General features: G+C 41.4%; 59 protein-coding genes and 2 pseudogenes (1 of these 61 only partly in view). 28 read left to right on the top strand and 33 right to left on the bottom strand.

Translation table 11 applies throughout. The features are described from left to right. A protein-coding gene (locus F7734_RS27845; RefSeq protein ID WP_155747845.1) for an AraC family transcriptional regulator crosses the window boundary here: on the bottom strand, positions 1-389 show its 5' end (the start). 511 nt of this gene lie to the left of the window's left edge; only the first 389 of its 900 coding nucleotides appear in the window; it begins with the start codon at positions 387-389; its stop codon lies beyond the left edge, outside the window. Between the two features lie 292 nt (positions 390-681). Between F7734_RS27845 and F7734_RS27840 the strand changes: the two genes are divergently transcribed. Together F7734_RS27840 and F7734_RS27835 are read left to right on the top strand one after the other, a co-directional pair. Next, positions 682-1,194: a GNAT family N-acetyltransferase gene (locus tag F7734_RS27840; protein ID WP_243147123.1), complete on the top strand. Its 513-nt coding sequence runs from the start codon at positions 682-684 to the stop codon at positions 1,192-1,194. A 139-nt stretch (positions 1,195-1,333) separates the two neighbouring features. Then, positions 1,334-2,194, top strand: a complete 861-nt coding sequence (locus F7734_RS27835; protein WP_166482194.1) for a TOMM precursor leader peptide-binding protein — start codon at positions 1,334-1,336, stop codon at positions 2,192-2,194. A 51-nt stretch (positions 2,195-2,245) separates the two neighbouring features. Here the strand turns inward: F7734_RS27835 and F7734_RS27830 are convergent, their stop codons facing one another. Continuing rightward, positions 2,246-3,499, bottom strand: coding sequence for an AAA family ATPase (locus tag F7734_RS27830; protein WP_155747843.1), 1,254 nt, complete (start codon positions 3,497-3,499; stop codon positions 2,246-2,248). A 192-nt stretch (positions 3,500-3,691) separates the two neighbouring features. Between F7734_RS27830 and F7734_RS27825 the strand changes: the two genes are divergently transcribed. The 5 genes from F7734_RS27825 to F7734_RS62250 all read left to right on the top strand — a co-directional run bounded on the left by F7734_RS27825 (position 3,692) and on the right by F7734_RS62250 (position 6,581). Further along, on the top strand, positions 3,692-3,922 hold the full coding sequence (locus F7734_RS27825) for an addiction module protein (protein ID WP_155747842.1): 231 nt from the start codon (positions 3,692-3,694) through the stop codon (positions 3,920-3,922). Further along, positions 3,919-4,224: a type II toxin-antitoxin system RelE/ParE family toxin gene (locus F7734_RS27820; protein WP_155747841.1), complete on the top strand. Its 306-nt coding sequence runs from the start codon at positions 3,919-3,921 to the stop codon at positions 4,222-4,224. Before F7734_RS27825 ends, F7734_RS27820 begins: the two co-directional genes overlap by 4 nt. Before the next feature lie 333 nt (positions 4,225-4,557). Next, positions 4,558-5,577, top strand: a complete 1,020-nt coding sequence (locus tag F7734_RS27815; RefSeq protein ID WP_155747840.1) for a HEAT repeat domain-containing protein — start codon at positions 4,558-4,560, stop codon at positions 5,575-5,577. Positions 5,578-5,637: 60 nt separating this feature from the next. Then, positions 5,638-6,333 carry a pentapeptide repeat-containing protein gene (locus tag F7734_RS27810; protein WP_207714229.1) on the top strand — a complete coding sequence of 232 codons (696 nt, stop codon included), beginning with the start codon at positions 5,638-5,640 and terminating at the stop codon, positions 6,331-6,333. Beyond that, the gene (locus F7734_RS62250) at positions 6,327-6,581 is read left to right on the top strand and encodes a hypothetical protein (protein ID WP_207714228.1); all 255 of its coding nucleotides are present in this window, start codon (positions 6,327-6,329) and stop codon (positions 6,579-6,581) included. The genes F7734_RS27810 and F7734_RS62250 overlap by 7 nt, the downstream gene beginning before the upstream one ends. Before the next feature lie 42 nt (positions 6,582-6,623). On the opposite strand, the gene F7734_RS27805 is transcribed toward F7734_RS62250, so the two are convergent. Continuing rightward, a complete protein-coding gene (locus F7734_RS27805) occupies positions 6,624-6,953 on the bottom strand; it encodes a hypothetical protein (protein WP_155747839.1) in 330 nt (109 codons plus the stop codon). On the opposite strand from F7734_RS27805, the gene F7734_RS66290 reads away from it, so the two are divergent. Next, a complete protein-coding gene (locus F7734_RS66290) occupies positions 6,945-7,070 on the top strand; it encodes a hypothetical protein (protein ID WP_347566295.1) in 126 nt (41 codons plus the stop codon). The two genes, F7734_RS27805 and F7734_RS66290, sit on opposite strands and share 9 nt — an antisense overlap. Positions 7,071-7,163: 93 nt before the next feature. Here F7734_RS66290 and F7734_RS27800 read toward each other — a convergent pair whose 3' ends face one another. Then, on the bottom strand, positions 7,164-7,415 hold the full coding sequence (locus F7734_RS27800; protein ID WP_155747838.1) for a type II toxin-antitoxin system HicA family toxin: 252 nt from the start codon (positions 7,413-7,415) through the stop codon (positions 7,164-7,166). Beyond that, a complete protein-coding gene (locus tag F7734_RS27795; protein ID WP_155747837.1) occupies positions 7,408-7,917 on the bottom strand; it encodes a DUF4365 domain-containing protein in 510 nt (169 codons plus the stop codon). The genes F7734_RS27800 and F7734_RS27795 overlap by 8 nt, the downstream gene beginning before the upstream one ends. Positions 7,918-8,071: 154 nt before the next feature. On the opposite strand from F7734_RS27795, the gene F7734_RS27790 reads away from it, so the two are divergent. Beyond that, positions 8,072-9,337, top strand: coding sequence for a hypothetical protein (locus tag F7734_RS27790; protein ID WP_155747836.1), 1,266 nt, complete (start codon positions 8,072-8,074; stop codon positions 9,335-9,337). A gap of 70 nt (positions 9,338-9,407) precedes the next feature. Here the strand turns inward: F7734_RS27790 and F7734_RS27785 are convergent. The 3 genes and pseudogenes from F7734_RS27785 to F7734_RS27775 all read right to left on the bottom strand — a co-directional run bounded on the left by F7734_RS27785 (position 9,408) and on the right by F7734_RS27775 (position 11,262). Next, positions 9,408-9,859 (bottom strand): annotated as a pseudogene (locus F7734_RS27785) (phosphate-starvation-inducible PsiE family protein). A 543-nt stretch (positions 9,860-10,402) separates the two neighbouring features. Next, on the bottom strand, positions 10,403-10,939 hold the full coding sequence (locus F7734_RS63940) for a GNAT family N-acetyltransferase (RefSeq protein WP_166482192.1): 537 nt from the start codon (positions 10,937-10,939) through the stop codon (positions 10,403-10,405). After that, a complete protein-coding gene (locus F7734_RS27775; RefSeq protein WP_155747835.1) occupies positions 10,939-11,262 on the bottom strand; it encodes a DUF1778 domain-containing protein in 324 nt (107 codons plus the stop codon). Before F7734_RS27775 ends, F7734_RS63940 begins: the two co-directional genes overlap by 1 nt. Before the next feature lie 134 nt (positions 11,263-11,396). Between F7734_RS27775 and F7734_RS65525 the strand changes: the two genes are divergently transcribed. Continuing rightward, entirely contained in the window at positions 11,397-11,483 is an 87-nt protein-coding gene (locus F7734_RS65525) for an element excision factor XisI family protein (RefSeq protein WP_279239774.1), read from the top strand. 111 nt (positions 11,484-11,594) lie between these two features. Here the strand turns inward: F7734_RS65525 and F7734_RS27765 are convergent, their stop codons facing one another. The 3 genes from F7734_RS27765 to F7734_RS27755 all read right to left on the bottom strand — a co-directional run bounded on the left by F7734_RS27765 (position 11,595) and on the right by F7734_RS27755 (position 15,563). Next, entirely contained in the window at positions 11,595-12,116 is a 522-nt protein-coding gene (locus F7734_RS27765; RefSeq protein WP_155747834.1) for a hypothetical protein, read from the bottom strand. Positions 12,117-12,338: 222 nt separating this feature from the next. Further along, positions 12,339-13,967 (bottom strand): murein biosynthesis integral membrane protein MurJ, encoded by a 1,629-nt coding sequence (gene murJ / locus F7734_RS27760; RefSeq protein WP_166482191.1) that lies wholly within the window; start codon positions 13,965-13,967, stop codon positions 12,339-12,341. Positions 13,968-14,123: 156 nt separating this feature from the next. After that, positions 14,124-15,563: an LCP family protein gene (locus tag F7734_RS27755; protein WP_166482190.1), complete on the bottom strand. Its 1,440-nt coding sequence runs from the start codon at positions 15,561-15,563 to the stop codon at positions 14,124-14,126. A gap of 249 nt (positions 15,564-15,812) precedes the next feature. Between F7734_RS27755 and F7734_RS27750 the strand changes: the two genes are divergently transcribed. The 4 genes from F7734_RS27750 to F7734_RS27735 all read left to right on the top strand — a co-directional run bounded on the left by F7734_RS27750 (position 15,813) and on the right by F7734_RS27735 (position 20,933). After that, entirely contained in the window at positions 15,813-16,877 is a 1,065-nt protein-coding gene (locus tag F7734_RS27750) for a mannose-1-phosphate guanylyltransferase (RefSeq protein ID WP_155747832.1), read from the top strand. Between the two features lie 188 nt (positions 16,878-17,065). After that, positions 17,066-18,712, top strand: a complete 1,647-nt coding sequence (locus F7734_RS27745; protein WP_155747831.1) for an AarF/ABC1/UbiB kinase family protein — start codon at positions 17,066-17,068, stop codon at positions 18,710-18,712. Positions 18,713-18,973: 261 nt separating this feature from the next. After that, a complete protein-coding gene (locus F7734_RS27740) occupies positions 18,974-20,014 on the top strand; it encodes an ATP-binding cassette domain-containing protein (RefSeq protein WP_155747830.1) in 1,041 nt (346 codons plus the stop codon). 127 nt (positions 20,015-20,141) lie between these two features. Then, complete coding sequence (locus F7734_RS27735) at positions 20,142-20,933, top strand: ABC-2 family transporter protein (RefSeq protein ID WP_155747829.1); 792 nt, start codon at positions 20,142-20,144, stop codon at positions 20,931-20,933. Between the two features lie 2 nt (positions 20,934-20,935). Here F7734_RS27735 and F7734_RS27730 read toward each other — a convergent pair whose 3' ends face one another. Then, complete coding sequence (locus tag F7734_RS27730; RefSeq protein WP_155747828.1) at positions 20,936-21,520, bottom strand: Uma2 family endonuclease; 585 nt, start codon at positions 21,518-21,520, stop codon at positions 20,936-20,938. Between the two features lie 35 nt (positions 21,521-21,555). Beyond that, a complete protein-coding gene (locus tag F7734_RS27725; protein ID WP_166482197.1) occupies positions 21,556-22,647 on the bottom strand; it encodes an ATP-binding protein in 1,092 nt (363 codons plus the stop codon). A gap of 169 nt (positions 22,648-22,816) precedes the next feature. Here F7734_RS27725 and F7734_RS27720 point away from each other — a divergent pair, with 169 nt between their 5' ends. After that, positions 22,817-25,564: a cation-transporting P-type ATPase gene (locus tag F7734_RS27720; RefSeq protein WP_155747827.1), complete on the top strand. Its 2,748-nt coding sequence runs from the start codon at positions 22,817-22,819 to the stop codon at positions 25,562-25,564. A gap of 63 nt (positions 25,565-25,627) precedes the next feature. On the opposite strand, the gene F7734_RS27715 is transcribed toward F7734_RS27720, so the two are convergent. Next, positions 25,628-26,560 carry an Rpn family recombination-promoting nuclease/putative transposase gene (locus tag F7734_RS27715; RefSeq protein WP_155747826.1) on the bottom strand — a complete coding sequence of 311 codons (933 nt, stop codon included), beginning with the start codon at positions 26,558-26,560 and terminating at the stop codon, positions 25,628-25,630. A 211-nt stretch (positions 26,561-26,771) separates the two neighbouring features. Between F7734_RS27715 and F7734_RS27710 the strand changes: the two genes are divergently transcribed. Continuing rightward, a complete protein-coding gene (locus F7734_RS27710) occupies positions 26,772-26,957 on the top strand; it encodes a hypothetical protein (protein WP_155747825.1) in 186 nt (61 codons plus the stop codon). Between the two features lie 10 nt (positions 26,958-26,967). Here the strand turns inward: F7734_RS27710 and F7734_RS27705 are convergent, their stop codons facing one another. The 8 genes from F7734_RS27705 to glmM form a co-directional block, all read right to left on the bottom strand. Continuing rightward, the gene (locus F7734_RS27705) at positions 26,968-27,948 is read right to left on the bottom strand and encodes an alpha/beta hydrolase (protein ID WP_166482189.1); all 981 of its coding nucleotides are present in this window, start codon (positions 27,946-27,948) and stop codon (positions 26,968-26,970) included. Between the two features lie 280 nt (positions 27,949-28,228). After that, positions 28,229-28,867: a peroxiredoxin gene (locus F7734_RS27700; protein ID WP_155747824.1), complete on the bottom strand. Its 639-nt coding sequence runs from the start codon at positions 28,865-28,867 to the stop codon at positions 28,229-28,231. A 152-nt stretch (positions 28,868-29,019) separates the two neighbouring features. After that, entirely contained in the window at positions 29,020-30,216 is a 1,197-nt protein-coding gene (gene hpsP / locus F7734_RS27695; RefSeq protein ID WP_155747823.1) for a hormogonium polysaccharide biosynthesis glycosyltransferase HpsP, read from the bottom strand. Between the two features lie 107 nt (positions 30,217-30,323). Continuing rightward, on the bottom strand, positions 30,324-31,496 hold the full coding sequence (gene hpsO, locus F7734_RS27690; RefSeq protein ID WP_155747822.1) for a hormogonium polysaccharide biosynthesis glycosyltransferase HpsO: 1,173 nt from the start codon (positions 31,494-31,496) through the stop codon (positions 30,324-30,326). An 84-nt stretch (positions 31,497-31,580) separates the two neighbouring features. Next, the gene (hpsN, locus tag F7734_RS27685) at positions 31,581-32,561 is read right to left on the bottom strand and encodes a hormogonium polysaccharide biosynthesis glycosyltransferase HpsN (protein WP_166482188.1); all 981 of its coding nucleotides are present in this window, start codon (positions 32,559-32,561) and stop codon (positions 31,581-31,583) included. Positions 32,562-32,604: 43 nt separating this feature from the next. Further along, positions 32,605-34,284 carry a hormogonium polysaccharide biosynthesis protein HpsL gene (gene hpsL / locus F7734_RS27680; RefSeq protein WP_155747821.1) on the bottom strand — a complete coding sequence of 560 codons (1,680 nt, stop codon included), beginning with the start codon at positions 34,282-34,284 and terminating at the stop codon, positions 32,605-32,607. 90 nt (positions 34,285-34,374) lie between these two features. Beyond that, positions 34,375-35,154, bottom strand: a complete 780-nt coding sequence (locus tag F7734_RS27675) for a glycosyltransferase family 2 protein (protein ID WP_155747820.1) — start codon at positions 35,152-35,154, stop codon at positions 34,375-34,377. 375 nt (positions 35,155-35,529) lie between these two features. Next, positions 35,530-36,996 carry a phosphoglucosamine mutase gene (gene glmM / locus F7734_RS27670; protein WP_155747819.1) on the bottom strand — a complete coding sequence of 489 codons (1,467 nt, stop codon included), beginning with the start codon at positions 36,994-36,996 and terminating at the stop codon, positions 35,530-35,532. Positions 36,997-37,576: 580 nt separating this feature from the next. Here glmM and F7734_RS27665 point away from each other — a divergent pair. The 3 genes and pseudogenes from F7734_RS27665 (at position 37,577) to F7734_RS27655 (ending at position 39,360) form a co-directional block, all read left to right on the top strand. Beyond that, on the top strand, positions 37,577-38,293 hold the full coding sequence (locus F7734_RS27665; protein WP_155747818.1) for a heme oxygenase (biliverdin-producing): 717 nt from the start codon (positions 37,577-37,579) through the stop codon (positions 38,291-38,293). A 202-nt stretch (positions 38,294-38,495) separates the two neighbouring features. Further along, positions 38,496-38,828 (top strand): annotated as a pseudogene (locus F7734_RS27660) (GTP-binding protein); the annotation flags it as partial. Between the two features lie 73 nt (positions 38,829-38,901). After that, a complete protein-coding gene (locus tag F7734_RS27655; RefSeq protein WP_155747817.1) occupies positions 38,902-39,360 on the top strand; it encodes an ABA4-like family protein in 459 nt (152 codons plus the stop codon). A gap of 62 nt (positions 39,361-39,422) precedes the next feature. Here the strand turns inward: F7734_RS27655 and F7734_RS27650 are convergent, their stop codons facing one another. From F7734_RS27650 to F7734_RS27640, 3 genes are all read right to left on the bottom strand, one after another. Next, complete coding sequence (locus F7734_RS27650; protein ID WP_155747816.1) at positions 39,423-39,638, bottom strand: acetyltransferase; 216 nt, start codon at positions 39,636-39,638, stop codon at positions 39,423-39,425. Positions 39,639-39,731: 93 nt separating this feature from the next. Continuing rightward, positions 39,732-40,043, bottom strand: a complete 312-nt coding sequence (locus tag F7734_RS27645) for a DUF3181 family protein (RefSeq protein ID WP_155747815.1) — start codon at positions 40,041-40,043, stop codon at positions 39,732-39,734. Positions 40,044-40,159: 116 nt separating this feature from the next. Continuing rightward, the gene (locus tag F7734_RS27640; RefSeq protein WP_155747814.1) at positions 40,160-40,417 is read right to left on the bottom strand and encodes a 2TM domain-containing protein; all 258 of its coding nucleotides are present in this window, start codon (positions 40,415-40,417) and stop codon (positions 40,160-40,162) included. A 211-nt stretch (positions 40,418-40,628) separates the two neighbouring features. Between F7734_RS27640 and F7734_RS27635 the strand changes: the two genes are divergently transcribed. Next, positions 40,629-40,823 carry a DUF2795 domain-containing protein gene (locus F7734_RS27635; protein WP_155747813.1) on the top strand — a complete coding sequence of 65 codons (195 nt, stop codon included), beginning with the start codon at positions 40,629-40,631 and terminating at the stop codon, positions 40,821-40,823. 121 nt (positions 40,824-40,944) lie between these two features. Here F7734_RS27635 and F7734_RS27630 read toward each other — a convergent pair whose 3' ends face one another. From F7734_RS27630 to F7734_RS27625, 3 genes are all read right to left on the bottom strand, one after another. Continuing rightward, the gene (locus tag F7734_RS27630) at positions 40,945-41,739 is read right to left on the bottom strand and encodes a DUF2993 domain-containing protein (protein WP_155747812.1); all 795 of its coding nucleotides are present in this window, start codon (positions 41,737-41,739) and stop codon (positions 40,945-40,947) included. A gap of 251 nt (positions 41,740-41,990) precedes the next feature. Further along, positions 41,991-42,158, bottom strand: coding sequence for a hypothetical protein (locus F7734_RS60865; RefSeq protein ID WP_166482187.1), 168 nt, complete (start codon positions 42,156-42,158; stop codon positions 41,991-41,993). A gap of 1 nt (position 42,159) precedes the next feature. After that, complete coding sequence (locus tag F7734_RS27625) at positions 42,160-43,185, bottom strand: HlyD family secretion protein (protein ID WP_155747811.1); 1,026 nt, start codon at positions 43,183-43,185, stop codon at positions 42,160-42,162. 168 nt (positions 43,186-43,353) lie between these two features. Between F7734_RS27625 and F7734_RS27620 the strand changes: the two genes are divergently transcribed. Further along, positions 43,354-45,111 carry an FHA domain-containing serine/threonine-protein kinase gene (locus F7734_RS27620; protein WP_155747810.1) on the top strand — a complete coding sequence of 586 codons (1,758 nt, stop codon included), beginning with the start codon at positions 43,354-43,356 and terminating at the stop codon, positions 45,109-45,111. A gap of 262 nt (positions 45,112-45,373) precedes the next feature. Beyond that, positions 45,374-46,114 (top strand): decaprenyl-phosphate phosphoribosyltransferase, encoded by a 741-nt coding sequence (locus tag F7734_RS27615; RefSeq protein WP_347566294.1) that lies wholly within the window; start codon positions 45,374-45,376, stop codon positions 46,112-46,114. Between the two features lie 449 nt (positions 46,115-46,563). On the opposite strand, the gene F7734_RS27605 is transcribed toward F7734_RS27615, so the two are convergent. From F7734_RS27605 to glyA, 3 genes are all read right to left on the bottom strand, one after another. After that, entirely contained in the window at positions 46,564-47,829 is a 1,266-nt protein-coding gene (locus F7734_RS27605) for a competence/damage-inducible protein A (RefSeq protein ID WP_155747808.1), read from the bottom strand. A 97-nt stretch (positions 47,830-47,926) separates the two neighbouring features. Continuing rightward, positions 47,927-48,970: an MraY family glycosyltransferase gene (locus tag F7734_RS27600; RefSeq protein WP_155747807.1), complete on the bottom strand. Its 1,044-nt coding sequence runs from the start codon at positions 48,968-48,970 to the stop codon at positions 47,927-47,929. A 207-nt stretch (positions 48,971-49,177) separates the two neighbouring features. Next, positions 49,178-50,461 carry a serine hydroxymethyltransferase gene (gene glyA / locus F7734_RS27595; protein WP_166482186.1) on the bottom strand — a complete coding sequence of 428 codons (1,284 nt, stop codon included), beginning with the start codon at positions 50,459-50,461 and terminating at the stop codon, positions 49,178-49,180. A gap of 257 nt (positions 50,462-50,718) precedes the next feature. On the opposite strand from glyA, the gene F7734_RS27590 reads away from it, so the two are divergent. Further along, positions 50,719-50,916: a hypothetical protein gene (locus tag F7734_RS27590; protein ID WP_155747806.1), complete on the top strand. Its 198-nt coding sequence runs from the start codon at positions 50,719-50,721 to the stop codon at positions 50,914-50,916. A gap of 84 nt (positions 50,917-51,000) precedes the next feature. Beyond that, positions 51,001-51,477, top strand: coding sequence for a Tic20 family protein (locus F7734_RS27585; RefSeq protein WP_155747805.1), 477 nt, complete (start codon positions 51,001-51,003; stop codon positions 51,475-51,477). Positions 51,478-51,480: 3 nt separating this feature from the next. Here F7734_RS27585 and F7734_RS27580 read toward each other — a convergent pair whose 3' ends face one another. Further along, positions 51,481-52,254, bottom strand: coding sequence for a fumarylacetoacetate hydrolase family protein (locus F7734_RS27580; RefSeq protein WP_155747804.1), 774 nt, complete (start codon positions 52,252-52,254; stop codon positions 51,481-51,483). 362 nt (positions 52,255-52,616) lie between these two features. On the opposite strand from F7734_RS27580, the gene rpsF reads away from it, so the two are divergent. Both rpsF and F7734_RS27570 read left to right on the top strand, forming a co-directional pair. Next, positions 52,617-52,943 carry a 30S ribosomal protein S6 gene (gene rpsF, locus F7734_RS27575; protein WP_166482196.1) on the top strand — a complete coding sequence of 109 codons (327 nt, stop codon included), beginning with the start codon at positions 52,617-52,619 and terminating at the stop codon, positions 52,941-52,943. 315 nt (positions 52,944-53,258) lie between these two features. After that, on the top strand, positions 53,259-53,813 hold the full coding sequence (locus tag F7734_RS27570) for an Npun_F5560 family protein (protein ID WP_038088210.1): 555 nt from the start codon (positions 53,259-53,261) through the stop codon (positions 53,811-53,813). 581 nt (positions 53,814-54,394) lie between these two features. Here the strand turns inward: F7734_RS27570 and F7734_RS27565 are convergent. Continuing rightward, positions 54,395-54,748 (bottom strand): STAS domain-containing protein, encoded by a 354-nt coding sequence (locus F7734_RS27565; RefSeq protein ID WP_155747802.1) that lies wholly within the window; start codon positions 54,746-54,748, stop codon positions 54,395-54,397. A gap of 434 nt (positions 54,749-55,182) precedes the next feature. Here F7734_RS27565 and F7734_RS27560 point away from each other — a divergent pair, with 434 nt between their 5' ends. Both F7734_RS27560 and F7734_RS27555 read left to right on the top strand, forming a co-directional pair. Beyond that, entirely contained in the window at positions 55,183-55,815 is a 633-nt protein-coding gene (locus F7734_RS27560) for a DedA family protein (protein ID WP_155747801.1), read from the top strand. Positions 55,816-55,953: 138 nt separating this feature from the next. After that, positions 55,954-56,931 (top strand): cysteine synthase A, encoded by a 978-nt coding sequence (locus F7734_RS27555; protein ID WP_155747800.1) that lies wholly within the window; start codon positions 55,954-55,956, stop codon positions 56,929-56,931. Positions 56,932-56,988 lie beyond the last annotated feature (57 nt).

Genomic DNA, 56,988 nt, shown 5'->3' with positions numbered 1-56,988 from the left:
ACACCACGAGCGTTGCTTGTCTCAGCTATATGCCGTGCTAAGACGTCTGGTTCAAATGACAGCACTATAAACTGATGCTCGACTTCCCAATTCGCCCGAATTTGAGTATTTGCAGGTAACACTCTCACTGTTCCACTACTCACCGAATTTAACTGGTTGAGTCCTTCAATGGATTCAAAGATGGGCGATGGCGAGGTGCGATCGTGAATGATGATGCGATGTTGCGGACAAGAATGTTCAACCATTTCAAATGGCAATTGGCGGTAATAGTGCAGGTACAGCCCGCCCCAATCGGTTGACAAGGTGGACACAAGCGGTATATTTGGGGTTTGCCGTGAAAGATCGTCATTCCCGACTATATCCCTCCTCAGAGTTTCTTTTGCCACCATGACTCACAGTCTCCATATCCTGCCAAGCTGCTATCGTTTAACTTATACCAATTTGAACAAAGAATGCGACAGATAGTTAGTGCTTGTGATGAGTTGAGCCATTCATCTTTTTCCATTCACGTTTATGCATATGATTGCTGCTCAATACCTCATCATCTTATCAAGTTCGTTAGTCTTAGTCAATTTTGTTAAGAAAATCGTTATTAGTATGAAGCTCTAAATCAATTCTAGACATGACTTTCTCAATCCAAAATCTAAAATCTAAAATCCAAAATCTAAAATCCAAAATGGTATGAGCAGAAATGATTTCATTTTAGCGATGCGATCGCGGCAAGCAAACACAAACGATATAGATTTTATACTCTCGCAAGAAAGTAGGGATGAATATGCAACTTTTATCATCCGATGGAGTCGAGATGAACACAGAAAAAATCTTGCCAATCCTGACAAACAATACTTCATTATTGAAAATGAATTGGGACAACCAAGCGGTTATGTTATCTTATCGGGTTTAAAGTCACCCAATCGTAGTATTGAGTTAACTAGAATCGTCATTACTCAACCAGGATTGGGATACGGTAAGAGTATTTTACGCATTCTCATCAAAATGATTTTTGAAGAGTATAAAGCTCATCGCTTTTGGTTGGATGTTTTTGAACATAACCAACGAGCCAGACACGTTTATCAAACCTGTGGCTTTAAGGAAGAAGGCGTTTTACGAGAAGCTGTCAGGCAAGGAGATAAGTATTCGTCTTTAGTAATTATGTCACTACTTGAAAGTGAATATTTTACTGAAAATACTTAAGCCCCAAGGAAACATTAAGCACCAGTTTACAGAAAAGTAGTATCAATTGTTTCAAAAATTATTCTAGAAACTCTATTTTTGCAATAAAGCATTACAGTATTTAATGTTATATGTCTACTACCTAAATTTAGATAATATTATGTTTTATAAACCAATGTTTAAACCTCACTACCATGTTAGAGTGGTAGAACCTGATGTTGTGTACCTCCTTAGCGAGCAAGGGCAATGCGCTCTTGGTGGTCGTTTATACGTCCTTCTAGCTCCGTTTTTAAATGGTCGTTATACTGTCTACGAGATAGTTCAGCAGTTAAACGAAGAATTTTCCCTGTTTGAAGTTCAGAATGCCTTAGCTCGTTTGAACAGCGAAGGATATCTTTCCGAAGCTTCAGCGACTCTCCCGCCACAAGTTGCTGCATTCTGGAATGGGTTGGGTGTAGAATCTGAAATTGCTCTTCGCAAACTGCAAGATAGTAGGGTTTCGGTAATCAGCTTTGGGAAAGTGGGAGTAGAGGCATTTGTCTCAGCTTTGGAATCGCTTTCGATTCAAGTAGGAGAGGGAGGAGAGTTTACAGTTGTTCTGACTGATAACTACTTACAACTGGGTTTAGACGAGTTTAATCGAGAAGCTGAAGAAACAAGAAAACCTTGGTTGCTTGCTAAGCCAGTTGGTACGGAGATTTGGTTGGGACCTCTGTTTGTTCCGGGGCAAACTGGTTGTTGGGAATGTCTTGCTCGATATTTGCGAAATCAGCGTGAAGCTGACACTATACTCAGGCAAGGAGTGTCACCATCATTACCCTCTTCTTTTGCAGTTCTTCCAGTGAGCTTTCAACTGGGGTTGAATTTGATAGCGATGGAAACAGCGAAATGGATTATTTGGGGAGAGCATCAACAGTTAACAGGTAAGCTAATTGCTTTCAATTTGGCATCTCTCTCTATGCAACACCAAGTTTTAGATAAGCTTTTGGAATGCCCTGTCTGTGGAGAGACTCAGTACTAGGGATTGGAAGTTGAATCCGTATCATCTTCAGCAATTATGGCGATAAAGCAGCTACTCATCAAGAATACCACTGTAAAACCAGTCGCCTAAGTCCCCTTCTTCACAAAGATACCCAACGACTTTCTGAATCTCTTGTTCTTGTAGCTTCCGAACCGTTGTCTGTCCATGATTTCGATAAACTAGGTTAATTCTTTCTGGCTTAGTCCATGCCACTACTTGTGGTGAATGAGTCGAGAGAATTAAATTTTCCTCAAAAGTGTATGCTTCAATTTCATTCAGTAACTTTGCTAGCATTCCAGGATGAATTTGTGTTTCAGGCTCTTCAATTATTGTCGTTGCACTAGGATATGAAGCAATTATTTCTATGAGAATCGATAGAACCCGAAGTGTTCCATCAGAGAGCAATCCAATATTGACTCCATCTAGCAATACTGAAGAAACAAATTCTTCGCCTTCGCCTTCAATTTTCTCTCTAGGTTCTTCGCTTAAAACAAACTTTTGTACGGTTATTTTGCTTCCAAGTCCAATTCGCTGACAAACACTTTCAAGTTCATGAAGTTCTCCCGTCTCTATACGACGAAGTATTTTACGAGCTAGACTATCTGCTAGCCCAAACGGACTAGAAGAAATGCCTTTGCTTGACACTTTTAGAAGAGACGGGCGACGTCTAAAGGTTTGACGGACAGGAGCCTTTCCAAGAAGGCGAACTCCTCTTAAAACAGCGTAAACCCATTGCATCTCATCAGGTAGCTTTAGTCGGGAGTTTTTTGGGAGATGTAATTGTCGAAGTGAGTTAGTATTTCCAAGAATAGTAATAATTGGAGCGCCACCATTGTTACCATTGCTGAAGGTCGTCACTCCAGTGTCAGTAGTCCATAAAAGTTCTTTGTCTCCATCAATATATTGGCAGTATTCGTTCCAGGAGAATTGACTCTCCTCAAAGCTATCACTCGTAGAGTCATCTATATCATCTAGGTCATCAATAGAATTAGGTAGAGATATAATCTCATACCTATACCTAAGCCGACGCTCGGTCGGTGTTAAAATTTCGATATCCAATATGTTGGGAATGCTATCATTGTCAAATAGCCGAACTTTACTGGTCTTACCAGTAGCCCATGATGAGATAGCTTCAAATCCTTCAAGGATAGCTGATTTGCCAGCCCCATTTCGACCAACTAATACCCCTACTTGGTCAAGCAGAAATACGGAAACTTGACCGCCTAGAGCAGTCCAACCGTCGAGAGTAAACGATAAGAGACGAGGCTGACTTGTTTTGGGCAAAATATAGCTTTTCCCTTCCATACTGACCATCTAAGTAAATTTTACCCAATTGCATCTATGTTTTGAAGTCATTGTGACCAAAAAAGAAAAAATGTCCGCTAAAAACTGAGATGCGTAAAGTATTGATTGGGAAAAAGAAAGCGATCGCGATCAATGGGCTGATAAAATTAGATGGTTAAGCATCGAGTCTGAATTTTTGGGATACACAACAGCATGACTGATACTGCGGAAAAACTCAAGTTAGAACTTTCTCAACTCTCTCTACAAGAACGTGCTGAACTAGCACATTTTTTAATCCAATCTTTAGAGGAAGGTGACAATGACGATCTAGAGGCGGCATGGGATACAGAATTAACCAAACGGTTGGAAGATATTCATCAAGGAACGGCGGTTGGTGAACCCTCAATTCAAGTATTTTCCCAGTTACGCGAGAAGTATTCATGAAATTTATCGTTATCCATACAGAAGCTCGGAAGGAGCTTGATGCAGCGATTTTTTACTATGAAGGACAAAAAGTAGGCTTGGGGCTTGATTTATTATCTGAGGTAGAGAAAACTATTGAGAAAATTCAACAAAATCCCAATGAAGGCTCGCCATACAAAATCACAGGGATACGCCGTTATACTATTCAACATTTTCCCTATCTCATTTTTTATAAAGAACTTGAAGAGGTGATTTTGGTGATTGCAATTGCCCACGGAAAACGCAAACCGGATTACTGGAAAAAGCGGAAAATGGAGATGTAATTATTTGGGCATCGCAACGCCCAGAGCACGCAACCCAAAACCCGTATCAAAGGGTTAAGCTAAAGCCTAGTCAAGGAATTCGATATCATTGTGGGATGAAATCCGCTATGTGAGTAGATTGTGGGGAGATGTCGTTCGAGGCATATTTCTCGCTCTTTCCTACAGCAGTTAAACTACCCTACTGTATGCGCTTGCGTAACAACAGAATTCTTACGTAAGATAAGTTACGATCTATTTTTGTTTTACAGAAAATTTCTAGTGGTTAACAAAAGTCATAAATTCAGAGCCATTATACTTCCAGTTCTAAGTGTGTTAGGAATTGTAAACTTATCATTGTTAACAAATGCAAAAATACTAGCTCAGGCTCAGTCTGATTCAACAATAATTTCTCTGTGTGCAGGAATAAATATTAAGCAGTATATTAAACAAACAAGAAATGGTTCACTGTCTGCTTTCAAAAAGCTAGTAGAATGTAACTCCAAAGCCGTACCCTACCTCATCAAAGACCTCAACAATCGGGATGAAACTGTTCGCTTTATTACAATGTCTGTACTTAGTGAAATTGGTGTAAATGCAGCACCAGCATCACGTTACTTAACCGCATCACTCAACAATCCTAGTAAGGATCTTCGATTTCTGACTGTCCATACATTAGGAAAAATTGGTATCGGAGCAAAAGAAACTGTTCCGGCATTAATTACTGCCCTTGAAGATGATAATTATGATAATTATAGGATATTCGGCTATATGGCTATAAGTGCTATAGCTAGAATTAGGGGAAACTTAAAATATGCATCTGCTAATTTGATTGAAGCTTTAAAACTGCATGTAAAATATGGTGGTGGACAATATGCCTTTTCTGATAGTTTGATTGTTTCTTCTCTAGTTCAAATTGGTAAAGACGCTGTTCCAGTTGTCATTACAGCTCTTCAAGATAAAAATGATATTGTCCGTTATGAGGCTGCTGGAGTATTAGGACAAATTGGTACAGCAGCAAAAGAAGCACTGCCTGAACTTACTAACGTTTTCTTAAATAGAAAGAATGTAAATTATGTTCGTTATAAAGCTTTACAGGCTATAAACACGATTTCCCCTGATAAGAATATTCTCTCCGTTGTCAACATATATAAGGAGAATTTTATGCTCTCGCCTTATTATGCATCTGGAAGTAGAGTGGGTAAGGTAAGGAAAGTAACAAGAAATTACTTAGCTGCCAAACCACTTGTAGTATGTAAAGTTTCAATAATACGAACTTTACTTCCTTGGAAATGTCCAGACGAGAAGCTGACTGAAAATATAGAACCACAGGTTGATAAAAAAACAGATAATCCTCAGCCACAAAAAAGATTATAACAGATGAATAAAAATCACAAATCTTTGTAAAAATAATTTTAATTGTACTAATGGAAATTGATGAAATATCAACCTCATCCCACTAATTTAAAAAGTGGAAACTTCAAGGGAAAAGATTTTACAGGAGCGGATTTTAGCCATGCCGATATTCGGGGTGCAGATTTTAGTAACGCAGTTTTGATTGGTACGAATTTCTGCAACTCTAAAGCAGGCTTACCACATTTCTGGGTTATTAGTCTGACAGGATTGTCAATTATTATGGCATTCTTAGCTGGAATAGTTTCAGGCTATGCTGCTGCACTTATAGGGGATTTATTGAGTAACCATAGTTATGGATTCTACTTTTTTGGGTTGTTCTCCTTAATCACCTTAGTACTTTTTTTTAGTGTTATTTTCTGGCGTGGTCTAGGAGTAATGCTGGTAACAATAGCTGATGTCTTAGTTGCTTGTCTAATTGTAGCAGTTGCGTTTTTACCAAACAAAGAACCTGGATTATTTCTTACCGTCGATGCACAATTTACAGCGATCGCTTTAGCTGGGGCAATGGTTAGTGTCATTAATATGGCTGTAGCTGTGGCTTTAGCAAAAGTCCTAGTTATCCCTTTGGCTACAACTTCTACTGGATTAACGAGTTTTATTGGTATTATACTTGGTGTTTCACTGGGAGTCAGGTCAAATGAATTAATTTATATTCAAGCAGTCTTAATTGCTTTGACTCTAATGAACCGGATAAACCTGGAATTAAAGAAATGCTAACCGACCTGCAAGCCGCTATTGAAGCTGATACTAGCTTGAGTGAAGAGGACAAAGCTGAAGCTTTAGAACAGGTGAAAAAAATTGCAGAAGCAGGTCAAAAGCCAGAAGATGGGTCTATGCAGAAAATAGCTAAAAATGCGCTGACATTCTTGAAAGGATTAGTTGTAGATCTGCCTTCTACAGCAGAAATTGTTAAAACTTGTGGCAACCTCATACCTATTATTAAACAGTTTTTTGGATTGCCATAATGTGATTTTTTAAAGCATATTCAGTAGCAACTGAATTAGATGTTATGGGTTTAATGCTGAATAGACTCGTGCTTTAAGTAAAATCATATGTTCTAATTGCTCGTAAACGTCCAACTCTGCTAATTCTATTGAACTGAGTATTGCAGAGCGATTTTTTTCTAATAATTCTTGCTGGCGTGTTTGAGCTGGGAATGAAACTTTAAAACTAATTATTTCTTCTGGAGTTGGGCGCTTAATTAAAAAGTCAAGAACTTCTTGATAAGCTGCGGGAATATCTTTAGTCTCAGCTAGAACTGGCGATTGACAATTGGTTGGTAAATTTGCAACATCTAACAATTGCCAAAGCAATTCGGGTAAGCGATTTTGCGTCATGTTTTAAACGTTGAGCCAGTTCATCAGAAATTTGAATTGTTAATTCTGCCCGAAGCGATCGCTTCCTTAGTGCTATCCGGCTTGTCTCGTATCCAAATTATAGCTCAATACTATTGAGTTACGAAAATTTTAGCTTTACTACCCTTCCACGCTGTTCAAAACCTTCACAAACTTCCCCCACCTACAACAAGCAAACTTGTATCTCTCATACTAGCTTGCCACCTTGTCCAAAGAACGGTTAAATTTATCGGTATCCATTAAACCATGTTCTGATAATATGCGACGTACAGCTACTAAATGCACCATTCGTACATACTCTTGTTGCTCGTAACCAGGTAGAACAACTAATGTAGCAGATGATGGATACTCGTATATTTTGTATGAGCCAGTAGTTGGTACTGTTGCAAAACCTAAGCTATAGAGCAGATCTTCTAGCTCCTTAAATTTAATTTCTCTAACCATAATGACGAATCACTCCTTGTAGCTGGTTGAGAACATCATTTTTAAATTTAGCAAATTTTTCGCTCGCCTGTTGATTTAATATATTGTCTTTAGGTAAACGAATAGTTACACTTTCACGAATTTTGGAGATGTCAAATTCCTCCAAGCTTTCAAAGTATGCTTGTAAATACAGCCAGTAAGCTTGACTGTCTCTTGCATCATATATAATTAAAATGCATGGCATTGGCTCAAACAACCACAGTTCTAAATCCGAGCGTGTAAGCGCAAAACTAATAGTTTTTTGGTCTGTCAGAGTAGAGAGTGAATCCGTAGCCTTTAACTGTATATATATTTGACCATTCTCAATTTCCCCTTCAGCATCATAAGTAAAGATGATTAAGTCATAGCCATAATCATACTCAACCCGTTCTACAGAGTAACCGCACAAGAATATATATCGTTCAACGTAATTAACACTTAAGTCTGCTATTATGTGCTCTCTTGGTCGCTTCTTTCTTAGCATCTACTCGGTCTTTTTAGTTTGAATTTTGTAAAAAATATCACAACCGTACTTACATAAGAGTATTGTAGGATAGCGAAATTGCTTATTTTACATATATTTTATAAATAAAATAGAATTGTTATAAAATTTACAACTTTAGGAGTAAAAATCCACTATGAAATGTATTCAATGTGGCACTGATAATACACTTAAAGACAGGACAGCCAATTACGGGCGTTGTAAAAACTGCTCTCATCCGTTTACTTTTGAACCCACTAGTATGACTGGGGTTAGATTTACCGATCCTTTTTTTGCTAAAGCTATTGCAGATATTTCAGCAAATCATACACTTTTTTTTACAAAAAAGCAACTTTTTTATATTCTTAATAGAAAATTGCAAAACAAAAATCAAGGCTCATGGATATTTTTGTGGATAGTTTTCGTTATAGGAAGTTTTTATTTCTTTGGATATTTGGGATTATCCGCATTGCTCTTAGTCATTTTCTTCGCCCAAATGCGAGCGATTAAGCATTCTGATTCACAACGTAAGAAATTAGCAAAATCATTAATAATCTTGGGAGCTATCACTTTGGTAGCAGGTATCTTTTATAGTTTAGGTGTCAATTCCTTTCGTTCATTTGTAGGTAGCGTAGTTTTAGGAATGCTAGCTATTTACTTAGGAACAGGCGAAATAGGGCGATCGGCTACTATTAGGCAAAAATTTCTGATTAGCGATCGCCAACTTGATGAGTGGCTAACATCTTGGATACGAGTTAACAATCGAATTGATAAAATTTTACCTTCTCCCCAACAACAAAGTACACCTATGACTATCAATTCTGATGTGACTGCTTATAGTTTCGATAGGTTAGTGGTGTGCGATAGTGCAGAAATTACCCAAATGTTAATCGCCAATAACTTTCATTTTGAAAATAACTGTGCCATTCTCAGTATCACTGGCTATCCCCAAAATATTTTTGATACTACCATGCAAATGCTGCGCCGCAATGCTGATTTAAAAGTGTATGCATTACATGATTGTAGCCCTACAGGTATGGATTTGTTAAATCAGATCCGCACCAGCCCGGAATGGTTTAGAGATAGCAATGTCACGATTATTGATGTAGGATTATTACCACGCCAAATTATGGCTGCAAGTCGTGGGATGTTCATTCAAGCTTCTCCAGAATCGGCTGAGGCTGCTAAACGACTTTTACCAGAAATTCGCACCACTTTATCAACAGATGAATTGGAATGGTTAGAATCTGGTAACTTTGTGGAATTAGAATCATTTAGCCCTCAAAAGTTGATTCAAATCCTGAATCGTAGCATAACTAACAGTCGAACTTTAAATAGTGATGACAGCCACTTGATTCTTGTTGGCGATCCGGGAAGTTCGATGACTGATAGTTCTATATATGTTAACCAGACTTTTGGTTAACATAAAAACCAGAACTGACCTTTAAGTTATTATTACATTATTGTATAATCTGCAAACAGAAATAATACGTTCAACTTTGCTGTTTAATACTAAAACGAATAATCCAATAACTGATAGACAAAGCCAGGATAGCGGTTCCTAAACCTATGATATCGATACCCGAAACTTTTTCTAAATCTAGAATAATAATTTTTCTGGCAACAGCTATTAAAGAAGTTACATCACTAATTCAACTTGAATAATGTGCTTCTGAAGATAAGCCGTGATATTTTCTAAAATTTCTAAAGCAATTAAAATATTTAAGAATAACCCAAATATTTTAAATAATGCAGTATAAAAGTTGTGGAATTGGTATTAAACAGTTCTTGCGAACAGAAATACTGCTAAATTTACAACTGCTCCCAGAATAACTAATACCATGAAAAGAGATAAAACTTTAGAAACTAACACGACTATGTCTTCAATAAAGTGCAGAAAGTTATCATCTCTTAAAGCTTCTTTGATCCGTTTAAGAACTCTCATGTGCAGCACCTATTTATATGTGGAGTGAGCATTGCTAGCTCTGTCGAGGTAGATAAAAACTTCAGGAAATCAATAGCTCTCTCACCTCTTACCTCTACGTACTCTGCGTCTGTTGCGGTTAAATAAATTACTTTTAAACCTTCTAGGCGCACCAGAAAATAGAGAAAAAAGGAATTGCCACTTGAATCAAAATTTTATGCGTCACCTTGACAGGACTAGTAGGGCTAAAGCCCACCAAAATCCCTGTATAGTAAGTTTTACTTACTCCATAATACTTAAAATTATTTAAAAAAAATTTATTCAAAAGTTTTTTTGTTTAATGCCTTGCAGCAGTAGTAAATAAGGCTCTTGAAACGAACTCAGGTAACGATACATGGACTTTGAGAGTATTTCCCCCCTTTTGAAGTGGGCTAGGAGGGATAGTGCATAAAATCTGGTACTTCGAGAGACATCCTCTTAGGACGATGAATAACTGTAGGAGGCAAAAACTCTGCGATCGCAATTTTGGTCTGCCCCACCTCATCCAACATCCTATTGCGAGACTTAATTTTTATTAACTGCTCCAAAAATTTGAGCAATATTTTTCAGAGTACGAAACAGCTTATAGGGTTGGTCAGGAAAAGTTTGAAACTCAAACCTTTGGTAAAACCTCACCGCCTCATCGTCGATTGCCTCTACCACCACTGCAAAGCAACCAGTCGTTTTACTGACTCCCAAACTTCTACATAAAGCATCCATAATCAACAACTTCCCCCAACCATACCCCCTGTAATCAAGAGCTACCGCCAATCTCCCAATTAAAGTCACCCCAACAAGCGGATATTTGGGCAACTTTATAGCGATACTTTGGGGTAGTGATTCGAGATTGATGCCACTCATGGATAGGGTATAGTAGCCAATGATTTTTTGGCGTTCTCGGTCAAAGATAACGTAGGGAATAGCAATATTTCTCTTTTTATCTTGGGTGGCTATGGAATGCAAGTATCGATCCAGTTGTTCGTTTCCGCAGTTAAAAGCCTCTCGATTGTGATGGCTTTCGAGGGGTTCTATCCAAAAATCAACAGATTCTGGGGTTAACACTAGTTTTTAAACGATTTATTCATAATTTGCTTGTACCATTGGGCATCAGCATTAGCCTGCTCAGAGGGAATGGCAGGGTTTAACAAAGCCTCGGCAAAGGTGGCGCGATCGCGCTCGGTTAATTCCAGAAATTCATGATCCTTGATGATTTGTGTAGCCGCTTCAGCCAGAACTGCCACCATGAACTCAGTCAAGTTCTGTCCACGCAAACAAGCCGCCCTCTCCATCAGTTGCTTTTGCTCTTCTGTCACACGAGCCTCTAACCGAGCATTTTTCCGAATTTTATTAGCTTTGGTTGAGCCTGTACTTAGTTCCCTACTCATGATTGATAAAATTACGTGCTTTAGAAATATTATAACCTATAGTACGCGATTCAGCCGTACATGATTTCCATCTGGGTTGCAACTAGCGAGGACGTACTTGGGTTGGTAATAGAGGCTTCTATGATTGTTGTGTACTGCATTTAGGTGTACCGAAACAAGATATTGTTTTGGGTTTTCATGCTCCTTATAAACGTAAGTTTACTGATTATGCTGTAGGGTGATTTTTGTACATTGAGGCGGAGCCTCACCGAAGGCATTCCCAGGCTCCGCCTGGGAACGAGTAAGTATACTGTCGCATCAAGAACCTTCTTTACCAATGGCACTAAGAAGGATTAGAAGCGCAAGCCTACACCTGATTGAATGCTGAGAGCATCGGCCGAACTATTTTCATAAGCATCAATGCCCCACTTAGCGTCACCGTAGATGACGAAGTTGTTAGCGATTTCTCTTTCAGCACCGATTGTCACAACAGGTGAATTTTGATTGCCCAAAGGTGTGCTTTGACCTTCCTCAGTCACAAAGGAGTAACCACCACCGACATAAACGTTTGTATTTTTGGCAACAGGTACATCATAAGTGACTATTGGCATAGCAGCAGTTGCATCGCCACCGAACAAAACAGAACCGCGAACTGATACAGGGGCATTTGGAACAGCAAATCGTCCTTGAATATTACCACCCAATGTTGCTGCATCATTATCTTGTCCGCCGTTAGTCACACCAGCTGCCACTCCAGCGCCCAAGTAGTTAGCACTTGTACCGCGTGTTGGAACTGATTGTGCTGAGGCAATTCCCGCAGAAAGAATAACAGAAGCAAAAACAAGGGCAGAAGTTGCTAATTTTGTAAATTTCATAGGTCTTTCGTAACTAGAGTTCTTTAAAATCAATGCTTTCTAGTACTAGAGTCCCCTTTTTTACAAGATATGCCCTCATACACTTAGGTTACCCAAGCGGGTGAAGTTTTTTCCACCCACTTTGGTGAACATATCGTCTTTGAATTTCGCTAAAATAGTAACTGCAGATGGACGCAGACGAAGGCGGATAAATAATATCATCATATTATCAGCGTCCATCCGCTACAGGCTGCGGTTCAGAAAGCGCTGTTGCAACCTAGACACAAAGACATTCACTTCAGGTATTTTCAGACAAGCTGCGATCGCACCAAAAATACCCAAGCCTACTAAACCCGCAACAGATAGCTGCAACAATTGAATTGGCAACCCATCCTTACCCAAAAGCCTTTGAGAAAACTCAAGAGTCCCGTAACTAGCGACACCAGCCAGCACGCTACCAACAGTCATACCCAATATCGGTAGGCTCCACTCCAACCAAGGCAATCCATGAATCTTGCGATGTAGTAAAAAGAACAACATTAAAGTAGAACTAAAATTCACTCCTACGGTAGTTAACACTAAACCGGGAGCACCCAACTTCAGAATATTGATAAAAATGTAAGCTAAAACAACGTTAAGAAAGATATTAAAACTGCTTACGCGAAATGGTGTATCTCCATCGCCTAAAGCATAAAACACTCTGACTAAAACATCGCGTGCCAAGTAGACAAACATTCCGCTACCGTATGCAATCAGTAGAGAAGCAACCAATTGAGATTCATCTTTTTGGAAAGCCCCCCGTTCGTAAATAACGCGCACAATGGGTACAGCCAAGGCAATCATCAAAGCTCCTAAAGGCAGCATGGTAAAAGCAGACAGGATAATTCCTTGGCGAATGCGTAATTTGAGATCGTGCCAATCTTTAGGATCTGCCAGTCGGGAGAAGACTGGTAGTAGGGGAACCAAAATCATACTAGAAATGATTCCCAACGGTGTCTGTACTAAGAGATTGGCATTTGCCAGCGCTGCAGCAGCCGATGGAATATTAGAAGCAAAAAATAAAATAACCCAGAGGTTAATTTGCAGCATACCAGAGGAAATGGTGGCTGGCCCCATGATTTTCATGACCTCACCCACTCCCGGCTGATTTATATTAAATCGCAGGCGAAAACCACCCATTCCAGCTTGCGCTTGAGCGATAAGCTGTACCACCCATTGCAATATGGCTCCTGCTAAAGTTCCTCCTGCTAAAACCATTCCACCCAGCACGGCATACTCAGGAGTAGTCATTTTACTACCCAACTGCAGCCACAAAATCCCCAAACCGATAATAACGGTAATACTGGAAAATAAGGGGCTGATGGAAGGCAGCCAGAATAGATTCGCCGCATTGAGGGTGCCAAAACCAATACCAATTAACCCCGCAAGGATTGCCATTGGTGCCATAATCTGAAGTTGTTGGATGGCGATCGCTTTGACAGCGCCTCCTTGTGGTAATTGATTTAAACCTGGTGCTACCAAATCTATCAAATTCCCAGAAAAAAGAACCAAAATAATAGTGAGGACGAGCAGTACCGCACCCACAAGGGTTGTAATGGTTTCCACCAAAGGCGCTGCTTCTTCTTTATTGCGCTTCGCTAAGACACTTACAATAGCACTATGGAACGGTCCGTTGATCCCACCTAGTAAAATCAACAGAAAGCCGGGGATCACATAAGCGTATTGATAAGCATCAGCTACGACACCCAAACCAAAAGCAGCAGCAATGACTTGCTGCCGGACTAAACCTACAACTTTACTAATTAAAGTACCTGCGGCAACAATTCCCGCAATTCCCGCAATAGAACGAGAAACCTTTTTTTCTTGAGTCACAAATAATACCTGGCAACTTAATTTGGTTAGTGGTTAGTGGTTAGTGGTTAGTTGTTAGTGGTTAGTGGTTAGTAGTTAGTAGTTAGTAGTAAACCACTAACAACCAACAAATAACAACCAACAACTAACAACTAACAACCAACAACTAACCACTATCTACTCCCAATCCTTCCCAATCCGGATAGTAATATCAGATTCTATGTCACCAGTGCCAGATACCTCAATCTGACCCTTACCAAAGATTTCCTGAATTTGTTCTCCTGCTTGTCGATTACCTTTTTGAACAATAATTTTAGATTCACTTCGGGTATCCGACCAATCTGGTACTGAATAAACCTTAGCAAAACCTTTGTCTTTAAGATATTTAATCGCTTTTTCAGCTAGTTGAGGTTTTGTAGAAGCATTTTGAATAGCAATTTTCAGTTGTGATGTAGGTTTTACAGTTGGCGACATACCAGAGATAGTCACCCCTGCATACTCATCAAGCAAGTCGATTCGTCCGGTAAGATCCAGCCAGTAACTATTTGGATCTGCACTCAGACGGCTGAAGATACCAGGCAATATGGTCATCTGGAACTTATCTCGCTCTATATTCAAGGTGTAGTTAACCAGTGCCATCATTTCCTCTACCTTCAGGTTGGTATCAAAGTGCCTCCGCATCAAGCGAATGAGTTGAGGTAACTTAGGCTTTACAGTGGGACTGTAAAGGCGTTCTTTCAACCCCAGCATAAATGCTTGTTGTCGTTGGACTCTCTCCAAATCCCCCAGCCCTTCTTCCCGAAACCGCACAAACTGTTCTGCTTGTTCGCCATTGAGAGTTTGCCAACCACTAACCAAGTTAACTGATGAGCGTCCAGTAGGGTCTTTTGGTACCATTGGATTGGGTACAAATACTTCAACCCCATCCAACTGATCCACCAACTGTCGCAAACCTGACGAAGAAAGGCGGATATAGCGATCGATAGGGGCGTTATTTAAGGTACGACTAACTACCCGTGCTGCTAAAACATGACCTCCTTTGGCATTAGCCTCAGACACTTTATTCAACCCCTTTTCTGGAATTGCTATCATGGTGTCTTTGGGGATCGAAAGCACTCGAATTGTTTTGTTTTCTGGATTTAACCGTACTAGCAAAACTGTGTCACTGTTTCCAGAAAAACTTTCCGGAGAACCATCTACACTACCAGGAACAGGTTCAATACCCATGATTAAAATGTTCATAGGTCGCGTCAGCTGATATTGGGAGATGTTGCTCCACAATTCTCCTGGTAACGGTCCTTTATGAGTCTCTTGACCACCAGTGCTCAGCTCCTCATCTGTTCGATCCATATCACTCCATAACGGAGTCCAAAGCGCCAAAGTTGATACTAATAACCCCGATAAAGTGATCCCCACAACTCCTGTGAGTATCCAAAACAGCCATCGAGGCATAGCCAAACCCATCCTGTAATACAGTTGGCTGGGAATGGAACCTGTAGACTTTACATCAGTATCGGAATTGTTTTGCTTTTGCTGCTCTTTGACTTTCACCTCAATCGGTGACTGTTCTTCTGCTTCAGATGTGCCCTGATTTGCCTTTGCTACTTGTTTAACCACGAATATCTCCCCACTCAACCACTCCCTAAACGTCATGTTAATGCAAGCTACCGAGCTTGCCAGTGAACGAAATCACCTTGTAAATGATTAAGTATGAAGGATCAAGTCAGTCATTTTCATCCTTTATCCTTTAAACTTTATCCTTGCTTAGCATTCCCTCTTATTTCGTCAGAACAACTTTATACTTTTTCATTCTTCTGGGGGGTCACAGTACACTTGTAGTGTTCTTTAGTAACCTCTTGTAAAACAATGACTCAATCCCTAATCCCTGTCATTCTTGCCGGTGGTAAAGGCGAACGTTTTTGGCCGTTGAGTCGCCAAAACCGTCCCAAGCAATTTTTAAATCTAGATGGCAGCAATCGAAGCTTGCTACAAGCAACTGCTGACCGACTGCTACCACTAGCAGGCGGCTGGGAAAACTTGTGGGTCATCACTTCTAGTCAGATTGCTCAAGGTGTTCAAGAACAACTACCCGAACTGCCATCTGACAATCTACTTGTTGAGTTAGAGGGAAGGGACACTGCTGCTGCAGTTGCCTGGACAAGTTTGGAAATTAAAAACCGTTACGGTGAAGATGCCATTATCGGCTTTTTCCCCGCCGACCACTGGATTGCCAACAAAGTAGCGTTTGCAAACACCATAAATGCAGCTTCGCAGCTCGCGGCTAGCTATTCAGCAATTGTCACTATGGGGATCAAGCCAACCTTTCCATCAACTGGTTACGGCTACATAGAACAAGGTGAAATAATTGATAGCTTTAAGAATTTGCCAGCTTATCACGTCAACCGCTTTACTGAAAAGCCCGACCGTGAAACGGCAGAAAACTTCCTTTCTACGGGACGTTTTAGCTGGAATAGCGGTATGTTTGTTTTTCGAGTGGGTATTGTTCTCAACGAACTGCATATCCACTCACCAGAAATTATTGAACCGTTAGAAAGGCACGGCCCCAACATCTACCCCCAGCTACCTAAGAAGAGTATAGACTATGCACTAATGGAAAAGACAGGTCTAGCTTATGTAATTCCTGCAGAATTTGGTTGGGACGATTTGGGCGATTGGAATGCTATCGAGCGCTTACTAAAAAAAGAAGGTATTCCCAATGTTGATCTGGCTACTCATGTTGGTTTGGATACCCAGGGGGCGATCCTCTATTCTTCAAACCCTGATGATGTTATCGTTACCATTGGTCTGGATGATGTTGTCATTGTGCGCGATCGCAACGTCACTCTTATTGTAAAAAAAGATCGGACTCAGGAAATTAAACAATTACTGAAAACTTTACAAAGCGATCCTCGATTTACTAATCTACTGTAAAAACTAGACCAGGGCAAGAAGTTACAGGAGTGCATTTTTGAGTATACCTTGTATATCAGGTTGGGTAAGCGACAAGGAAGACAAGGGGGACAAGGGGGACAAGGAAGAAAATCTCCCTTGTCTACCCCCTCTCCCTTGTCTACCCCCTCTCCCTACTCCCTATTCCCTATTCCCTATTCCCTATAAAAATGTTCCTAACCCAAACTGTTCCTCGTCAAAGAGAAATTATTGAAGTTTTGCTTCGCAACGGCTGGGACTATATGCGGCGACTCATTACACTTGGTAAAGCCGATGAACCTCAGCTACCTACACCAGCTGTCTTAAAAAACATTTTGGTAGACTTAGGACCAGTCTATGTTAAGTTAGGTCAGCTGATGTCCACGCGCCCGGATTTGCTTAGCGAACCCTATATTGAAGAACTATCAACTTTGCAAGACGAAGTTCCACCAGTTCCTTGGGCAGATGTAGAAGTTCTCATTCGCCAGCAACTAAAACAGCCCTTAGAAGAAACCTTCAGTACAATCAACGCTATTCCAGTTGCAGCGGGTTCTATTGCTCAAACACACCGGGCTACCCTAGCAAATGGTCGGGAAGTCGCACTCAAAGTACAACGACCGGGAATTGATACTACCGTTGCTCAAGATATTGCATTAATTCAAGGGATTGCCGATTTGGTGGCGCGTACTGACTTTGGGCAAACCTATGAAATTAAATCTATTGCTGAAGAATTTACCAAAGCTCTGGAAGCCGAGTTAGATTTTACACGAGAAGCAGATTTTACCGACCAGCTGCGACGCAATTTATCCAACAGTCGGTGGTTCGATCCCGAACAATTGGTTGTTGCTGAAATTTTTTGGGATTTAACCACACCAAAGTTACTTGTTATGGAGTGGCTTGATGGTGTTCCTCTGCTAACGGCAGATTTGGAGAATCCACAAAATGGCACAGAGCCTGCTGCCAAAAGACAAGCAATTACCAGCATTTTATTCCGTGCTTTCTTCCAGCAACTCTATATTGATGGTTTTTTTCATGCCGATCCCCATCCCGGCAATTTGTTTTATCTTAGAGATGGTCGGGTAGCTTTGTTAGATTGCGGTATGGTGGGAAGGCTCGATCCCCGCACCCAACAGATATTAACAGAAATGTTGCTGGCAATTGTGGATTTGGATGCTCAACGTTGTGCTCAATTAACTTTGCAGCTTGCGGATTCTGCTGAACCAGTTATTTTGAGACGGTTGGAAAATGACTACGACCGGATGCTGCGAAAGTACTACAACTTGAGCTTGTCTCAAATGAACTTTAGTCAAATTATTTATGAACTTTTGCAAATTGCCCGTAATAATAAAATTCGCTTGCCCAGCAATATGGGTTTGTATGCTAAAACACTGGCTAATTTAGAAGGGGTAGCGCGAGGATTCAACCCAGAATTAAACTTTATTGACGAAATTCAGCCATTACTGACAGATTTGTTCCGCCGACAGCTTGTTGGGGATAGCCCCCTGCGATCGCTCCTCAGAACAGCGTTGGATCTGAAAAGTCTCTCCTTACAATCTCCCCGTCAGATAGAATTGCTACTAGACCGAATCACCTCGGAAACTCTACAGTGGAATTTATCAGTGCGAGGATTGGATGGTTTGCGACGCACTACAGACGATGCTGCTAATCGTCTTTCTTTCAGCATCTTAGTAGGTTCCCTGATTATGGGAGCAGCAATTATTTCTAGTAATGCACGGACATCACAGCTGTTATTTTTGAGTAACGTGTTGTTTGCAGTTGCTAGTTTGCTAGGACTGTGGTTGATTGTTAGTATTCTGCGGTCTGGTCGCCTGCGTTAACAAAAATACAGAAAATTTATAAGGAAGGCAGTAATTTTACTCAGAGCCCCGACTTCTTGAAGAAGTCGGGGCTCTTGGAAATTCTCACAAATAATCCGACCAACTACTAGCTACTTATTATTACCCGCTAAACTTTAGGTGTATTGTTGTATGACTACAAAAACAATACAATCTTAAAACACACAAGTAGTCGTTATGTAATGTATATATCAGGTAGATAAAAATTCTTCTTCCCTAACCCCTAACCCCTAACCCCCACATATGTCACAAGAATCACTTATATCCGATCCTTATCGTGCATCTAACTCTAGCGATCCCAGTATCATATCGGTTCAACACCTAAGTAAGGTTTACCCTGTTGCTGTTAAAGAACCAGGTATTGTAGGAACAATGACTCATTTTTTCCGCCGTACCTACCGAGACATTAAAGCAGTACAAGATGTTTCCTTTGAGATTGCACCTGGTGAGGTAGTAGGATTTTTAGGACCAAACGGTGCAGGTAAAACCACAACGCTGAAAATGCTGACAGGATTGATACATCCTTCAAGTGGTCAAGTGAGAGTTGCTGGGTACGTACCATTTCGCCGTCAAGAAGGGTTTTTGCAGAAAATTACTTTGGTAATGGGGCAAAAACAACAGTTAATTTGGGATTTACCAGCACTTGATTCTTTAAAAATTAATGCTGCTGTCTACAACATCCCAGCTCGAGAATTCCGACATCGGGTAGGGGAATTAACGGAGATGCTTTCGCTACAAGGCAAACTGAACCAACCCGTGCGAAAACTATCTTTAGGTGAACGGATGAAAGCAGAATTACTGGCTGCACTGTTACACCGTCCCCAAGTGTTGTTTTTAGATGAACCAACTCTAGGGCTAGACGTAAATGCTCAGATAGGAGTGCGCGATTTCTTACGTGAATACAATCAGCGCTACCAAGCAACAGTGCTGTTGACAAGCCATTATATGGCTGATATTACTGCATTGTGTCAAAGAGTTCTGCTGATTCACCAAGGAAAGTTGATGTATGACGGCAGTTTGGATGGGCTTTTAGAAAGTTTTGCTCCTTATAAAGAAATCCATTTGGAATTAATGAACCCTCTTCCCAAAGAAAAACTCACATATTATGGTGATGTACGACATATAGAGGGACGATCTGTGTGTTTTATGGTGCAGCAAGAGTCGCTCACCCGCACTGTTTCCCGTATATTAGCCGATCTAGATGTGGTTGATTTAACAGTTACAGAACCACCTGTAGAAGAAGTGATTGGTCGCGTTTTTCAAGCAGGGGTTGTTAGTGGTTAATGATTAATGGTTAGTAGTTAGTGGTTAGTGGATAGTAGTTAGTAGTGAACGACTAACAACTAACGACTAACAACCAACAACCAACAATTAACAACTAACAACCAACAACTAACAAATAACAAAACCTATGCTCAAACAAATTATAAGGAAAAGCCTGACGTTTCTTTCTGTTTACTATGCCTATATGCTTGAATATCGGTCAGAACTCCTGCTATGGGTACTGGCGAACTCTTTGCCAATTATTCTTATGGGAGTTTGGATACAAGCAGCGCAAGGAGGACAGTTTAGTTTAACACCTGTAGATTTTGCTCGTTACTTTATTACAGTTTTTCTGGTGAGACAACTTACAGTTGTATGGGTTGTTTGGGAATTTGAAAGGGAAGTGGTAGAAGGAAAACTTTCACCGCGATTGCTACAACCAATCGATCCCGTTTGGCATCATATTGCTTCTCATGTTTCTGAAAGATCGGCTCGTTTACCGTTTGCATTTTTGTTGTTGAGTGTATTTTTTATCATCTATCCACAAGCTTTTTGGGTACCAAGTTTAACAAACTTTTTGCTCTTTTTAATATCAGCAATACTCGCTTTTGCTTTGCGCTTTATTACTCAATACACCTTTGCAATGTTCGCTTTTTGGACAGAACGAGCTAGTGCTATAGAGAATTTATGGTTTTTGTTTTACTTGTTTTTGTCTGGAATGATTGCACCTTTGGAGGTTTTTCCCGAACCTGTAAGGGCGATCGTTCTTTGTACGCCATTCCCTTATATGATTGATTTTCCCGCAAGTCTTTTGATAGGTTTACCTACAGACGTAGGGCGGGGATTTTGGTTAATGATAGGTTGGATTTTGTTTTTCCTGGGCTTAAACCGTATGCTGTGGCGGAGTGGATTGAAGCGTTATTCTGGGATGGGAGCTTAGACTCACCAAACTTTACTCATATCTAAAACAAATCCGGGCAAAACTGAATCGCCACTAACAGTCGCAGGATTATCCAAACATTCCTCTGGCATTCCCGGACGATAAATATAAACTTTACGGTTTTTTCGGTCAATCAACCAGCCTAATTGTATCCCTGGTTCCCTCATATATTCTTCCATCTTTTCTTTTAATGGTTTAAGGTTATCGGAAGGCGATCGCAATTCCACTACAAAATCTGGGCAAATTGTGGCAAATTTTTCTTGCTGTTCTTCCGATAAACTATTCCATCGTTCTAATTTCATCCATGAAACATCAGGAGATCTCTCTGCACCTGTTGATAGCTTAAATCCAGTACTAGAGTCAAAACACAAACCCGTTCCATCTTGATTAGACCAAATATAAAGCTCTCCAAATATGCTACCGCTACGATTACCTGTAGTGCCACCTGCTGGGGACATAATAGATATTTCTCCATATTGATTTCGCTCGATACGTAAGTCGCGATTTACCTGACAGAACTGGAAAAATTGCTCATCTGTCATATGCAAATCTGAGGGCATCTGTAGAATAATAGGAGATGAAAGCATCTTATTTTTTCCTCTTAGCTGCACTTTCATCAATTCTAGATCAACCGATCGCACAGCCATAAAGCTAGTAAAGGTAACGCAAATCGATAACCTTTTTCCTGACCGTAAATTAAGCCCTTGTGCTGCAAGCCCAACAATGCACCCTGAAGGCTTCCACCACGAGACAAACCATGTTTCTGAATATACTCTTTACTCTGCGGTTTTTCTGTAGGATCGGTTGCCAAACATTCTAAAAGATGCACTTGATTGGCTGGAAGTAGCATTAGCAGAGACTCAAAAACAATCGATAAATCTTTGAGCAACCCTTCAATTGCTCGCTGTACTTCGTGCTCGGTAATTAAACCATCTGGGCGGCGAAAAGTTTGCAGGCGGCGAATGAGGGACACAGCATCACCAATGTGTCCTTGTACCGCATCAAGAAATAACTGCAACGCAGGCGATCGCGCATCAAATGTCAATCCCGAAGCGTGCAGCATCTCTCTCGCCCAAACAGCCATGACATCTTTTGCTAGAGGAGGTAACTGCACAACCTCTAACGGGTAGTCGCTTTCTTCTGAGTGATTACTAATTTCAGCAATAGTTGCAATTAAAATGTAACTGACGCGATCGTGCTGATTAATTTCTCGTCTGAGAGTAGTTTCCCACAAACCATTGCGATCCCAGGAACGGATGTGGGGGAAACTTTGCAATATCAACACCACTCGCTTGTCTGTATCTTCTACCAACTTTTGTGGTAAGGCAATCAGCATTTCAAATGCTTGCCATAGCTGTTTCTGATTCAGAGAACGCAAGGGTTTGAGCTTACCACCATTGCCTTCAGGATGAAAAGCAAACAATTCACCCCCAGTTTTCGCTAACCATTCCCGAATGGGGACAGACTCAAAGTTTTGACTAATTGCCTCTGCTAACAATTGTAAAAATCGCTGTCCATCAGTAGCGCGAATGCAGTCTACCTCTAATATAATTGCTCCTACTTCTTGGGCTGCACCTCGCACAAGAGTACGCCGTCCGCTTCCCGGTACTCCCGCTATTAACAAATCTCCGTCCCGTGCCAGAATTTCCACTATCTGCTGGAATTCTGCCGAACGCCCAATCAATTCTAAAGGTGTAGACAAATTCACATTCACACGCTTTCGGGTTATCACTCTCTCACTGACAGGGCAAGCATACTCTCTTCTGTGGTTTTCATGCAACTATTGAGAAACATAATAGCTATTATCTATTTTTTTTAGTGTCAATTTTAATTTAGCACTAATTAATCGTGCTAAAAATAATAACACTAGATTTTTTAAAAATATGGTTCAGGTTATATCTCCCGTTGGACTGTCCGAGAAGCAGCCCCAAGTTTGGCATGCTTTGGAAATTGATGATGCGATCGCACTTCTAGAAACCGATCCAGAGAAGGGGTTGAGTAGCCCCCAAGTCAAACAAAAATTGGTAAAGTTCGGGACAAACGAACTGACGGCAAAGAAAACCAAACCTTGGTGGTTCAAGTTCCTCTTGCAATTTAACCAACCACTACTGATTATTTTGCTGTGCGCGGGTTTAGTTAAAGCGCTGTCGGGAAGTTTGGTAAATGCAGGAGTGATTTGGGGTGTTACAACAACCAACGCCATCATTGGTTTTGTGCAGGAATCCAAAGCAGAAGGAGCGATCGCAGCCCTTGCCAAAGCCATTACCACAGAAACCACCGTCATCCGTAACGGTCAAAAAATACGCATTCCTTCACAGGAATTAGTACCTGGGGATATAGTTTTAATAGCTTCTGGTGACAAAGTACCAGCAGATTTACGATTAATAGAAGCAAAAAATTTACAAATTGATGAATCTGGGCTTACAGGTGAATCCGTCGCCGTAGAAAAAATGACCTCTGTTTTAAAGAGCGAAACCCCCCTAGCAGAACGCAAAAACATGGCATATGCGGGAGGCTTCGTCACCTTTGGACAGGCAAAGGGGATCGTAGTTGCCACAGGAAATAATACCGAAACCGGGCATATTTCCCAATTAATGGAGCAACATACTGATATTTCCACTCCTTTAACCAGAAAATTTGATAAATTCAGCCAAAATTGGCTGCGGGTGGTTTTGGGATTAGCAACTCTCACCTTTGTTGTAGGGCTGAGTTACAAAGGCTTGCAAGATGCTTTAGAAGCGGCAGTGGCGTTGACTGTCAGTGCTATTCCTGAAGGGTTACCAGCTGTTGTGACAGTGACACTGGCAATTGGTGTGTCGCGTATGGCAAAGCGAAATGCGATTATTCGCAAATTACCAGCTGTGGAAACTTTAGGTAGTGCGACTGTTGTTTGTTCTGATAAAACAGGCACTCTCACAAAAAACCAGATGACAGTGCAAGCTATTTATGCTGGGGGACATCAATATACAGTAAGTGGTGTGGGTTATGCACCAGAAGGAGAAATTCTGAGGGATGATAAACCAGTCAATTTAAACAGCGATAAAGGCTTACAAGAGTGTTTGTTGGCAGGAATTTTGTGCAATGACTCCCACATTGAAAAGAAAGACGGAAAGTGGGTTGTAGTCGGAGATCCAACAGAGGGGGCATTAATGACCTCTGCTCGTAAAGCAGGTTTCAATCAATCTTCCCTAGCCAAACAGATGCGAAAGCTAGATGCCATTCCTTTTGAATCTGACTATCAATACATGGCGACATTGCATGAATCTCCCCTAGGTAGCACTATTTACGTCAAAGGTTCGGTAGAGGCTATCCTCAAGCGCTGCACTTTGATGTTGAATACTGAAGGACAGCCCCGTCCAATGGACTGTGTAGAAACCTTGCGCCAAACCACCATTGAACGAGAAGTTAACATTATGGCACGGCAAGGCTTACGGGTACTGGCTTTAGCAAAGAAACCCGTATCGGATCTGCAAATTACAGTCAATCATTCTGACATTGATACTGGGTTAATTTTCCTGGGGTTGCAAGGGATGATCGATCCTCCACGCGAGAGTGCTATCAAGGCGGTGCAAGCCTGCCAAGAAGCAGGAATTCAGGTCAAGATGATTACTGGTGACCATGCAGTTACGGCACAGGCTATAGCTAAACGCATGGGAATCAACAAGAATGGTTCAGTTCTGGCATTTACTGGTGCGGAACTGGCACAAATGGATAAAGCAGAACTTGCACAAGTTGCGGAAGAGGGCGTAGTCTTTGCTCGTGTTGCGCCAGAACAGAAGTTGCGCTTGGTAGAAGCGTTGCAATCTAAGGGCGAGATAGTGGCAATGACGGGAGATGGTGTTAATGATGCACCCGCATTAAAGCAAGCAGATATCGGTATTGCCATGGGTGGTGCGGGTACGGAAGTTGCTAAAGAAGCCTCAGATATGTTGCTAACTGATGATAACTTTGCTTCCATTGAAGCCGCAGTAGAGGAAGGACGGGCAGTTTATAAAAATCTCTTAAAAGCTATTTGCTTTATTCTCCCGGTTAATGGAGGGGAATCGATGACAATTTTATTAAGTGTATTATTGTCAAGAGAATTACCAATTTTGGCGCTACAAGTTCTCTGGCTTAATATGCTGAATTCTATAACCATGACAGTGCCAATGGCATTTGAACCCAAAGCAAAAAATGTCATGAAACAACCTCCCCGCAATCCCAATGAACCCATACTATCTGGTAGTAGATTAAAGCGAATTTTAGCAGTTTCTCTGTTTAATTGGATTGTGATATTTGGGGTTTTTGAATATATTCAAGCTACAACAAGTGATGTGGATTTGGCTAGAACAATGGCAATTAATGCGTTGATTGCAGGTAGGATATTTTATTTGTTGAGTATTAGTCAGTTAGTGCCAAATTTGATTGCTAAAATGGATGGTACAATTCAAGAAAATGTGGATATTCCGGCAATTGGCTTGGGAATTGTGGGAGCAATTATTTTACAAATTGTCTTTGCTCACGTGCCGTTGATTAATGAAGTTTTTTCTACAGCACCGCTAACATTTGGGCAGTGGTTGTTCTGTTTGGCTGTAGGATCGCCAATGATTTTGTGGGCTGCAGTTGTGAATAAGTTAGATCCGCCGAATTGATGATTTTTTTCTCACGCAAAGGCGCAAAGGCGCAAAGTAGGGTGGGCTAAAGCCCACCTTATTTTATGCGAAACGTGTGAGCAACTCTTCCCGCGAGAGAGTCGAGAGCGATAACAGCAGGCTACTAAATTCAGACGTAGGTAATTCTGTTAATGGCTTGACGATCGCCTCTAACTGTTCGTCAATCGTTCCAAACCGACTAACCAGAAGATTGCGGATAATATCTTGACGCTCTTCAAGTCGCCCAATACGCTCAATGCTGGTAATATATGGCATTTGGTTTTCCTCCTCAAATCGTTTCAGTTCGTTCCGCAAGGACAGTTCCAGTGTTTCTGGCAACCGCATCATTCTATCGAGTATCCTAAATATCTCTAAGATATCCTGTCGGCTGTACCCGCGCTGATAAAGCCCTTTAATGAGACGCAGCTTCCATTGCAACCGTTCTGGCGATGACTGAGTTGTCTCCTGAGTTTTGCGATGTGCCATCACCACTACAGCAAACGGGTTGTCGCTTGATTCGAGCGTCTCCCAAGTGTAATCTAACAGTTTAACGATGGGAAACCGCAATCGCATATCGCAACCCCAGCGCCCGTAGCCGTATTCGGTGGGTCGCCATTGCGGTTGCTCGTCTCCTAACACTGCCAGACTTATCACTTCTTGACCGTAACGATCGTAAATCCGATAGTTGTAGGTGAACATCCGCTTGGCAAACTCCTTGTCTCTCTGGCTTTGCAATTCTACATGCAATAGGAGCCATGCTTCCTCTCCGTCCCTCAGCCATACCTTGAGCAGTTTATCGACAAAGCGCGTCCCAACTTCAGCATCTCGGACAATCTGTTGGAACTCCTTGTCGAGGAAATCATATCCCTTCTCCCAGGCGATCGCTGCATGTGCTTCGGGGAAAAAGAAGGCGACGAATGCCTCAAAATACTGCTCTATTGCTGCTTTCCACGATTCGTCATAATTGGCTGGAACATTGGTTTCCGATTCGGTCATGCTACTGTCATCCAATCTGCTCCCAGATACTACTACAATTGGTGCTGTTTAGAACAAATGAACTGACGACAAATTAAAGATTTTTTCTCAAGCTATAGCAATTCCCACTTACATGAGGTAAAAGAAAAAGAATTTATAATTTTGAGGGCTAATATTTAGATTTTAGAGCTATTATTGAGTTTTCAATGGAACAAACTTTATAATATGTGAGTTGATAGATTCAGCTCGTTCTAAGGTAGCTTTTGCTTCAACTAAACCAATCATTCCCTTAGTCAGAATGCGATCGCCAGAATTAAAAATAATTTTTTTCCACCTGCACCATCAACCGGAAATTTTGGCATTACTAGGATGGGTTAGCCATAGCGTAACTACGAACTTATCAAAACTGATGAGATAAACTACTACAATTATTTTTCTTTTTTTGGAGTGGTAGAAATGACAGCTACATTCGGATCGCGAGCATCACCCGTGTAATATACGTAATCAAAAGCGCCTTTGTCTTTAAGAACGCTGGCACGCAAGAAAAGACCACTCCAACGACCAATTGTTTCGACTGCTATATTTTGAGCAAGGGTAGAGTTATTTGGGTCTGGTATTGCCCCTACAGGGTTATTCGTATTAGTTATGCCAAAGTGATTCACACCTAAAATGGTAATCAATGCTTTGGGAGGGGTTTGAATATTGTCATAAGTTCTTTCGGCTCTCAAGGGAAGTGCTCTATTGTCAAGGCTACCTTGTAACAGGGCAATGGGAATTCCGGAATTGTTGATGGGGATAAACTCATCTTTCGTATCACGTAAATTCGCGCCAAAAAATGCTCCTGCTACAAGTTCCTTAGGTCGATTGAAGGAGCCTTTACAGAATGAAAGGGACTCTAAACATAAGTTGGCAATTGCAGATAGTCCTACGGCACCTCCAAAAGAGTGACCGAGCAAGGCTAATTTTTGTGTATTAACAATTGCGAAAACAGGTGAAGCAGAATTGGAGTTTTCAGCCACCATATGTTTTAAAACATCTGTAATATCTGAAGTTAGAGGTGCTAGGGCTTGACTGCGCGATGGAAGTAAACGCTTGCTATTTGGTACAACTACCACAAATCCATAACGGGCTACTATACTAGCATAATTTGAGTAATTTGATTTATCGACAAGCGCACCTTGCAATAGAACAACTATAGGAAACGAGTAAGTACCAGTTTTTATGTCTTTTGGGTTGGGAAAATAAATATCTGCCAAACGATCGCTACCAGAGATTTTGGTTTTGTAGCTAGCCACATCTTTGAATAAAGGATCGGGGTTGAAGGCTGTAGCAGTGACTGTTTTGCCTATACCTAAAACAGCTAATACTAGAAATGTATAAGCTCCAAATAAAGTTCTTAGGTTAATCACAGTTACTGCTCCTCAATGACTGTTCTTAATTCCTATTTTAAGATTATATAGACCACCCTTTCATCCCCCCAAAGCATCGGGGGGACAGAGGGGGGTAATTTTTGTACCTCACCAAGTTGAAATCTGCTGTAAATGATTTATAAAAGATTTTAAGTACTGTAGGTAGGGAAGACTGCTACTACGATCCAATACGCTTTTAGATACTATAAAGACGCGCCATGGCGCGTCTCTACATTGTTTTTTACCGGATGTTTTGTTACGTCCTGCTATCCGTTATTGATTACTTGTTAGGTTGAGGTGTCAGCCGCAAGTAGGGCTTGACTTCTTGATACCCTTTGGGGAATTTCTCCTTAAGGACTTCAGGATCTTTTAATGAGGGGACGATTACGCAATCATCACCGTCTTTCCAGTCGGCTGGTGTTGCCACACTGTAGTTATCGGTGAGTTGTAGTGAATCAATCACCCGCAGAATTTCATCAAAGTTACGCCCGGTACTTGGAGGATAAGTTAATGTCAGACGCAACTTCTTGTTGGGGTCAATGATGAAGACTGTACGCACTGTTAATGAGGCGTTGGCATTGGGGTGAATCATGTCGTAAAGATCGGACACTTTACGATCGCCATCTGCCAAAATTGGGTAGTTGAGGGATGCGTTTTGGGTTTCTTCAATATCCCCAATCCATCCTTTATGAGATTCAACATCATCAACACTGAGGGCTATGACTTTGACGTTGCGCTTGTCGAATTCTGGCTTCAACTTAGCAACTGTTCCCAGTTCGGTGGTACAAACTGGTGTATAGTCGGCGGGGTGGGAGAACAGCACAACCCAGCTGTCTCCAGCCCATTGGTAAAAGTCTATATCGCCTGTTGAGGAGGCTTGCGTGAAGTTAGGTACTGTATCGCCTAGACGGAGAGCCATGTCAGATTCCCTGTTGTTCAAATAAGGCACTATGTATTCTATCTTGCATGATGACACAAAACCCGGTTTTCCGATTGGACTTTAGGCTTTGAAATAAAATTTCAAATTGTGCAATGACAGGCAAGTCTCAGACCTAAGATTCTACAACTTTATCAGGACAAAATTTGATTGTAGGCAAGAATGGTTTGACGAGCGATCGCATCCCAACTGTAATGTTGCAGTGCATACTCTCTAGCAAGTAGCCCCCGTCTTTGGCATTCAGACGGATTTTGTAGTGCTGTGCGAAGTAATTTAACAATCTCTGTGACATCCAATGGACTCACCCAGCCCGACTCACTATCATGCACTTCCTGACAAATGTGGACTTGGTCTGATATTAAGACAGGCGTTCCTGCAACCATTGCTTCAGCCACAGCAATGCCAAAATTCTCATAGTATGAGGGTAAGACAAATAAATCGGCAGCTTGTAGAAGGGCTGTTTTTAACTCACCCGTGACAAAACCAGTTATTGTTGTATGCGATCGCAATGGAGAGTTTTGCACTTGAGATTTTATCTTTTCCACATACTCGGCGTCTTGAGGATTCCCTCCAGCTAAAACAAAGTGAAAATTTAAACCTTCTGCTAAAAGCGCCTCCAATGCTGGAAACAGCAAATCCAAGCCCTTCTTTGGGTCAATACGGGACATAAACAGCACCAAAGGGACATCAGTAGGAATGTTGAACCGCTGACGCAGCAGATTCTCTCCCTCTCCTTGTCTCCCCTTTTCCCCCTCCCAATGAGAGGCGATCGCACCTAACGGGATCGTCAAATCCCGTGTAGCAACGCCAAAACGTTCCGAAACTTTTGCTTCTTGAACGCTGGTAAAATGAATAGCCGCAGAACCCTCTATATTTGGACGTTCTAAAATTGCTGTGTAAAGTTGTTTGAGAAGTTTTTTCTTACGTAAATCTGCTGGATCGAGAGTTCCTAAAGGACGTAAAATATACGGTACTTTTTGTTGGCGACATATTGCTGCAGCCAAACTACTGACAGGAGAAAATAAGGCGTGAATGTGAGCTAAGTCATACTCCCGAACGTGTTTATTTAACCACCTCAGTAAGTCTAGGGAGAATTTATAGCGACGAAACGGGGAACAACGAAAGTAGATAATTTGATAACCATCTTGCTCTATAGGGCAATTCAAAGGAACATCCAAAGGTGTTTCTTGACCAGTATCGCCATTACTATCAGTTGTAACAACTGTCACTTTTACCCCTTGCTTTGCCAATGCGGGGGCTAGCCCCAAAACCATTTGGCTGGGACCACCATACACTAGGGAAATTGAGGGAACAATTTGTAAGATTTGCATATTTTTGTTAATGGTTAGTGGTTAGTGGTTGGTGGTTAGTGGTTGGTGGTTAGTAGCTAGTAGATAAAACGACTGACGACTAACGACTAACAACTAACCACTAACAACTAACCACTAACCAATTCCTTATAAAACTCTAATTGCTGTTTTGCCAAAGCTGTATTGGTATATTGAGTCATGGCTTTTTGATAGCCCATAGTAGCTAGCTTTTCAGATAATTCTGGATTTTCCATTAATTGAACTATACAATGAGCTAGTGCTTGGGCGTTACCCTCAGGAAATATTAATCCAGCCTCACCAATGACATGAGGAATTTCACCCGAATTTGAACCAATCACAGGAACTTGACAAGCCATGGCTTCAATTAGCACGTGACCAAATTGTTCTTTCCAACCAATAGAAGTCAGATTTTTAAGACTGTAATTTGTTTCCGAGGGCAGTACCAAAGTACTCATTAAGTTGATGTATTTAGGGACTGCGTCATGAGCAACGCTTTCCACCAAAATAACCCTGTCTTTGATATGATTTTCCTCAGCTTTGCTTAAGAGTTCCGATTGTAATGGTCCCCGTCCAAGAAGCAGTAATTTCCAAGGTCGCTCTTTTAAACCAATTAAAGCCTCTAGAAGAGTCAGCAATCCCTTTTCTGGAACAAAACGTCCAACAAATCCTACGACAAAATCATTTTGCTCTATACCCAACTGACTTGCTAGTTCTGGTTGAGGTGCAGGTGCAAACAAGCTTTCATCTACACCCAACTGAGGCATAACTTTAATAGGTCCTTTGTACCCCTGTTGCCGTAAAACTTCCGCACCATCTTGATTTCCTGAAATAATGCCGTGACTGTTATCTAGATTATACTTCTCTAATAAAGAAACTGGAAACTTGAGTTTGTAAGGTAAATTCCACCAGGTAAAAAATAAGTTTTTTGCCTTTAGTCCCAATAATTTATTTAAAGTAATCATCTCCGCATAAGCAAGACCTCTAGACCCTTGTTCTACCTGGATGACATTGGGACGAAACTTTTGTAATAAAGATATTAAATCAGCGCCAAATGTCAGAAGACCTTGATGATTCTGACTGAAGTTAGAAATAGGAACTATACGAAATTTACATTCATCACGGTATTGAGTTTCAATGATTTTGTTTTGAACCCCACCTGGTTTCCATTTTTTAGGAACGACAATTGTTACCTCAACTTCTGGTTCTAGCTGAGATAAAATGCGGAGTTTTTCACAGTTTAGATCTACAATATAAGTGTGGCTAGCTACAAGAATTTTCATAATTGGCTAATGGCTAATGGCTAATGGCTAATAGCTAATTGTTAATGGTCAATGAGCCATTAGCCATTAGCCATTAGCTATGAACTAAATTTGTTCATCTAAGCGAGTATAAATTTGACCGTCATTCCATACTGATTGGATGACAGTACCTAAGGCTTTGAAGAAGCCCAAAGTATAGAAAACACCACGAGTCAGAATTTTGATAGGAGAACCACTTTTGTAACAGGGAGGATGTCCGAGAACATGACAGTCAAATAAACGGGCAAAAAGACGTGCGGCTTGAGTGAGGGAGAGGTTTTTTAACCCCATTAAGAAGTGGTTGTGGTAGAAAGTCAGTTGGTACTGAAGAGAACGCATGCTAATGTCATGGCAACCGCCCGTTTCTTCTCCTAAATGCACTAAATGAGCTTCGGGATCGTACCAAATTTTATACCCCGTTTGCCGCAATCTCAGGCAAAAATCTGATTCTTCCCTGACAGCGCTACCGCGAAATCTTTCATCGAATTTCAGCCCGTACTTTATGAAAATTTCACGGCGGAAGGACATATTACACCCCCTTGCTGTTAGCACTTGTTGGGGTTTAACTGTATGTACTAAGTCAATATGGTACCAAGCAATTCCTGGGTCCATGGCTTGGGGAGGAAGATATTCAATCTGCAAATTTCCTCCTGAGTCACCTAATTTCATTCTGTCAAAGACACGTCCAGCAACCGCGCCTACTTCTGGTTGTTCTACATAATTTTTTGCGTGGGCTGCTAAAAATCCAGGTTGCAGCTGCACGTCGTCGTCAATAAACAAAATAATGTCACCAGTTGCCCTGCGTACAGCATAATTTCTCGCCCCTGGTAAACTTGCCCACTCCAGGCGAAACCACTTGATTTTACCTGTTCTCGATAATTCTTCTAAATAAGCTTCTATTTCTGGCTTGTGTTCTGGTGTCTGATCGACAACTAGAACCTCAAAGTTTGGGTAATCTTGCTTGAGGACATCTGCTATACTATCGCGCAGTGGCTCTTCTCGACCATAGGTTGGAATAATGACGGAAATTAAGGGATAAGAATTCACTTTTTGTATATCCTATTGAATATTTGGCTATGCCGTATAAAATTTATATTGGGTTCAAGAGGTTCTTTGCTGTTTTTGTTTTTTTCTTTGGTTGTTCTTCAGAATTTTCATGATTCTCGTGTTGCCTTTCTTGTTTGTCTATAACTGGTAATTTCAAGATAACTCCAGCGGCAAACCAGTAATACACAGCTACTGGATCGACATCTAGAGGGTAATAATAGGTGTTGTAACTAATAAACAATATAAACACCCACAAAGCTGAAGCGTAACTGCGGAAATTACGGTTTTTTATTAACCGATTTGATTGGTAACAAGTAACGGTCAAAGTTGTGACCAAAGCTAAGAATGCCAAAGTTCCCAAGGGACCTATTTCAAAAAGGACTTTAGGGTAATACGTTTCAATGAGCCTCGTCTCACCCATAGCACGAGCAGAGTTGGTAGCACGACCCAATCCATTGCCCAAAATTCCTTTTTGTGCTTTAAACGATTCCTCAAATTGTTGTACTATGAACTCTTGGGGTGGTGAAGCTTCCCAGCGATCGCTCAAACTAGATGTTCTCTCTTCTAAAAGGGCTGGATTACTTGCTACGGCAATTCCCAGGATAATAGCAAGCCCGATGCCCATAGGGATAAACCGTTTCAGGTTGCGAATTTGACCTGTAAGCAACAGCAAAGCCACGAAGCAGGCAGGGACCAATGCCAAGGCTATTCTCTGACCGGAAATAACTGCGTTAATGAATACTGCGACGATGGAACCCAGGCTAACCACCCTCCAAATAATTGAAGGATCGCTGAAGCCAGAGGCAAAGCTAAAGAAGGTGCTTGAAATCAAGAACCATGCCCATTGCCAGGGTGCAACAAAGGTTCCTGGTAGCCGAATCACCCCTTGTTGGGGACTGTAGAGTAGAGAACCACCAAAATAACAACGGGCTTCAATAGAGGCTTTAAATAGGGCAGAACCCTCTAAATGTCTTGTACCTTGGCATATCCCTGTTAGCAGTAGCATATACTGGACAAATCCTAATGCACAGCAGATGAGGATAAGAACAACCTGCATTCGCGAGAAAAACAAAAAATCTTTTTTGTTGCGAATCAAATAGTAAGCACAAGTTATCAGAGGGACATAACCTATAAATACTTTCAGACCCAAAATTCCCATCAAAATTGGCTTGTTACCAGAACCGCTTCCCAAACCACTTGTAGGTGGACTAAATTGCTGCATCCCGTTGACAAATAAGATTGTCATTATACACAAGGCAAGCAAAATAAATAACGGAGTTTTAATGGCTTTGGGAAAAATGAAGGGTAAACGTTTTTTGCTGCAAATCTGCCAAAGAGCAATCAGGGCTGGAATATAAAAGGAATCTTTAGCAAGTTGGAGTATGGGACTGCTACCGATATAGTAAGTGATGGTGCCGCTAAAGGGCATATATATTAGAAAAGCCAAAAGCGCTTGGCGGGGGAATTTGTAAGACAAGGCTAGCGTAATGACTCCCAAAACACCCGGAACTGCTGCCTTAATTCCTCCTATCAAAGCCAAGAGAATGCCCACAAACAGACCAACAGCAGCAGAGGCAGACAAAACACTGGAAAATTCTTTTCGTGCTTGTGCGGCTTTTCGCTTCTGTGATAAACGTTCTTGAAGACTGAGAGTTGGAGTCTGCTTGTCCTCCTGCTTCTTTCCTTTTTTGGATTTCTTGCCTTTTAACTTTAATGTCAGCATGGTATTGCTGTAAGTATAACCTTAACAGGGAGCGGGTACCAGTAGACAGTAACTAATACAACATGACTTGTTATCTGTTTACTGATTCGGTCACCTTGAATACATTGTTTCAGTTATAACTGAATTTGGCTCTAATGGGTAGAGAGAAAATTCCTCACGCATTGATTGGTTTAACAATTTGCGGTTCAGAATATTGAAAGTCAATTTTGTAGTGCCGTAATAAAGATTTTCTCCAGTGGCAACAATATAGATAGCACCAGGAAACGGTAGTGGCTTTAGAGGAGTTCCTTCTTGAGCAAGCATTCCTCTGATTTTTTCATGATCTACGTAGAATTTGTAGTACCCGTACCCTCTATTATACTCTGGGTGTTCAGGTAAACGATTTAGGTTATACCTGATAATGTTGCAAGTGCCACACATCTTGTAAAAATTTCTTCTTTTGACAAATATAAAGTCATCACCGCTCTTATATTTGTAACCTTTGTTTATGAACCAGCCATTGCAATGAGAATTTTGATTGACGAACTCTGCTAAGTGCTTGCTGATACAATCGTCAGCATCAACTGTCATAGTGTGTGTTGGTAAAAATTCTTGAGCATGGACTAATCCTTTCAAGATTTTACGCCCTTTATCTGTATGCCCTGCACAGAAAGGATCTGGTTCCTTGGCAGGTGGAAAATCGACTTCAATATACGTAATCTTGGGGTGTCGAAATTCAATACGAGGTCGTTCGTGACAAACAACGATCGCTCTGTATTCCTGTGAAGTCTGATTGCAGATAGATTTGACGCACCTTTCAAATAACTGCGTTACACGCTCCCAAGACTTTGAAACTTGTGGGCTTTTTAGCGGTACTACAAAAACTAGCATAACCCAAGGTCGCGAAACTACTTTTTCTCAACTGAGAGATCGCACAAGATTTGTAAATGCATAATCTGTCACACATACACAAGAACTGTACGGTCCAAATGCTTTTGAAATTCTTATCAGAATCTTAACCTTGGATATACAAACTTAAACTATAAGAACTTTATATAAATTTTACAAAATTTTCGGATTTTAAGTACAAGACCCTTCATGTAGTACTTTCTCGTTCCCAGCCTGAGGCACAGAATGCAGTACAGCAGGCTCTCTTTCGCCATACAGGAGGCGGAGCCTCTTAAAAGGCATTCCCAGCCTGAGGCTGGGAACGAGGTGAGGGGTCAGCACGAGGTGAGGGGTCAGCACGAGGTGAGGGCTTGATTGTTAGTCAACAAAGTGTTGCTGGACTTGTGCGACTAATTCATTTGTCCAGTAGTTTGCAAGTTCGGCGTCTTCAGCTTCTACCATAACTCTGATGACTGGCTCTGTACCAGAAGCTCGAACTAGAATTCTACCAGCATCACCCATTGCTGCTTCAGCACGGTTAATAGCTTGTTGCATAGGTTGGCACTCTTTCCAGTTGACACGCTTTAACCTGTCTTCTACTCGCACATTCCGTAAAAGCTGCGGATATGTATGGAAACTGGAGTCTACCATTTCAGATAAAGGAACGCCTGCTTCTCGTACTATGGCTGCTAAATGTAAGGCTGTTAGCAAACCGTCTCCAGTAATGCCATAGTGACGACAGAGAATGTGACCGGATTGTTCACCTCCTAACATTCCCCCAGTCCGTAACATTTCCGCTTGGACATATTGGTCGCCTACTGCTGTGCGAATCAATTTACCACCTGCTTGTTTCCACGCTCTCTCAAAACCCAAGTTTGCCATCACTGTAGAAACAATTAAGTTGTCTGGCAATTGTTGCTTTTGCTGTAAGCCGAGACCCCATATGTAGAGAATATAATCACCGTTAACCTGCCGTCCGGTATTATCTACGGCCAAAACACGGTCTGCATCACCATCAAAGGCGAAGCCTATATCGGCATGGTGTTCGCGAACAGCTGCTTGTAAAGTGTCTAAGTGAGTGGAACCGCAGTTGACGTTGATGCGATCGCCATCTGGTAAGCTATGAAAGCAGATAACTTCTGCCCCTAGTTCTTCAAATACTCTTGGTGCTAGATTTACTGCTGCTCCCCATGCCAAATCTAAAATAATCTTCATGCCTTGAAAATTTACAGTGCCATGCAGTGGTTCTTTCAAAGCATTTGTATAGTTTTTTACTAAATCTAAACGAGAATAGTGCCGCCCGCAATCACTTCTTATTCCAGAATGTGATGATAGACCGCGCAGCCCTGCCTCAATTTCTGCTTGTAATGCTTGGGGTAACTTCAACCCATCCGCACCAAAAATTTTAATGCCGTTATCTTCAGGTGGATTGTGGCTTGCAGAAATCATCACTCCACCAATAGCATGGCTGTTACTGGTTAGAAATGCAACGCAAGGAGTAGGACATAATCCCAAATACCAAACTTCTACTCCAGCTGCTGTTAACCCCGCACTCAAAGCCATTGCTAGCATATCGCTGGAGTTACGAGAATCTTGACCGAGGATAACCGGTCCTGGATTGACAGCACTCCTACGTAAAACAATTCCTGCCCAAAAACCAATTTGTAATGCTAGAGGTGCATCGAGCAAATCCCCCACTTTTCCCCGAATTCCATCTGTACCAAATAAGGGAGTTGTCGGTAAAGACATTAAGTCCAGACCAAAACTCATCCTATTACTATCATTGGCTTCAGAAGCCGATACTCCTGTATTGCCATTTTGACTTTGAGTTATAAATGATACCATATTTTCAGGACTCCACACCGTTACAATGGAGAATAACACTTTAAACTTTATTCAACAATTCCCCTCTAGTGGCTTTTGTTCGGGACACTTTACTAGTTTTTACGTTTTTAAATTTATTCTACTTTGCCTACTTTTTCAGAAAAAATACTTATAGCGCTTATGATGTTTTTGTAAAGATTTAGTAAAATAAGTAATATTACTAAACTGCAACATAAGTATAAATATTTTGCAGCAGGCAGCTATGGTAAAGGCAGTTATGCTTCTCCATGCGGGAGCGCAAGGGATGTAATAAAGTTGCCACGCGTTTATTTATCCCATCCATCTAGAGTAGTAAGCTCTAAACCGATTGCCAGAGTTACGAAGATTGGTATTGTTATATTTTTTACTTTTTTTCGAGCCAGACATCTATCCTTCACCCTCTGACTTTCTTCTTGTAAAAAAAGATACCAAGCATAAAAACTTAAAAAATATTAATACAAATTCTCATCAAATGGTTCTACTGTAACGTTTTAGTGGCTTTTGTAGCCGTTCTGAAATCACAACTCCGGCAGTTGATTTTTTTAAAGTTGAGCAATTTAGTATGAGCAGTCATTTAGCAACAAAATTGCGTGTAGGAACAAAAAAAGCCCACACGATGGCAGAAAACGTTGGTTTTGTCAAGTGTTTTTTAAAAGGAGTCGTTGAGAAAAACTCCTACCGGAAACTAGTAGCTAACTTCTACTTCATCTACTCAGCAATTGAAGAGGAGATGGAAAAGCACCATAACCATCCAATTCTTTCTAAAATCAATTTTCAAGAGCTTTACCGCAAGCAATCCCTAGAGAAAGACCTCAGCTATTACTATGGAGCCAACTGGCGGGAGCAAATTCAATTATCTTCAGCAGGTGAAGCCTACGTACAGCGCATTCGGGAATTATCAGTAAATGAGCCGGAATTGTTAGTTGCTCACTCATACACCCGTTACCTTGGAGACTTATCAGGCGGACAAATTCTCAAAGGCATTGCCCAAACAGCTATGAACCTTTCTGACGGACAAGGGACTGCCTTTTATGAATTTGAAGATATTGCCGATGAGAAGGCATTTAAAGTCAGATACCGTCAGGCTTTAGATGAACTACCAATAGATGAAGCAACAGGCGATCGTATTGTCGATGAAGCCAATGCAGCCTTTGGCATGAACATGAAAATGTTCCAAGAGTTAGAAGGCAATCTCATCAAAGCGATCGGTCAAATGCTGTACAACACCCTTACACGCCGTCGTACACGCGGTAGCACCGAACTAGCAACAGCTGAATAAATGTTATTTGGTTAGTGGTTAGTGGTTAGTGGTTAGTGGTTAGTGGTTGGTGGTTAGTGGTTAGTGGTTCAATGTCTTACGGATGAGAATTTTACTACTGATAACTAACGATTTGCTACTAACAACTAACAACTAACAACCAACCACTAACCCCTCACCCCTAATCAATGGCAGCAAAAATTCCCGTTACTATCATCACCGGATTTTTAGCAATTACGGTCAACTCGAGCTATCAATATTAATGGTATTTCAAGCCGCAGTTGAAAAGGTTTTATACCGTACTTTCGATCCACAAAAACTTCTAGCTCTGTTACAAACACTAGCACGAGAGCAAGAAATTTACAGAATTAAGGGGTTTGTGGCAGTTCCTAATAAATCTATGCGTTTGGTAATGCAAGGAGTAGGAAATCGGTTCGAGCAATTTTACGATCGCCCTTGGAAAGCAGAAGAAACCAGGCAAACTAGCCTAGTTTTCATTGGTCGCGATTTAAACTCTTCTCAAATAGAATCTTACTTATTCACAGTGAGCAGTTAATCCCTAACAACTGTACGGGCGCAAGGCTGCCGCGCCCCTACTAACAACTAATAACTAATAACTAAACATTTCTATGAAAATCGTTCAAATTTTTAACATTGCCAATTTTTTTGTTTTGCCCTTTTGGATTTTAATGATTTTCCTACCCAAATGGAACATTACAAAAAGGGTTATGGAATCCTATATTCCTTTCGTTCCACTAGCAGCAACTTATTTGTATTTGTTTATTAGTAGTATCACTCCAGAATCTGCCCAAGCTTTTTCAAACCCTCAATTGTCAGATATTGCGCGATTCTTTGCAGATGAAAAAGTGGCTGCTACGGGTTGGATTCATTTTTTAACTTTGGATTTATTTACGGGGCGCTACATTTATCTTGAAGGACAAAAAACAGGTGTTTGGACGATTCACTCTCTCATACTTTGTTTGTTTGCTGGTCCGTTGGGATTGCTATCTCACATTTTGACTGATTGGCTTACAAAAGCATTTTTCCCATCAGACAAAGTTGAAAAGCTTTCTGAGACAACTTCTTAAATTATGAATTATGAATTATGAAGTATAAAAAATTCATAATTCATAATTCATAATTCATAATTTTAGTTAGAACCATTTCTGTAATTAGCATCTACCCAACAACGTGGAAGACTTTCTCCAGAAGGAAAAACCAGAGTCTGTTTGTTATAAGAATCTGCTTGCTGTTCTTCTTGACCTTCTTGTTCTTGTGCGCGTATAACATTGGTATTGGGGTCAATCAATTCTTGAACATCAAGAACTTTAACCAATTCACCGCTGTCTCTAATTTGTAAAAGCATCGAATTAACTCCTTAAGTTTGCATGAAAAATTGAGGTGAGATTAAACTCACCTTTACAAACTAACTGAATCAGTTAAACAGTTAGCTGCTTAATTAAATTTCTCGTTGATATTTTTCTAAAATATCTACTAAATTTACTTGGCATTGCAGGGGCAGTAAATCGATAAGGGGAAGTTCCCTTCTACCACCACCAATCTTAACTGGAATAGATTCTAAAACTTGTATGACATCGTTTTCTTCCACAGGTTTTTTAGCAGTAATGAGGGGGTAGACTTTTTCTGCTACTACCGTATGGAGTTTGGCATTAGATAAATAAAGATGCCACTTGGCAATATCGATGTAAACGTTGTCGCCAATTTCCGCAGCTAGGGCTTCTAGTAATTCTGTGGTGTTTGCTTTAGCCATAAATATCACCCTATATAATGAGTCTTACCTCTCATCCTAGCTCTTATTATGGCTCGTCGATCGCGACAAGCTCTACCACCACAAGTTACAATCGCCCTAGCTTCTTCTGTCCATCTTCAGGTGGATGTTGGTGGAGTTTCTGAGTAATTAGCGATTGCGGAAATATATATCAGGTGAACTAACAGCACAACGAACCAACCTGCAGTTAGCCAAGGTAACCACTCCCAAGTTGTTAAATTAAGGTTATGGAAAAACCACAACCCAGAATTACAGACTGCAAAGAGTGCAACATGAACGGCAAAATTCATGCGATCGTCTAATTTTCGGTAAGCGGGGTCTTTGCGATCGGGTTTACGGGGCCAACGAGGAGGCATAAATATTTGTTACATAGGTATATACATTTAGTTTATTTTAAGATTTTTGCGACTCCACTTGGTATGGGTCTTAGAAATTTAAGTTATCTACAATTAATGAAGTTCATCAGCCCGTTGGATGAACTAGTGAGTACTTATCTGTAACTCTTTGGTAGATGTAGTCAATATATCCGCTTGTAAAGATAGAAATGTTCTTTAGAGGTGGATAACAATGGCTAAACTCAATCCAATCCAACTGCAAAAACACTTAAAAGGCGTTGACTATCCTGCTAACAAGGAAGAATTAATTAAACGCGCCCAGCAGAACGGTGCTGATGACAATGCTATTTCTGTATTGCAACAAATCCCAGACCAAGAGTATCAAGCACCTACTGATGTTAGCGAAGCAGTAGGCGACATTGTATAAATAAAATCATGTAGCTTGTTGATTAGGTTCGTAGTTGCGCTTTAGCGCTAAGGTGCAACTACAAACCAGTCATTATTATTTATCCCTACTTACTTATTTTTGAGCCTTCACTCTTCATACTTTATCCTTTTTGTGGGATGCGCTCAATTTCAGCATAACCGCTAAAAATTAACCGTTGACCTTCAGTTTCCAATCGATTCAGACGCATTTTAACTCCATCAAGGTCAAAGCGATCCAAATCGACCATATTATCTAAAATTTCAACTAGTGCTAGGCTGAGAGTTTTTGAGATTTCCTTTTGAGCTTCCGGTATTTGCTCGAGTTCTACTATAGGGTTCTTAAAAGAAATACGACGACGCCGTTCAACCGCGACAGTCACAACCATGTGTAAGGGTATAGGTTCCCCGTTGCCTAAATCCGCTTTGGCAAAAATCCGCAATCGATTTTCAGGTAAGAGCTGCACTTGAATTTCCGGAAACGAAACTGGCTTACCATCCGATAATGCAGTTAATGCTGGTACGGTAAGGTTCATTAAACCCCTTGTCACCAATTCTGCTTTAAAAGCTTGGTTAATACCTGTTTCTGATAAGACAACTTGAGCAATAGCTTGAGTTGGTTGTTTGAGACTTAATTTACCGCTTAAAACGGAGCTAAAGTCAATAGCGACAGCATCAGTCTCAAAAGACATTTCTTCAACGCCAAAGTCTTTGCGAATAACCAAACCGCGACCGCTCATTTTGAAGCTGTCAATGCTGCCTTGTAACAATTTGCTGGAGGGATAGCAACGGACAAAGACTTCTACTGACTCGCTCTTAGTAAACAGGTGGCGAATCGTTTGGCTAGCGACGGTGTTGAGCATACGCTCACCCCAGTCAGTGCCTTTGGGATCTGTTAAACCTGTAAGTCCGCCTAGCATTTGTGTACGTGTAGGTGAGTTGAAGTCCTAGAAGTTCTTTGTACTTTTGTAACAAATCGTGAAGAATACAGCAAGTCTCTGGTGATTGATTATTCTGATGGAAAGACCTGGGATCTTTAATATTCAAGGGTTCTAGCACGGAAAAATTCTTTGGAATTGACCCCTGCCATCGCCCCACATCACAAGTTTTCGCGATCGCAGCTACTGAATCGATCGCCTTAAGGAACTCACCCTCATCCTTATCTGTAGCGTTAATAACTTTTAGAAGTTGCCGAAGCTACAGAAGTTAGTGCAAGCAGCAGAGCTTGATAAATCAACACGGGAGGCGGAGCCTCAAGTAAGGCATTCCCAGCCTGAGGCTGGGAACGAGGTGACAGCCCCTCAGAATTAATGTGGTGGACTACTAGAATAGATAGCAAACTATTTTTTCGTATCTATTGTGACAACAGCCGACAGCCCTGGAGTCATTTTAGCCTCATAACCTTGAAGACTTTGAGGCTCAAATAGAATTTTTACAGGAATTCTTTGCTCGTTTGAACTCCTTGTGGTGTCACCTGTCGTATTTTCTCCTCTAAACGGAGCAACTTTACCAAAAGAAGTGGGAGACATACTATCTACCGTACCTCGAAATGTCTTACCGGGAAAAGCAATCATTCTAATATCTGCTTTTTGACCTGGTTGTATTTTTTCTAACTGGGTTTCTTTAAAATTCGCTACAATCCAAGGATTTGGTTGTACGACTGTAATGAGAGTTTGTCCTGCTTGTACTTGCTGTCCTACTTGGACGTTTTTTTGAGCAACTTTACCAGCTACTAGGGCAGTTATGTTGGTATAGGAGAGATGAAGCTGTGCTTTTTTCAGATCTGCTTCTTTTTGTGCGATCGCAGCCAATGCTGTTTTGTATTGTTGCTGATTGATATCCCTTTGCCGATTAAGAGCTTGCGGCTGCGATGGGGCGTTACTATTTATAGGTACGGGTAACGGTACATAATTATTATCCGCAATCAGTTTGACATTTTCTTGTGCCAATGCTGCTTGTTGTTTAGCTAATTCTAGAGATGCTTTTGCCTGTATCAAAGATGCTTGATACTCGCGGGGATCGATCTTCACCAATACAGTTCCCGGCGATACCACTTGATTATCGTTAACTGTCACTTGGGTCACTATACCCGATACACGAGATGTGACGGGATGAACATTAGCACTGACATAAGCATTATCGGTTTGCTGATATTTTTGACTGTACTGCCACCACTGGTATGTAAAAATTCCAGCAGCCACCGCCCCTGCAAATAACAACGTCCCCAGTAGAACTTTAGGTAGCAGATGACGACGAGAGGGTGATGCGGGTTGAGCATCGGTACTTGAGTCCGGTGGGACGAGACTTGTTTGTTCCTCTAAAGCTGTACCGGACTGAGTCTGTTGTGAAGAATTGAAACTTTCCATACGACCCCGATTAAGGCAACGAATTTAGGAATAGTGGTATTTGAGACAGCAGTCAATATATCAAAAGTAGGGAATTGGTCATTGGTCATTGGTCATTGGTCATTGGTCACTGGTCACTTGTCACTAATTACTGTGGTAGCATAATTACCAAAAACCTTTGGCAGGAGTATGTTGGGGGAAATATTAGATAGGCGTTATCAAATTAAGCAAGTTTTAAGTGCTGGAGGTTTTGGTCAAACTTACCTTGCAGATGATACTAAACTGCCAGGAAATCCTCAATGTGTTGTCAAGCAATTGAAACCCACATCTAGTGACCCCAACACTTTGCAGATAGCAAGACGCTTGTTTGCTTCAGAAGCACAAGTGTTACAGCAACTGGGTAATCACGACCAAATTCCCAGGCTTCTGGCTTATTTTGAGGAAAATGAAGAATTCTTCCTGGTTCAAGAGTTTATTGACGGTCAATCCTTAAGTGCAGAACTAAGTTCTGGTAACTATTTCAGCGAATCAGATGTTATTAACCTGCTAAAAGGCATCCTTGAACCCCTTGCTTTTGTCCATCAGCGTCAAATTATCCATCGTGATATTAAACCAGCAAACTTAATGAGACGCAGCCAAGATGGCAAAATTGTTTTGATTGACTTTGGTGCTGTCAAAGAAATAACTGTCACTCAAGTCAATCTTCAAGGACATACAACGCCAACAGTGGTTATTGGTACTGTCGGCTATATGCCTAGCGAACAAACCAAAGGCAGCCCTAAATTAAGCAGTGACATTTACGCTGTAGGAATGATAGGTATCCAAGCCTTGACAGGAATCATGCCCCATAAACTCACTGAAGATCCCGATACAGGAGAAATTTCCTGGCGTCAGCACGCACAAGTCAGCCCAGCATTGGCAGATATTTTAGATAAAATGGTGCGTTATGATTTCCGACAGAGGTATCAGTCTGCAGAGGAAGCACTGCAAGCACTGCAATACCAACAAAATTTTTCCCAAAATATCTCACCGACTCTCATTCCCACGCGGACAACAGGATTACACGAACTAACTTTGGAGTGGTTTGAAGACGGGCAAATCAGAACTCAAACAATTCTCGAAAATCAACCCACCAAACAGTCTGATGTTTTTCGCATTGGACGCGATCCGGCTGTGTGTGACCTAGTTGTGTCAGAACCAACAGTATCAAGACTGCACGTAGAAATCTTTTTTAAGACTCACCACAGGTGTTTCTATTTGCGTCCAATGAATCAGAACAATCCACCAGCGATCGATGGACAATTTTTAATAACAGGAGAAGCCTTACTTCATAAAGGTACTATTTTGCGGTTGGGGCAAATGGAATTTCAAGTATCAGCAATATCCCTCAAGCAGTACCCAGTAGGATATGTACCAAATCAACATTCATCGCCTCCGTATGTTTCACCACAACAACCACTACCCCCAACACGGCGACCCCCCTCCAGCAATCCCCAACAACCAGAGTCTTACCCACCACCTGTTCCACCTCAATATCGTCAAGAAATTCCTGCTGAATCGCCTCAGGTACAACCGTCTTATTCTGCTTCCACTCAAAGTTCGCGCCCTCACATAGGTTGGAAGTTTTGGCTCAAGTGGCTTTCGATCAATCTTGTCGGCTTTGTGTTGAGTGTTCCGGTTGGTATCTTCATTCTCAAATTATTTCTCAACACCTTACTTAGCCGTATCGCATTTGGTTTCATGCTGGGATTGTCCCAATGGGTTGCTTTGCAGGGGGTTGTGAATAGGGCTTGGTTGTGGGGATTGTTGACTGGTGGGGCTATTACTCTTTTTAGCAGGGTGTTGTTGACAAACTTAGTGATAATCGATACTTTCTTAGCTTGGGTAATTATTTTACTTTTAAGTGGGGGGATACTACTTTGGAATTTGCGACGCGCAAATGTTTGACTTCTCCCGCTCGCTAAAGCTTGCGACTCTACAGCGTCCCCCTACGACTTTCTCCAGTTCTTGCATCCTGAATTCAAAGGGAACGGGGAACAGATAACTTTCTGTTCCCTGTTCCCTTTGTTTGTAACAATATAAAAAATGTGTAAAGACCAAAAGCTTTTTAGGGAAAATATTTAAAAGCTCGTTAAAGTTACTTTTCAATTTATCAGGGATCTTACAAAAGCCTATAGCATTTATAAGTATCTTTTAACTTATCCCTGTTATGCGCTTTCACATAACAGGTAAAGCAAATTTTACATTGACAATTTACAGTGACCCGAAGCGTATGGGCTCCCGACAGACTTCTATTGCCAAAAGGCGTGTAGCGTCCGGTTCGAGTCGATTGGCCGCGCACATCACTGCATTGCGACCCCGACAATGGACAAAAAACTTGGTAGTGTTTGCCGCGCCATTGTTCGCCTTCAGCATCAATATGCACTCTCTTGTGGGCAGTCTATTATCTTTTGTATTATTCTGCTGCGTTTCCAGTGGATTCTATTTAGTGAATGACATTGCAGATGTTGAATCTGACCGTCAGCATCCTATTAAGTGCAAGCGTCCTATCGCTGCTGGATTAGTGAGTCTCCGAGTAGCATCACTGATGGCGTTTGTTCTGTTAGGTAGTGCTCTGATAGTTGCTTGGTTGCAATCACGACCATTAGGTGCGGTCGTCACAGCTTATGCCGTATTACAAATTGCCTATAATTTGCGACTCAAACGAATGGTCATTTTAGATATTTGTGCGATCGCCACTGGCTTTATCCTACGAGCATACGCTGGTGCTGCTGCCACAAGCATTACTTTATCATCATGGTTTGTGCTTTGTACTGCCATGTTGGCACTGTTTTTGGCAATTGAGAAACGAAAAGCAGAATTGCGGTTAGTTCGCATTAAAGGCACAAAGCCTCGTGCTGTTCTCAAACGTTACGGTTCTTTCGTACATAGTATGCTAAATTTTCATTAAAATCTACAAGTATGCTTGTATTTACAAGGCTTACAGGCACTTATAATTTCAATTTTAATAAGGAGTAACATTTTGAAACTAATAATAGCTGTAAGCTAAGCCCAGCAATAGTTTTAAGCTTATTTTTCGACAATTTTAGCACGCTAAGTACGCAAGAGCCGGGGTTTTCAGCACAGCCAAGCGGTAGATATGTTAAAGGGTTCATTTGACAACATTGTACGAATATTAACCCATGCACCAATCATCACTATTAAAGATACATATTCAGAGGCTAATGAGTATGCTAGCAGTACAGTCAATGTTTGGGTAAACTCTTTTATATATGCAGGGATTCCTTGGTATCTTGCTTTGTTGTTGACAATTCCTTTACTAGTTCTAATCTATTTTTCAACGCGAAATATTCTTCATTTGAAGCACCAAAACGAGACTCAAAACTTTCTACTTCCTCATTAAGTAGTGCTACTGCAAATTCGTAACAATTTGCGCCGTAAGTTATCCAACGCAGTACACGCGCTAATATGACGGATTAAGGATCGACCTCGCATTGCACCAAAACGATACTCAAAGCTTTCTACTTCCTTGTTAAGTCCCGCTAATCCGATATAGACCAAACCAACAGGCTTGGTTTCTGTCCCGCCTGTCGGTCCTGCAATGCCTGTAATACTCAATCCCCAAGTTGTAGCAAGGTGCGATCGCACACCTACTGCCATTTGCTCAGCTACAGTAGAACTGACTGCCCCAAATTTTGCCAAATCTTCCGACTTTACACCCAAAATTCTCTCTTTAACAGAGTTATCGTAAGAAATCACTCCACCCCAAAAGTACTCGGAACTGCCAGAAATCTCTGTCAACATTTGCCCTAGTCCACCACCAGTACACGATTCAGCAACCGAAAGAGTTTGCCCTGCGCTACGCAATAACTCTCCCACAACTGAAGCAAGGGTATCATCATCAGCACCGTAATAATCCAACCCCGCAATGTCCTTAATTTGTTGCTCAACAGGCGCTATCAATTCTCGTGCTTGGACATCCGTTGCAGCCTTAGCAGAAACCCTTAACTTAACCTCCCCCTTAGCAGCATAAGGGGCGACTGTTGGGTTTGGTAAATTGAGATAAGCCCCAACTTTTTCTGCCAAAGCTGATTCCGAAATACCCCAAAACCTTAACATTCGACTGTAAATAATTTCTTGACCCCAACCCTGACTCTTCAGGTAAGGTATGGCAGTGTCTTCCCACATCCGTTGCATTTCACTGGGTACACCGGGAAAAGTCAATATAGTTAACCCCGTGCGGGGTTGCCAAATAATACCTGGTGCCGTACCCGTAGGATTAGGTAAAATTTCTGCCCCTTTAGGTATCAAAGCTTGCTTGCGATTGCTAGGAGTCATAACCCGCCCGCGTTGAGCGTATTTCCGAGTTATTTCTTCAATCACCTCCGGACTTTCCACCAAAGGAGAATTAAAAAAAGCAGCAATGGTTTCGCAGGTTAAATCATCAGGCGTAGGACCCAAACCTCCTGTGAAAATCAGAATTTGTGCTCTTTGAGTTGCAATTTCTATAACCTGCTTTAACCTCTCTGAGTTATCTCCTACAACTGTTTGATAGTAGTGGGGTATACCCAGTTTAGCTAACTGCTGTGCCAAATATTGAGCATTACTATTAATAATGTCTCCCAACAGCAGTTCTGTTCCAACACAAATAATTTCTGCAGTCATAATAGGGGTTAGTTGTTAGTTGTTAGTTGTTGGTTGTTAGGTGCTTAGCTATTAGCCATTAGCCATTAGCCATTAGCCATTAGCCACTATCCTTCCACTAAGTTTGCCGAGAAATTCTCCATACTTTCCAAGTGGCATAAATGAGCAACGAGGTAGTAGCACAAGTGTAAATAATACCACTGGGGATACCAGCAAGAGCTAATGCTAAAGTTCCAACCCATAGGGTTAAAGAGTAAATAAATAAAACAGTCAATCTGTGGGACAACCCAGCCCGCAACAATCGATGGTGCAAATGACTTTTATCTGCGGTAAAAGGTGATTGACCCCGGCGAAGTCGTGTCAAAATCACTGCTGACATATCTACAATTGGTACAGCTAAAATTAAAAAAGGCAATAATACCGCAGTAGCAGCAGTTTTCACTAGACCAACTACGCTTACTGCTGCTAGGGTGAATCCCATAAAATAAGCCCCGCCATCTCCCATAAAGATTTGTGCGGGGTTGAAGTTATAACGAAGAAATCCCAGTGCAGCACCAGCGATCGCAGCCGCTATAATCGCAGCTGCTGTTTGCTGCATAAACAAGGCAACAACGAGAATGACCAAAGCTGCTATTCCCGATACTCCAGCAGCTAATCCATCTAAACCGTCAATCCAGTTAATTGCATTTACCATTCCTACCAGCCATAGGAGTGTGATGGGTAAACTCAACCAACCAAGTTGAATGACTCCACCTGTAGGAATGCTCAAAAAATCTATACTCACGCCTGCTTTCCATGCACCAGCTGCAACAACCATTTGCATCAACAGTCGTGTTATGGGCGATAGGTTTAATAAATCGTCTGCTAAGCCAATTATAAAAAAGCCTACACCGCCTAAAACTACTCCCCAAATTTGCCATTCTTTGTCAGTTGGTAGATTTCCAAATCCACCTAAAAGCCAGACAATTAATAGGGAGGCGATCGCACCTGCGAAAATAGAAACTCCCCCCAGCCGTACCATTGGGCGCTGATGAACTTTTCGGTCATTTGGTCTATCCAAGCGTCCGCTTTTGATGCCCATGTTTCTAACATCAGGTGTAGTCCAGAGAACGACTACAGCAGCAACAAGGAACGCAATCAGATGATAAATCTGAACTCGCATCTGTGATTCACTATGAAGTTAGGTTCTACACTGAAAAATCCACTGTGGATTTCTTTACATCTATTTACTTCATCGACTACTTTTTATCCACAGGGGATTTTTACATTTCACCTAACCAAATGACCAGTAGTTCTTCTCTCGTTCCCAGGCTGAGCCTGGGAACGAGAAGTGCCTAGTTCCCAGTCCCCAGTCCTCAGTCCCCAATGCCTAAGCTAAAGCTGGGACGGGAATTTCTAGGTGCTGATACAAGGGGAAGCGATCGCACAATGCTTTGACACGTTGCCGACAATCTTGTGCAATTGGCTTGGAATCTGGATTTAACAAGCGATCGGCAATAATATCGCCAATCTCTGTGAATTCTTCAACTCCCAAACCTCGTGTTGTCATTGCAGGAGAACCCAATCGCAAACCACTGGTTACAAATGGTGACTCTGGGTCAAAAGGCACTGTATTTTTATTGGCAGTTATATTGACTTCACTAACCAATTTATCTGCTTGTTTGCCAGTCAAACCTACAGACCTTAAATCGACTAACATTAAGTGATTTTCAGTACCGTTTGATACTAACTTTAACCCCCGCTTTTGGAGTTGATTTGCTAAAGCACGGGCATTTTCAATGACTTGAGCAGAGTATGTTGTAAACTCTGGCTTTAAAGCTTCTCCAAAAGCCACGGCTTTTCCAGCAATTACGTGTTCCAGTGGTCCGCCTTGTGTACCGGGGAACACTGATTTGTCTAACTTCTTACCTAACTCTGGGTCGCGAGTCAAGATGAGACCACCCCGAGGACCTCTCAGGGTTTTATGAGTCGTTGTTGTTACAACATCACAATAGGGAATCGGATTGGGATGATGACCGGTAGCCACTAAACCAGCAATATGGGCAATATCTGCCAGTAAATACGCTCCTACTTCATCCGCAATACTGCGGAATTTTTCAAAATCAATGATACGAGGATATGCAGAGTAACCACAAATCAAAAGCTTTGGACGCTCCCTAAGCGCCAGCTCTCGAATTTGATCGAAGTCCAGTTGTTCTGTTTCTTGATTAACACCGTAGTGGCACGCTTGAAACCACTTACCAGAAACATTTACAGGTGAACCATGGGTTAAGTGCCCTCCATGAGACAAATCCATACCCATGAATTTATCCCCTGGTTCTAGCAAAGTTAGAAACACCGCAAAATTCGCTTGTGCGCCCGAATGGGGCTGTACGTTAGCACTCGCTGCACCAAACAATTGTTTGGCACGATCTATAGCGAGTTGCTCAACTTTGTCTACGAATTCACATCCACCGTAATAGCGTTTACCCGGTAGCCCTTCGGCATACTTGTTTGTTAAAACAGAACCTTGAGCCGCTAGTACAGCAGCCGAAGTAAAGTTTTCACTTGCTATTAGCTCTAAGTGGTTCCTTTGGCGCTGTAGTTCTTGGTTGATTAACTCCGCGATCGCAGGGTCCGAGGATGTAAGAAAATCTGAGTTTGTGAGAGTCACTTGTTGCCATCCTTACTTGAAATGTTGACGCCGGAACTTTTTCAGCCACGCAAAGCACGTGTTTTATATTCCAGAATATAAAGTTTATCTGAATAGCTGACTTTTGATTACTGGTCACTGGTCACTGGTCACTGTCAACGAGGTTGACAAGTTAATTAATGTATTACTTTTTACTACACCACTCAATTTCCAGCATACAATAAATTTTTAAATTAGCTTAGTATCTCTCATGAATTGGAATTTACAGGAGGTATTGGATGTTAATGATTATGATGGAAAACCAAATATTTGCTCCCCAACACGTTTGTCAGTCCTGTTTAATGGCTGATGGGAGCGGTCAACCCCGTTGGCGTCAAGGTGAACTTCGTTGCGGTCATGCTATTCGCAATACCAACGAACAGCAGCCAGATCAGTATGAGTGTGTAATGGGTTTCCGCATTGTTCATATTGAATAATCTGAGGTTTTACCAGAACCATTGGGTAACTGCGTTATTCTAGGGTCATGTAACTATTGAAGTTTAACTATAGGAGAACGCACGATGGCTTGGCGCGGGTCTACCACAGTTTCAGATCGCCTTTTTGCTTGTTTACCTTATTTGCTACCTCTGATTGCTGCACTTGTATTCGGAATGTCTTTGTTTAGAGAGTTTCCAGCGCTGGCTGTGCTGTTTTTGCCCCTACAGCCAGTGTTGGCAATCTACGGTATTTTAGGACCATATAGCGAACTCATTATTTTCTTCTTGTTGTTCTTTTTAGTAGTGAGAAACGAAAGAATTGCTCACTTCATTCGTTTCAACACAATGCAAGCGTTACTTTTAGACATTGTTGCTTATTTGTGCGGTATACTTTTGCGACTCGTGGCACTTCCCGGTGTCGCTTTTGCAGCACAAACCCTATCTACAACAATCTTTTTAGGCATAGTAGCAGCAGTAGTCTATTCTGTTGTTCAGTCTTTGATGGGACGTTACGCAGAAATTCCTGCTATTTCTGATGCCGTTTATATGCAAGTCCGTTAGCTATTAACGGGTTTTGACTGTGTTTTCTAACCGTCCAATACCTTCAATTTCCACTCGAATGCGATCGCCCGAATGTATTGGACCGACTCCTAGCGGTGTCCCTGTCAGCACGACATCCCCAGGTAGCAGGGTCATCACTTGACTAATGTAAGAGACAAGAAAATCAGGGGGAAACACCATCTGGTCGATCGTCGCAGATTGAACAGGTTCTGCTTGCTCGTTCAAAAAAGTCTGTATTCTCGCACCGGGGCTTAATTCGCGGACAATCCAAGGTCCGAGAGGGCAAAAACTGTCAAACCCTTTAGCCCGCGTCCATTGATTGTCACGTTTCTGCAAATCTCTTGCCGTTACGTCATTAGCTATGGTATAACCCCAAATTTTTGTTTGAGCTTCCTCTGGTGTACAGTCAAAAGTCACCTCACCAAGAACCAGTGCTAATTCTCCCTCATAATCTACTCGTTGGGATTGGGGTGGATAGTAAATTTCTTCTAGGGAAGCAATTATGGATGTTGGGGGCTTTAAAAAGAGCAGGGGTTCGCTTGGTACATTCGTTCCCATTTCAGCGGCATGTTCTGCATAGTTCTTGCCCACCGCCACAATTTTTGAGGGCGCACAGGGAGCAAGAATTTGGTAACTGTCTGGTTCCAACACCAGATCGGTTGGCTGTCCTTCAAGCCAAGGTGGAGCATCAAGTACCTGTACTTTCAAGGAGAGTTGTAACAAGCCGTAGTAAATTTGTCCTTTAGGATTTTGGACTCGCACGTAGCGCTGTGCCATAAGCTTGGTTAGTTCCTTATTCAGTCAGCAATTGGAACCGCCACCAGGTGAGAAATTATGATGGCGATTTATTAAAGCACTATAATTAAAAACTGGTAAGATTATAAGGCTATAAGGGAAGTGCATTGACTCCGTGTCTTCGATTGGGCGCTTAGTAGTTACCCTGGTCGAAGGTTGCAGCCATCAAGTGAGAGTAAACAGTATAACTCGGTTAGACTTCATCTCAAAAATTTCCCGATTATAATCAGAGGGTATCAATTACACCTTGTTGCTTTAGGTGTTAATGAGTGCAGGATTGGTTAAAAAAACTACCTGTACAAAGTAACATCGGCAGCCATACAGACCAAAAGGAGATAGAAACAGTGGCAACAGCTTACGAGACAATGTATATCCTTCGTCCTGACTTGACAGACGAACAAGTAGAGCAAGCGATCGCAAAATACGAAAACTTGCTGCGGGAACAAGGATCTGAAAATATCCAAATTCAGAATCGTGGAAAGCGTCGTCTCGCCTATGAAATCGCTAGGCAAAGAGACGGAATCTACATTCAAATGAACTACAGTGCGCCCGGTAATGCTATCGCTATCATGGAACGCGCTATGCGTTTGAGCGAAGAAGTCATTCGTTACTTGACTATCAAGCAAGAAGTTGAAGAAGCAAAAGCTGAACCTACAACAACTGCTGCATAGTGACTAAATTGGTTCATCGTTAGTGGTTGGTGGTTAGTTGTTAGTTGTTGGTTGATAGTAGTATAAATATACTGTATATGCTCTAACTTTTGGGGTATGTCAAGCGCGAAGCGTGTGCTTTGCAAAGCTATCTATGAGTGCAAGGCTTTACTCCCCCACCAACCACTAACCACTAACCACCAACACCCAAAAAAATAGCATATCTACGTATTGCCGATTCGTCTGGTAATGCTACATTAACTATTACTTGCCAAAATATGATTGCTGTAGTAAGAGATAAAGTAAAAAATATTTTTAATGGGAGCTGCAAGCACGGTGAGCCAAACTGATTCTACAATCCAAGCTCTCTCCGCTGAAGTGTCGAAACTGCGTCAAGAGTTGCAGCTTCGAGATCAACTTGTGCAACAGCTGTCTCAAGAACTCTTCCGCCTGGTGAAGGGCAATACTAATTTTATGCCCCAAACAGAGGTATCGGAGCGTCATCTGAGCCAGTTGCATGAATTGCGAGAGCAACTGCAAGCTGTTGAGCAGCAAGTAACGTTTTATCAAGAACAAATATCAACTCGTGATGCTGAAATCTATCAGTTGCGGCAATCAGTACAGGAACTGACCGATCGCAGCCGTATGCTAGAGCAAGTTGTACAAGAGTTGCCCCATATCTACCGCCGTAAATTTGAAGAGCGCATGGCTCCGGTTCGGGAAAAGGTAGCAATGCTACAACAGGAAAACCGTCAATTACAAGCCGAACTTCAAAGTGTAAGTTATCGTTTGGCATTAAAAACTCGTACAGCTAGCCATAGCGGTATAGATTTGCCAAATTTTCCGCGTGCTGCATCTCCACAAAATAATATTTCAACCCAGAATGCTTGAGTCAGCGAGCAGGAAGCAAGAAGACAAGGGAGACAAGGGAGACAAGGGAGACAAGGGAGACAAGGGAGACAAGGGAGACAAGGGAGAAATACTAATCTCCAATGACCAATGACCAATGACAAATGACAAATGACAAATGACTGAAGTGATAACTTTTTCCCAGTCGCAGGAGATTATTCTTTCGCCAAACCATCATGCTTTGGAAATTTGAAGATAGATTACACCCATTTTAAAGAATTGTTGTAGTTTGCCAAAAAGTTTTTGCATAGCGCTAATATTTGTTTGGCATAACGTATTACGGATGGTTATGGTTGATTAATGGAACTTCTGAATAATCAGTGGTACTTGCTGCTAAAGGAAGCTCATTGTAGACAAGGGTTGCTTTAGCAAAGCGGTGTATGGGAAAAAGTTATGAAATAAGTAAGTTAGTTAGTTAGCCTTTATTGAATGAGTTTGAACTATGGAATTATCCATCTACTTAGATTCGTTAAGCAAATCTTTTGGATTGGATAGACAATAATAATCTCCTGCAACATACACGCAAGCACCGCTGATGATATTTGGAATCACGTGCAAAATCTTTAGTTTGCTACAGCTAGACTTTCCTCATTGGTTTCAATGAAAATGTCTTCGTAGGAGCTAAAAATTTCAAACACGGAATCTAATTGAGTGAGTTCCAATATCAATCTGACAGGAGGTTGCACATTACAAATAACCAAGCGACAACCGTTTTGACGGGCAACTTTTAATCCTTTGACTAGGGAAACTAGTCCAGAACTATCCATGAAATCAACTTTAGCTAGGTCAATAACCCACAACTGATTGCGTTTGGGAACCACTGCGGTCATTTTTTCACTAAGAGCCATTCCTCCGGGCAAATCTATGCGTCCTTCTGGTTTAAACAAGATTACTTGACAGTCTGATGTGATAGTCATGGATTTTAACTGGGTAGTTGAAACGTTGTACAAAAACAGAAAACAGACACAGACACCGTTTTGCTTTCAACCATTAAAAATGCTGCTTTTTCACCCAATGACTTGGGAAATTGCAGCAATATGGTCTAAACTAGTATTTTCAGTATCCATGCCGTATAATTTGTCCTAACTTTCCCCAATATAGGCATAACTATTTGTGGAATTCGGTATCAACAGTATCTTTTACATAATTTTTACAGGTTTTTCGTCTTTTTGTAAAGTTTTAATTAATTTTTTTTATAATTTTTCATGAAATAACGTTGATATGATAATGAGATAGAGCAAAATTGCCAGTAGACAATGGCACGTTGACCTGAGTAAATTCATTGACACATGGCATAAAAACGAGTCAACATAGAAGAGAAAGTGAAAAATTGTAAAGACGGTGGTGCTGGATGTCTCTTGAATTCATATCACTAGAAAACATCCAGAAGGTTGCCCATGAGTATGGCTATTGGGCAATTTTTTTGGGAATTTTGTTAGAAAATTTAGGGATTCCTCTCCCAGGCGAAACCGTAACTCTAGTGGGAGGTTTTTTAGCTGGTAGTAAGGAACTAAATTACTGGCTGGTTCTCAGCGACGCCGCAGCTGGTGCTACTATAGGAGGTACTTGCGGTTATTGGATAGGTAGAATTGGCGGCTGGTCTTTACTTGTTAGAGCAGCTAGTGTGTTCAGAATTTCAGAAGCAAGAATATTAATAATCAAAGACCAATTTAGTGAAAATGCTGTAAAAGCAGTGTTTTTTGGACGTTTTTTTGCACTGCTAAGAATTTTTGCAGCACCTCTTGCAGGCATAGCAGAAATGCCCTTTGGAAAATTCTTTTTGTGCAATTTAGCAGGAGCAGTTGCTTGGGCTAGCGTCATGGTAACGCTGGCTTTTTTTGCTGGAAAAATAGTATCCCTGGAACAACTCGTAACTTGGGTGAGCCAGTTTGCGATCGCCGCGTTACTCATTCTAGTAGCTGTAATTGCCATTCCCCTGTGGTGGGAGTCGCGTAAACTGAAGACTGAAAGTAATGAGGAGTAAAAATTGACTCCTTGATGCCAAGAGAATTTTTTGCACCCGCGATTGTAAAGATATGCTTTTTGATAGAAGCTGTTTAATAGCTACAATCAATCATTTATAAGTTAAGTTAATCAGAAACTGAACGCGGGTCAATTAAACATGGATATTAAAAATGGTTTTGTGGGTGCTGTAGGAAACACACCACTTATTCGGCTTAACAGCTTTTGTGAAGAAACTGGCTGCGAAATCCTGGGTAAGGCAGAATTTCTCAACCCTGGTGGTTCAGTAAAAGATAGAGCCGCACTGTACATTATCAAAGATGCTGAAGAAAAAGGATTAATTAAACCCGGTGGTACAGTAGTAGAGGGCACAGCAGGTAATACGGGTATTGGATTGGCACATATTTGTAACGCTAAAGGCTACAAATGTCTCATTATTATTCCCAATACCCAGTCCCAAGAAAAGATGGATGCTTTGCGAGCGTTAGGTGCAGAAGTTCGCCCTGTTCCCGCCGTACCCTATAAAGATCCGAACAATTACGTCAAACTCTCTGGCAGAATAGCGTCTGAGATGGAAAATGCTATTTGGGCAAATCAGTTTGACAACTTAGCAAATCGCCGCGCTCACTATGAAACCACAGGACCGGAAATTTGGGCGCAAACAGATGGTAAAGTCGATGCTTGGGTATCTGCGACAGGAACTGGAGGAACCTTTGCTGGTGTGGCAATGTACTTAAAAGAAAAAAATCCAGCAATCAAATGTGTTGTTGCCGATCCAATGGGAAGCGGATTGTACAGCTATATCAAGACAGGTGAAATTAAGATTGAAGGCAATTCAATCACGGAGGGAATTGGTAACAGTCGCATCACCGCTAATATGGAAGGCGCACCAGCTGATGACGCAATCCAAGTTGACGATACCGAAGCCCTGAGAGTTGTTTACCAGCTGCTGCGGAAAGATGGAATATTTATGGGGGGTTCCACAGGTATTAACGTTGGTGCTGCTGTGGCTTTAGCGAAACAGATGGGACCTGGGCATACTATTGTTACCATTTTGTGTGATAGTGGTTCTCGCTACCAATCACGAATTTTCAACCCTGAATGGTTGGAATCTAAAGGGTTAGTGGTTAGTGGTTAGTGGTTAGTGGTTAGTGGTTATTGGTTAGTGGTTAGTGGTTAGTGGTTAGTGTTTAGT

It is taken from the genome of Scytonema sp. UIC 10036, from assembly GCF_009725235.1.
Note: the sequence above shows the minus strand (reverse complement) of the source record. Positions and strands in the feature narration are given on the sequence as shown.

What these genes read in the sequence shown, in the direction of transcription:
- F7734_RS27840 (WP_243147123.1), top strand. Translation starts at nt 682, where the DNA reads ATGAGCAGAAATGATTTCATTTTAGCGATGCGATCGCGGCAAGCAAAC.
- F7734_RS27835 (WP_166482194.1), top strand. Translation starts at nt 1,334, where the DNA reads ATGTTTTATAAACCAATGTTTAAACCTCACTACCATGTTAGAGTGGTA.
- F7734_RS27830 (WP_155747843.1), bottom strand. Translation starts at nt 3,499, where the DNA reads ATGGAAGGGAAAAGCTATATTTTGCCCAAAACAAGTCAGCCTCGTCTC.
- F7734_RS27825 (WP_155747842.1), top strand. Translation starts at nt 3,692, where the DNA reads ATGACTGATACTGCGGAAAAACTCAAGTTAGAACTTTCTCAACTCTCT.
- F7734_RS27820 (WP_155747841.1), top strand. Translation starts at nt 3,919, where the DNA reads ATGAAATTTATCGTTATCCATACAGAAGCTCGGAAGGAGCTTGATGCA.
- F7734_RS27810 (WP_207714229.1), top strand. Translation starts at nt 5,638, where the DNA reads ATGAAATATCAACCTCATCCCACTAATTTAAAAAGTGGAAACTTCAAG.
- F7734_RS62250 (WP_207714228.1), top strand. Translation starts at nt 6,327, where the DNA reads ATGCTAACCGACCTGCAAGCCGCTATTGAAGCTGATACTAGCTTGAGT.
- F7734_RS27805 (WP_155747839.1), bottom strand. Translation starts at nt 6,953, where the DNA reads ATGACGCAAAATCGCTTACCCGAATTGCTTTGGCAATTGTTAGATGTT.
- F7734_RS27800 (WP_155747838.1), bottom strand. Translation starts at nt 7,415, where the DNA reads ATGGTTAGAGAAATTAAATTTAAGGAGCTAGAAGATCTGCTCTATAGC.
- F7734_RS27795 (WP_155747837.1), bottom strand. Translation starts at nt 7,917, where the DNA reads ATGCTAAGAAAGAAGCGACCAAGAGAGCACATAATAGCAGACTTAAGT.
- F7734_RS27790 (WP_155747836.1), top strand. Translation starts at nt 8,072, where the DNA reads ATGAAATGTATTCAATGTGGCACTGATAATACACTTAAAGACAGGACA.
- F7734_RS27775 (WP_155747835.1), bottom strand. Translation starts at nt 11,262, where the DNA reads ATGAGTAGGGAACTAAGTACAGGCTCAACCAAAGCTAATAAAATTCGG.
- F7734_RS27765 (WP_155747834.1), bottom strand. Translation starts at nt 12,116, where the DNA reads ATGAAATTTACAAAATTAGCAACTTCTGCCCTTGTTTTTGCTTCTGTT.
- F7734_RS27750 (WP_155747832.1), top strand. Translation starts at nt 15,813, where the DNA reads ATGACTCAATCCCTAATCCCTGTCATTCTTGCCGGTGGTAAAGGCGAA.
- F7734_RS27745 (WP_155747831.1), top strand. Translation starts at nt 17,066, where the DNA reads ATGTTCCTAACCCAAACTGTTCCTCGTCAAAGAGAAATTATTGAAGTT.
- F7734_RS27740 (WP_155747830.1), top strand. Translation starts at nt 18,974, where the DNA reads ATGTCACAAGAATCACTTATATCCGATCCTTATCGTGCATCTAACTCT.
- F7734_RS27735 (WP_155747829.1), top strand. Translation starts at nt 20,142, where the DNA reads ATGCTCAAACAAATTATAAGGAAAAGCCTGACGTTTCTTTCTGTTTAC.
- F7734_RS27730 (WP_155747828.1), bottom strand. Translation starts at nt 21,520, where the DNA reads ATGCTTTCATCTCCTATTATTCTACAGATGCCCTCAGATTTGCATATG.
- F7734_RS27720 (WP_155747827.1), top strand. Translation starts at nt 22,817, where the DNA reads ATGGTTCAGGTTATATCTCCCGTTGGACTGTCCGAGAAGCAGCCCCAA.
- F7734_RS27715 (WP_155747826.1), bottom strand. Translation starts at nt 26,560, where the DNA reads ATGACCGAATCGGAAACCAATGTTCCAGCCAATTATGACGAATCGTGG.
- F7734_RS27700 (WP_155747824.1), bottom strand. Translation starts at nt 28,867, where the DNA reads ATGGCTCTCCGTCTAGGCGATACAGTACCTAACTTCACGCAAGCCTCC.
- hpsP (WP_155747823.1), bottom strand. Translation starts at nt 30,216, where the DNA reads ATGCAAATCTTACAAATTGTTCCCTCAATTTCCCTAGTGTATGGTGGT.
- hpsO (WP_155747822.1), bottom strand. Translation starts at nt 31,496, where the DNA reads ATGAAAATTCTTGTAGCTAGCCACACTTATATTGTAGATCTAAACTGT.
- hpsL (WP_155747821.1), bottom strand. Translation starts at nt 34,284, where the DNA reads ATGCTGACATTAAAGTTAAAAGGCAAGAAATCCAAAAAAGGAAAGAAG.
- F7734_RS27675 (WP_155747820.1), bottom strand. Translation starts at nt 35,154, where the DNA reads ATGCTAGTTTTTGTAGTACCGCTAAAAAGCCCACAAGTTTCAAAGTCT.
- glmM (WP_155747819.1), bottom strand. Translation starts at nt 36,996, where the DNA reads ATGGTATCATTTATAACTCAAAGTCAAAATGGCAATACAGGAGTATCG.
- F7734_RS27665 (WP_155747818.1), top strand. Translation starts at nt 37,577, where the DNA reads ATGAGCAGTCATTTAGCAACAAAATTGCGTGTAGGAACAAAAAAAGCC.
- F7734_RS27655 (WP_155747817.1), top strand. Translation starts at nt 38,902, where the DNA reads ATGAAAATCGTTCAAATTTTTAACATTGCCAATTTTTTTGTTTTGCCC.
- F7734_RS27650 (WP_155747816.1), bottom strand. Translation starts at nt 39,638, where the DNA reads ATGCTTTTACAAATTAGAGACAGCGGTGAATTGGTTAAAGTTCTTGAT.
- F7734_RS27645 (WP_155747815.1), bottom strand. Translation starts at nt 40,043, where the DNA reads ATGGCTAAAGCAAACACCACAGAATTACTAGAAGCCCTAGCTGCGGAA.
- F7734_RS27640 (WP_155747814.1), bottom strand. Translation starts at nt 40,417, where the DNA reads ATGCCTCCTCGTTGGCCCCGTAAACCCGATCGCAAAGACCCCGCTTAC.
- F7734_RS27635 (WP_155747813.1), top strand. Translation starts at nt 40,629, where the DNA reads ATGGCTAAACTCAATCCAATCCAACTGCAAAAACACTTAAAAGGCGTT.
- F7734_RS27630 (WP_155747812.1), bottom strand. Translation starts at nt 41,739, where the DNA reads ATGCTAGGCGGACTTACAGGTTTAACAGATCCCAAAGGCACTGACTGG.
- F7734_RS27625 (WP_155747811.1), bottom strand. Translation starts at nt 43,185, where the DNA reads ATGGAAAGTTTCAATTCTTCACAACAGACTCAGTCCGGTACAGCTTTA.
- F7734_RS27620 (WP_155747810.1), top strand. Translation starts at nt 43,354, where the DNA reads ATGTTGGGGGAAATATTAGATAGGCGTTATCAAATTAAGCAAGTTTTA.
- F7734_RS27615 (WP_347566294.1), top strand. Translation starts at nt 45,374, where the DNA reads ATGCGCTTTCACATAACAGGTAAAGCAAATTTTACATTGACAATTTAC.
- F7734_RS27605 (WP_155747808.1), bottom strand. Translation starts at nt 47,829, where the DNA reads ATGACTGCAGAAATTATTTGTGTTGGAACAGAACTGCTGTTGGGAGAC.
- F7734_RS27600 (WP_155747807.1), bottom strand. Translation starts at nt 48,970, where the DNA reads ATGCGAGTTCAGATTTATCATCTGATTGCGTTCCTTGTTGCTGCTGTA.
- F7734_RS27590 (WP_155747806.1), top strand. Translation starts at nt 50,719, where the DNA reads ATGTTAATGATTATGATGGAAAACCAAATATTTGCTCCCCAACACGTT.
- F7734_RS27585 (WP_155747805.1), top strand. Translation starts at nt 51,001, where the DNA reads ATGGCTTGGCGCGGGTCTACCACAGTTTCAGATCGCCTTTTTGCTTGT.
- F7734_RS27580 (WP_155747804.1), bottom strand. Translation starts at nt 52,254, where the DNA reads ATGGCACAGCGCTACGTGCGAGTCCAAAATCCTAAAGGACAAATTTAC.
- F7734_RS27565 (WP_155747802.1), bottom strand. Translation starts at nt 54,748, where the DNA reads ATGACTATCACATCAGACTGTCAAGTAATCTTGTTTAAACCAGAAGGA.
- F7734_RS27560 (WP_155747801.1), top strand. Translation starts at nt 55,183, where the DNA reads ATGTCTCTTGAATTCATATCACTAGAAAACATCCAGAAGGTTGCCCAT.
- F7734_RS27555 (WP_155747800.1), top strand. Translation starts at nt 55,954, where the DNA reads ATGGATATTAAAAATGGTTTTGTGGGTGCTGTAGGAAACACACCACTT.